The following is a 56,820-nucleotide window of genomic DNA, read 5'->3' on the forward strand; positions in this document are numbered from 1 at the left end:
ACGTGGACGACCGCTGCAGTAACGAACAACGAAGAGTTTATGGAAGACGTGATGCTGGCGGCAGGGGAAGCAGGAGAACTGTTATGGAGGCTGCCGAGCTATGCACCATATAAGCACCAGATTAAAAGCGAGATTGCGGACCTGAAAAACACCGGGGGCCGCAATGCAGGAACGATTACGGCCGGGCTGTTCGTTGGTGAGTTTGCCGAGGATACACCATGGGTACACCTCGACATTGCCGGTACTTCGTGGGCGGATAAGGCGGATGATTTCTCTCCGCACGGAGGTACGGGAGCCATGGTTCGCACGCTGGCCGCACTTGCGGCGAACCGCGAGGGAAAGTAGTCTGCTTTATGGATTGAAAAATACGTTTGATAACAAAAGGGCTTGGATTTTGAAATCCGAGCTCTTTTTGTAGCTCATATCTAAACACTTACTAGCATTTTTGTGATATGATTAAAGTTACTTGTTAAAAATAAGGAGAGGGAATGATATGCAAACAACGCTGGTGCCATCTGTTTCGCCAAGACGCAAATGGTTCGGTATTTTACTTTTTTTAAGCGTAGCTATAATCGGGTTATTCTGGGCAAAATGGCAGCCCTATTTTCATAAAGTCTTTACGGCGGCGGAGAAGCATTCGATTGGAAAGTCGATTTTAACGGGCTCTTCATCAACATCCCTGCACCTTCATGGGATGCGGCTTTAAACTACTCTATGACTTACTTCTTGGCGGTGTGGAAAGCGCTGCTCGTAGCCGCTGTTCTTGCCTCACTCATACAGGTTCTCATTCCGCGTAATTGGATTGAACGGGTGCTGGGGAAGTCCGGATTCTTAAGCACCGTAAATGGAGGCCTGCTTTCTTTGCCGGGGATGATGTGCACGTGCTGCGCCGCACCGATCGTTGCGGGGCTGCGAAAGTGCTCAAGTTCGGTTGGGGCCGCTGCTGCCTTCTGGTTCGGGAATACGGCAATTAACCCGGCCGTTCTCATCTTTATGTTCTTTGTGCTGGGCTGGAAATTTACGCTGCTGCGGTTTGCTTTAGGCATGATTCTTGTTTTCGGCGTCAGTTACCTTGCCCAGCGCTTCTTCGCCAAAGGCGAAATGGTCGACTCATCTGTAGTTACTCCTGAACCGGCTGACCATGCAATGGAAGGGAAGAGTTTCCCCGTACGGTGGACGTATACGTTCGGCAAGCTGGTGCTTACGATTGCACCGTTATATATTGTGACCGTGCTCGTCCTTGGTGCAGCCCGTGCATGGTTATTTCCTTCCGTTGGCGTTGAAATGGCCAACAGCTTCTGGCTTATTATTGGACTGGCAATAGCAGGGACTTTGTTCGTGATTCCTACGGCGGCGGAAATTCCGATTGCGCAGGCTATTATTGCAATGGGGCTGGGAAACGGGCCGGCGGCGGCTTTAATGATCACGCTTCCTGTCATCAGCCTTCCGTCTATTTTAATCGTACGGAAAGCATTCCCGGCAAAGGTGCTTGTGTTTTTTGCAGGCAGCGTTATGATTCTTGGAATGATAGCCGGTTTCATCGGTATGCTGCTGTAAGAAACATAGTATATCAAGGTGTAAAGGCGAACGATATATGCGATAACAAAAATAAAGTTCGGGTTTTTTATGAATCCGGGCTTTATTTTTTTATATGTGTCGGTTATAATGACACCATTGATAAAAAATAAATGATTTGCTCGTATAATCGCGGGAATAGGGCCCGAAAGTCTCTACCAGATCACCGTAAATGATCTGACTACGAGTGAAAGCGATAGGTTTCCCGGTTTTTGTGTTGTATTTTTGATCTGCACAGGCAGATCTCAGCCAAATCCGGAAGACTGTTTTCACTCGTCCAACAACGGAGTGAAAACAATCTTCCGGATTTTTTTTATGATTAGAAGGGGGAACAACAATGGAATTGCTAAAGGAAAAAATACGCCGTGAAGGATATGTACTGGGTGATTCTGTACTGAAGGTTGACTCGTTTCTCAATCACCAAATCGACCCGGTGCTCATGATGGAAATTGGAGAAGAGTTTGCCCGCCGCTTTGCGGATGCAGGCATTACAAAAATCCTAACCATCGAGTCTTCCGGTATTGCGGCGGCTCTGACGGCCGGTCTGAAGCTAAACGTTCCCGTCGTATTCGCAAGAAAAAAGAAGTCCGCGATCATGAACGAAGAAGCCTATGTCACGGAAGTATATTCCTTTACAAAGCAGGAAACGAACCATGTAACCGTGCTGAAGAAGTTTATGCCGGCCGAAGAAACGGTCCTTATCATTGATGATTTTCTCGCCAATGGGGAAGCGGCGCTCGGCCTTGCCCGGATTGTGGAACAGGCGGGAAGCAGCGTTGCCGGAGTTGGCATTGTTATCGAAAAGGCGTTCCAGGAAGGCGGAAAGAAGCTTCTGGAAAAAGGCTATAACGTTGAATCACTGGCCCGCATTGCTTCATTTTCAAACGGCCAGGTGCATTTTGCAGAAGAACTAGTAAAGGCATAGGAGGAGAAGTCCAATGATGAAAAATAAACCCGGCAAAGTCGTTTCCCTTGGTTTGCAGCATGTTCTGGCAATGTACGCGGGAGCGGTGCTTGTTCCGCTCATTGTGGGAGGAATGCTGAAGCTTACACCTGCACAGCTTGGTTATTTAATCGCTGCTGATTTACTTACATGTGGAATTGCGACCCTCCTGCAGGTTTGGAAAAACCGCTTCTTCGGCATTGGGCTGCCGGTTGTCCTCGGCTGCTCCTTTACAGCGGTCTTTCCGATGATTACGATTGGACAGCAGTTTGGAATGTCGGCCATTTACGGTGCTGTCATTACTTCTGGCCTGTTTGTTGTTCTGATTTCCGGCTGGTTCGGCAAGCTGGCTCAGTTCTTTCCTCCGGTTGTAACCGGCTCGGTCGTTACCATTATCGGGATTACTCTTGTTCCCGTTGCAATGAATAACATTGCGGGAGGCCAGGGCAGCCCCGATTTCGGGAATTTAAGCAATCTAGCACTCGGCTTCGGCGTGCTTGCCTTGATCATTCTGCTTAACCGCTTCACAACCGGCTTCATTCAGGCGATTTCCGTGCTTCTAGGGCTTGTTGGCGGAACCGCAGCCGCGGCCCTCATGGGAAAAGTAAACTTTACCGCGGTAGCAGACGCATCCTGGTTTAACATGGTGACTCCCTTTTATTTTGGAATGCCGACTTTCCATGCAAGTGCAATCCTTACGATGATGATTGTGGCGATTGTAAGTCTTGTGGAATCAACGGGCGTATTTATGGCACTCGGACAAATATGCGGCCGGGAATTAACAAAAGAAGACTTAGCCAAAGGGTACCGTGCCGAAGGATTGGCAAGTATTCTCGGAGGAGTTTTTAACTCGTTTCCGTACACGACATTCTCGCAAAATGTCGGGCTTGTACAGTTATCCAAAATCAGAACACGTGATGTCATCGTTGCTGCAGGCCTGCTGCTCATTGGCCTTGGAATGGTGCCTAAATTCGCGGCGATCGCAACGATTATTCCAACGCCTGTTCTTGGGGGAGCCATGGTCGCTATGTTCGGTATGGTTATCGCTTCCGGTATTAAAATGCTGGGCCGGGTTGATTTCTCAAGCAACGAGAACCTGCTTATTATCGCCTGCTCGGTTGCCCTCGGCATGGGCGTTACAGTTGTTCCCGAGTTTTTCGCCAAGCTGCCTTCCATGCTTCGCATTGTGTTTGAAAACGGAATTGTTGCCGGCTCCTTAACAGCGATCGTACTTAACATTATTTTTAATTTTAAGCGGGTCCCTCATTCTGCGGTTTCTCAAAACGAAGCAGACAGGATCCAAAAAGTTTCTTAATTCTTGCTTGACACTTCTAAAATAGGTGACTATAATTGCATATAATATAGCAAACCATTACAATACTCAGACAAGGGTAACAATTGAAAGTATAGGAAATAACGTTGACGGGGACGCGTATTCAGCCTCTTCCCTTACAGAGAGTCCGGGATGGTGGAAGCCGGGCAGGAATGTTGAATATATCTCACCCCAGAGTTGCTTTTCTGAAAGAGAAATTCCAGTAAGAAAAGCCGTGTGCACGCGTTATGTGTGAAGGTTAAGTAAACCTGTAGAGGTTGTCTGCTGTGAGGCGGACAATAAATTTTGGGTGGTACCGCGAAGCTCTTTCGCCCCAGACTGACATAAATAAAGTCAGGGGATGAAAGGGCTTTCTTTATTTCTATATAGAGAGAAGCGCTAAGATGCGGGCAGGTATAAAGCGCCTGTTTGCATAGTATAAATTTTTTAACTATTTTTACAATGGAGAGATTAAATGAAGGAGGAAAAATCATGAGCACAGACACTGCGACGGTGAAGGGCCAGCATGCTTCTTTACCCCCCATCGAAATGGGCGGGATTATGACGGGAGCTGATATGCTGCTACGATGTCTTCTGTTGGAGGGTGTAGAATACGTTTTTGGTTATCCGGGCGGGGCGGTCCTTCCCATTTATGATTCACTTTACTCCAGCCATCTTAAGCATATTTTAACCCGCCATGAGCAGGGGGCGATCCATGCAGCTGACGGATTCGCACGTGCGACCGGAAAACCGGGTGTTGTCATTGCTACTTCAGGTCCGGGGGCTACGAATCTCGTTACAGGTATTGCTACTGCCCAAATGGATTCCGTTCCACTTGTTTGCATTACAGGCAATGTGGGGCAAAATTTAATCGGGACAGACGCTTTTCAGGAAGCGAATATTACAGGCATTACGCTTCCTATCACGAAACATAACTATTTTGTCCGGGATATTAAGGATTTGCCGGCTATCGTAAAAGAAGCGTTCCATATTGCAACAACCGGCCGTCCGGGTCCTGTTCTCATTGATATTCCGAAAGACGTAAATAACGCGAAGGCGCCATTTTACTATCCTGAAACGGTTAAGCTTCGCAGCTATAATCCGACGGTAAAGCCGAACGATTTACAAATCGATAGAATGGTCAAAGCTATTGCTGAGTCACGAAAGCCGCTCATTATTACAGGAGGCGGAACTGTAGCCGCTGGCGCGGAGAAAGAGTTGCTCGAATTTGCAGAAAAGGCGCAAATTCCTGTTATTCCAACCTTAATGGGTCTTGCCGGTTTCCCGGGAATCCATCCTTTATGCCCGGGCATGCCGGGTATGCATGGCTCGTACGCTTCCAACCAGGCGATTCTTAATACCGACCTTCTTATTAATATAGGGGCACGCTTCGATGATCGAATCACAATGGGACGCACGAAAGAGTTCGCGCCGAACGCCAAAATCATCCATATCGATATCGATCCGGCCGAAATTGGTAAAAACATTAATACGTATATTCCCATTGTAGGGGATGTAAAGAATGTTCTAACGGCGGCTCTCTCTAAAGTAAAGAAGGCTGATTCAGCGGAGTGGGTCGCGCAAATTCAGGAGTGGGGCGAGCAGCACCCGTATCGTTATAAAAGAAACGAAAACGGTCCATTAAAACCGCAGCGCGCCATTGAAATTATGTATGAAACAACCGAAGGCAACGCCATCGTAACAACGGATGTCGGCCAGCACCAGATGTGGGTGGCCCAGTATTTTAAGTTCAGCAAACAGCGCTCTTTCATCTCTTCAGGCGGGCTTGGAACGATGGGATTCGGATTCCCGGCCGCTGTCGGTGCCCAAATCGGAAATCCTGACAGCCTTGTTATCTCCATAAGCGGAGACGGCGGGTTCCAGATGAACCTGCAGGAGCTTGCCGTCGTTTCTGGAAACAATCTTCCGATCAAAATTGTTATCATTAACAACCACTGCCTGGGAATGGTTCGCCAGTGGCAGGAATTGTTCTACGATAATCGTTACAGCCATATTGACCTTAGCCAGAGTGTTGATTTTGTCAAACTTGCTGACGCATACGGAATCAAAGGCCTGCGTGCCTCTACGGAAGAAGAGGCGGAGAGAGTTTGGAAGGAAGCCTTAGAAACCAAAGGGCCTGTCGTAGTAGAATTCGTTGTTGAGCCGGAGGAGAATGTATATCCAATGGTAGCAGCGGGCACAACACTGGACCAAATGGTTCTGGGAGAGGAAGAGTAATATGGAACAAAAACATACAATATCGATTCTCGTATATGATCAGCCAGGCGTACTCACCCGTGTCGCTAACCTGATGGGGCAGCGCGGGTTCAATATTGACAGCATTACAGTGGGACAGTCGGAAGAAAAAGGAATCTCCCGCATGGTCATTGTAACGAGGGGCGATGAACCCACGCTTGAGCAGATGATTAAGCAATTCCATAAGTTAATTGATGTACTAAAAGTAACGCATCTCAGCAGTGGAAGCATGGTGTCGCGGGAGCTTGTACTTGTAAAGGTAGAAGCGAATTCGGCTACCCGGGCTGAAATCAACGGGATTATCGAACCGTTCCGCGCAACGATTGTCGACGTAAGTCCTTCATCTCTCGTCATTCAGGCGACAGGTGATTCAGATAAGATTGACGCACTGATTGAACTGCTTTCAACATACGGGATCAAAGAACTTTCCCGTACCGGAGCAACAGCAATCAGCCGCGGGGCTGCAGCAGTAAAAGTGTAGAGGTTATTGTAACAAAAAACAAACATACAATTGTGGGAGGAAAATTCAATGGTAACAATGTACTATGAAAAAGACGCAAATCAGGAACTATTACACGGCAAAACAATCGCAATCGTAGGCTACGGAAGCCAGGGGCATGCTCAGGCACAAAACCTTCGCGACAGCGGAATGAAAGTAGTTATCGGCCTGCGCAAAGGCCGTTCCTGGGAGCAGGCGGAAAACGATGGTTTTGAAGTGCTTACAGTAGATGAAGCAGCATCTCGTGCAGATGTTATCATGATTTTGCTTCCGGATGAAACGCAGGCCAAAGTGTACAAAGAGCAGATTGAACCCAACCTCAAAGAGGGTGCGGCTTTATTCTTCTCACACGGCTTTAATATTCACTTCCAGCAAATTGTCGCTCCTGAGGGAGTCGACGTAGTTATGGTCGCTCCAAAAAGCCCGGGCCACATGGTTCGCCGGGTATATACAGAAAACTTCGGAGTGCCGGGCCTGCTTGCCATTTATCAGGACGGTACAGGAAACGCGAAGGAAATCGGCCTTGCCTATGCCAGTGGAATCGGCTGTACGCGCGCGGGCGTCATTGAGACAACATTCCGTGAAGAAACGGAAACCGATTTGTTTGGTGAGCAGGCTGTACTTTGCGGCGGAACGTCCGAACTCGTAAAGGCAGGATTTGAAACGCTTGTGGAAGCAGGATATGCTCCGGAAATCGCTTATTTTGAATGTCTCCACGAATTGAAATTAATCGTTGACCTGATGTATGAAGGCGGCCTTGAGTACATGCGTTATTCCATCAGTGATACGGCAGAGTTCGGTGATTACAGCGTTGGTAAACGTATCGTGAAAGATGAAACAAAAGCAGAAATGAAAAAGGTATTAAGCGAAATCCAGGATGGAACGTTCGCAAAGAACTGGATTCTTGAGAATCAGTCTGGCCGTGCAGCTTTCGGTGCGCGCCGCCGCATGGAGAAAGAGCATCAGCTTGAAGTCGTTGGTAAGCAGCTTCGAGAAATGATGGCCTGGATAAAAAAATAATACGTAAAACACGAAGGGGACGGGATTATGCGTACAATAGAAATTTTTGATACCACGCTGCGGGATGGTGAACAATCCCCAGGGGTCAATTTGAGTTCCAGCGAGAAGCTGGAGATTGCTCTCCAACTGGAGCGCCTGGGAGTAAACCGGATTGAAGCGGGGTTTGCTGCCGCTTCGCCGGGCGATTTGCAGTCCATTCAGGAGATTGCTCGCCGGGTTAAAAATTCGACCATTGTAAGCTTGTCCCGTTCTGTGCAGAACGACATCGATAAAGCATGGGAGGCACTGCGCGGCGCACAGTCCGCCTGCCTCCATGTTTTCATTGCGACATCACCGATTCATCGGAAATACAAGCTGAATATGACGAAAGAACAGGTCATCGAACATGCAGTTGCAGCTGTAAAGTACGGAAAAAAGCACTTCGACATGGTAGAGTTCTCGTGCGAGGACGGTTCGCGGACAGAAATTCCGTATCTCATCGAAGTGGTGCAGGCGGTCGTGGACGCCGGAGCCCGGATTGTTAACATTCCGGATACCGTGGGCTATACAACGCCCGCAGAATACGGCAACATCTTCAGAGAGCTGACAAACAATGTCCATGGCATCGAAAATGTAAAGCTGAGCTGTCACTGTCACAACGACCTTGGCATGGCGGTAGCCAATACGCTTGCAGCGGTTGAAGCGGGTGCGACACAGGTGGAAGGAACGATTAACGGAATCGGTGAACGTGCAGGAAATGCGGCCATTGAAGAAGTCGCGCTCGCACTCGATACCCGCTCCGACTTCTATCAGGCGAAAACTATTCTGAAGCTGGAGGAAATCGCCCGTACGAGCAAGCTGGTAAGCCGGCTGACAGGAATGTTCGTGCCAGGGAACAAGGCGGTTGTCGGAGCGAATGCATTTGCGCATGAATCCGGCATTCATCAGGATGGTGTTCTGAAGGAAGCCACCACATATGAAATCATTCGCCCTGAACGTGTGGGCTTTAAGTCAAATAAACTCGTGCTCGGCAAGCTTTCCGGACGCCACGCGTTTAAAGATAAGCTGACAGAGCTGGGCTACCAGCTTGAGCAGGAAGAGCTAAATGAAGCGTTTACCCGCTTTAAGGATTTATGCGATAAGAAGAAAGATGTAAGTGACGAAGATATCGTCGCGCTTGTCGATTCCAAAATCACGAATATCCCGGAAATGTTTGAGCTTGAGAACGTGCAGCTGGCCTATGGAAACAATTCGGTGCCGACGGCAAGTGTCCGTGTACGGACAGCCGGTGGAGAGGTGCGCGAAGAGGCTGCCTGCGGCAATGGCTCGGTAGATTCTATTTACAAAGCGATTGACCGGGTGACGGATGAAGAAGTCATCCTTGATGATTATAAAATTGTTTCCGTTACGCATGGAAAAGATGCACTTGGAGAGGTTTATGTCCGCCTTACACAGGGCGAATATACGGTGCAGGGCCGGGGCGTCAGCACAGATGTTCTTGAGGCGAGTGCCAGAGCCTACCTGCGTGCAATAAACAAATTAATTGTCCGCCGCGGAGACGCTGTTGAAGTCACCGTTTAATGCAGGAGGGGAGAAAAAGAAGATGAGCCAAACATTGAAAATTACGGTGCTGCCAGGGGATGGAATCGGTCCTGAGGTGATGGAGCAGGCTGTTCGTGTGCTGCGAGTTATAGAAGAACTCGAAGATGTGAGTTTTTCCCTTGAGTATGGACGTATCGGCGGGACTGCCATCGATGAGGATGGAACGCCTCTTCCTGAGGATACACTCGAGAAAGCGCGCCGTTCGGATGCAGTATTGCTCGGATCCGTTGGCGGACCGAAATGGGATACGAATCCTGCTCACCTTCGTCCGGAAACAGGGCTGCTCGGAATTCGTAAAGAGCTTGGCCTGTATGCGAATCTTCGTCCGGCTTTCATGCTCGATTGTATGGTACCCGTTTCCGCTCTGAAGGAAGAGATCGTTAAGGGCGTAGATTTAATGGTTATCCGGGAGTTAACGGGCGGCCTTTACTTCGGGGAGAAGAAGCGCTATGAAGATGAGAACGGCGAGGTTGCTTCTGACGAAATGATTTACCACGAATACGAGATTGAGCGCATCGTGCGGCGGGCGTTCGAAGTAGCGCGCCTTCGCAGCAAAAAGCTCACGTCGGTTGATAAAGCAAACGTGCTTGAATCATCCCGCCTGTGGCGCAAAGTTGTCGAGCGAATTGCGCCGGAATACCCGGATGTGGAACTGCGCCACCAGCTTGTGGATTCCTGTGCAATGGAACTCATCCGCTGGCCGAAGCAGTTCGATACAGTTGTAACGGAAAACATGTTTGGGGACATCCTAAGCGATGAGGCATCAATGTTAACGGGATCAATCGGCATGCTTCCTTCTGCCTCGCTGGCGGACGGGAACTTCGGTTTATATGAACCGGTACACGGATCCGCCCCGGATATTGCAGGAATGGGAGTTGCCAATCCAACCGCCACAATCCTTTCCGTAGGAATGATGCTTAAGTATTCCTTCGGACTTGAGAGAGCGTCGGAAGCAATTGAGAAAGCGGTACACGAAGTGTTGAACTCCGGTGTCCGCACAAGGGATATCGCAGAAAATAAAGAGGAAGCCGTTGGTACGCAGGAAATGGCGGATCGAATTATTGAGGCGACCCGCCGGGCATACGTAAACGCATAGCATCAAATCGAAACACCCTCTCCTTAGCGGAAGAGGGTGTTTTTTTCACTCTTTCCGCCTGGAGATAAACTCACGAACGGGCGTTGTCCATTCAATTTCCGCGTAAGGATAGCTTTCTGTAATGATCTTTTCGATATCAAAGAAGTCATATTTGCTCAGCCCGTACAGCTGGCTGTTATGCCGCGGCCAAATCGAGATTTTCGTTACGGTAAACGAATCGTCTGTTGTGCCAAGGTATTTCTGCCCTTCAAATAATACGCCTTTGTATGTGATGAGGAAATTGCGACGGACATTCTGTGTATCATCCAGAAAAAATGTTTCCCTTCGCTCCACCGCTGTTTCCAGCTTGCGCTTCGGATTAAATATATATTGAAACCACCATACAATAAAAGCAACAATCGCAAGGAATAATAAGTATCGTACCATTCCGCTCCCTCTTTCATTCACAAAATAATCCATCCGTAACTTATATACGGACGGCGCGGGAAAAGGATGCAAAAAAATGCTATACTGACTGGGAGTAAGTTTAGAAGAAAATGAGGTACAACATTTTATGAAAGTAACCATTGCAACACTAAACGCGAAGTATATCCATACATCCCTTGCCCTGCGCTATCTAAAGGTCTTCTGCCAGGATGATTTTCCTATCGATCTCGCAGAGTACACGATTAAAGATCCGGCGATGAATATCGTAGCCGACCTATACCAGAAAAAGCCGGACGTACTTGGGTTTTCATGCTATATATGGAACATTGAAGAGACGATCGAGATTATATCCATGCTCAAGAAGGTTATGCCTGAAGTCAAGATTATACTCGGAGGGCCGGAGGTATCCTATGATGTAGAATACTGGATGAACCGTCTTACTGACGTTGACTTTATCGTTGTCGGAGAAGGGGAAGAGACCTTCCACCATCTCCTGTCTGAAATTCAGGGAGAACAGAAGTATCACTTTGTGTACGGAACCGCCTACCGCAAAGGGGAACAGGTTGTTATTAATCCTCCACGCCCCAGGCTGGACCTAAACCAGATTCCTTCTCCGTTCTACTTTGAAGAAGATATCCCGAACCTTGCGAACCGGGTGACGTATTTCGAGACAAGCCGCGGCTGCCCGTTCTCCTGCCAGTTCTGTTTATCAAGCATTGAGGTCGGGGTGCGGTATTTTGATATTGAACGCACGAAAAGAGATATTACACACCTTATAGACAAGGGAGCGAAGCTCATTAAGTTTGTTGACCGCACGTTCAATATTAAGCGGGATTACGCGATGGAGGTTTTTAAGTTTTTAATTGAGAACCACCGCGGCTGCGTATTTCAATTCGAAATTACGGCTGATATCATGCGGCCTGAAGTGCTGGATTATCTTGCCGAACACGCGCCGCCGGGCATATTTCGTTTTGAAATCGGTGTGCAGTCCACAAATGAAGAGACGAACGATATCGTAAAAAGGAAGCAGAATTTCACCAAGCTTTCCCGTACGGTCACTAAGGTGAAGGAAAGCGGAAAAATCGACCAGCATCTTGATTTAATCGCCGGGCTTCCCGAAGAAGACTATGCATCGTTCCGCAAAACGTTTAATGATGTGTTTGCGCTTGGTCCGGAGGAACTGCAGCTTGGCTTCCTGAAAATGCTGCGCGGGACAGGCGTGCGCCTTAACGCGGAGAAATACGAATATAAATATATGGACCAGGCACCGTATGAGATTTTGGAAAACCGTGTCCTTCCCTTCGCCGATATTGTACGTATCAAAAGGGTAGAGGACGTGCTGGAGAAATACTGGAACGCACACCGGATGGATCATACGCTCCATTATTTGATTCAAAATGAGTTTGCTTCTGCTTTCGATTTCTTCCAGGAATTCGGCGACTTCTGGGAGAGCAAAGGATGGTCCCGCATCGGGCACCAGCTGGAGGATTTGTTTACGAGGCTGCACTTGTTCTTACAGATGAGAGGGACAGCCAATATGGAACGAATCGAAGGGCTGATGAAGTATGATTTCTTCCTGAACTATAAGTACAAGCCAAGGAAGACCTGGTGGCAGTACAGCATAGAAAAAGGGGAGCAGTCCCGTTTCATTAAGGCGGTTGCTGCACAGCCTGAGCTTATGGGCGAGCAATTTGCTGCGCGAGCTCTTGATGAAAAGCAGCTGCATAAGCACACGATGATCGAAGTGATGCCGTTCAGTCTGTCGATGTATTTAGAAACGGGGGAAATAAAAGAAGACAGGGAGCTTTTGCTTGTTTACTATAACCCGGAAGAGGGCGACCGGGCCCAGCCATACCTGGTTTCGTTGGAAAAGCTGCAAAGCCCAATCAATCAATGAATAGAAAAAGAAAAAGGAACAGCCTCCTTCTGATGAAGGAAAGGCTGTTCCTTTTTCGCCTATAATTTTATTTGTAAGCTTCTTTTTTCTGCTGTTCCCGGATAAAATAATGCATAATAAACTCTACAACACTGAGAGAAATTCCGGCAATAATCGCACCGGGCAGTGCGATCATACTCCGGGGGAAAACAAAGCCTGACAAATAAATAATAAGAATAATAGCGAAGGCGCCCTGCATTGTGGATATAGAAACCCCGAACAAAGGCAGGACAACCTCGTCCGCAACAATGCCGATAACAAGCAGCAGCAGGCTGACTGCAAGCCAGTGGAAGACACCGGCAAAGCGAAGCGACCCGGCATAACGACAGACAGGAAGTAAAGGACCCCGGGAAAAAAGATCAGCTTATATATCGTATTGATGAGCATTCTTTGCTTCATGAGGACACACCTCCTTTTGCTTAGTATTTCCAGAAGTGGTACGATAATAAGGAATGAAGGACAGAAACAGCGAAACAATAAGATTGATATTACATAATGGAGGAATCGCCATGGATGACAAATTGCTGGCCATGTACAAAGAACTAACCGAAACACCAGGCGCACCTGGCCACGAAGGGAAAGTTCGCGACGTTATGCGCAAGTATGTAGAGGCGTATGCGGATGAAATAACGACAGACAATCTTGGAAGCCTCATTGCCCGCAAAGGAAACCAGGGCCCGAAAATCATGGTAGCCGGCCATCTTGACGAAGTCGGCTTCATGATTACAATGATCACAGAAAAAGGCTTTCTCAAGTTCCAGCCGCTCGGCGGATGGTGGGAACAGGTTATGCTCGCCCAGCGTGTGGCCATCCAGACAAGAACCGGCGTAATCGAAGGCGTTATCGGTTCCGTGCCACCGCACATTCTCTCTCCAGAGGCACGCAAAAAGCCGGTCGACATGAAAGACATGTTCATTGACATTGGCGCTTCCAGCAAGCAGGAAGCAGAAGAATTCGGCGTGCGTCCCGGAGATACCGTTGTCCCGATTTGTCCGTTCACCGTGATGAATAACCCGAAATTTATGATGGCAAAAGCATGGGATAACCGCGTAGGGATCGCAATGGCCATTCAAACGCTCCAACAGCTCAAAGAAGTAAACCATCCGAACACCGTATTCGGAGTGGGAACGGTACAGGAGGAAGTAGGATTGCGCGGCGCGCAAACGTCCGTCCATGCGGTTGATCCGGACATCGCTTTTGCCGTCGACGTTGGCATCGCAGGCGATACACCGGGAGTAAAGGAGCAGGACGCCCAATCAAAAATCGGGGAAGGCCCACAGCTTCTACTGTATGATGGATCGATGATTCCGCATGTTGGCCTCCGAAATCTTGTTATCGATACGGCAACAGAACTAAACATTCCATTCCAGTATGATACGATTTCCCGCGGCGGAACCGATGCAGGAAGATTGCATCTGCACGGCAAAGGGGTTCCGTCGATTGTCATCGGAATTGCGACCCGTTACATTCACAGCCACGCCGCGATTCTTCATCGCGATGACATTGACAATGCCGTGAAGCTGATTACAGAAGTGATTAAAAGACTCGACGCAGCGACGGTTGAAAAAATCAAGCGCCAGGAATACTAGCAACAAAAAAACCATCGATTATCAAATCGATGGTTTTTTCGTTCACGCTATTATTTAAGCTGCTGATGAAGAATGCCAATCATGTTATTTTTATCGTGCTGCTCGCATTTTCCCCATACCATTTCGAATAACACACCAAGACCTGGGAGAGCTTTTTCCTCCCGGCTGGAGATGGCATCATCAATCGTATTGCGGATGTCCTCCTCCGATGAGCCGTGCATATTCTGCATAATGGCCGCGCGCAGGTCAAGATCAGCGATGTTCATTACTTTCACGCTCCTTGTAAAAAAGAGATAGATTCCTGCTTATTTTGACCAGAACCCTTTATTTTCATCCCCTATCGAAAATAGCCCGGCCCCAGTGTATAATGAATTCGAATAATAAAGGGGTGTGGGGACAATATGGCAGACCAATCTTATGCAGTGATTGGAATGGGGCGTTTTGGAGCGGGTGTAGCCCAGGAGCTATACAACATGGGGTATGAAGTGATGGTCATTGATGAAAGCGAAGAGAGAATTCAAGAACATAGCAGCATTGCAACCCATGCCGTTCAAGCGGATTCAACAGATGAACAGGCGCTAAAGGAGATTGGCATCCGAAACGTCGATGTTGTCGTTGTAGCCATTGGCGCAGACATCCAGGCGAGCATCCTTACTACGCTGATTTTGAAAGAGATGGGCGTAAAAATGATTGTGGCGAAAGCCAGAATGAACGCCACGGACAGGTGCTTTACAAGGTCGGCGCGGATCGGGTTGTTTTCCCGGAGAGAGACATGGGGCTTCGTGTTGCGCACAATCTTGTTTCTCCCAATGTGCTTGATTTTGTTGAATTAGCGGAGGAATATAGTATTGTGGAAGTCATTGCTTCCGAGAAGCTGGAGGGAAAAACGCTTAGCGATTTAGACATTCGCGCCCGTTTCGGCGTAAACGTAATGGCGATTAAGAGCGGCACTCATTTTAACATTGCGCCAAGTGCTGATGATATGATCCATGAGGGAGATATTCTCGTTGTTATCGGGCATAATAATGATTTAAAACGTTTTGAAGAAAAGTCGTAAACACGTAAAGGAGCAACCAGATGGACGTTATTTCTTCGGCACAGAACCCGCGAATTAAGCAGTGGGCAAAGCTTCATATACGTAAAGAACGGGAAAAAGCCGGCCTGTTTTTACTTGAGGGGCCGCATCTTATCGAAGAGGCGTGTAGATTTGAAGCTCCGATACAGGCCATTCTGCTGCAGGATCATATAGAAGAAATCCCGGCATGGCTCGATACATATTCCGCCCGCTCGCAAACACCGCTTTTCCAAACGACGGCACAGGTGATGGAGAAGCTATCAGAGACAAAATCACCGCAGGGCATGATTGCAGTAGTGGAAATGAATCGGCAGGTTCCCCGAAATCTTCCCGAGGATTTTCTGCTTCTGATGGTCGATCGCCTCCAGGATCCCGGCAACCTGGGAACGTTAATTCGAACAGCGGATGCTGCGGGCTTTCACGGTGTCGTTATCGGGGAGGGCAGCGTGGATTTATATAATGGGAAGGCAATTCGTTCTACGATGGGATCGCTGTTCCATCTTCCGGTCTGGAATGCCGACCTTGCCCAATTCATTGCCCAAACACGAAGCAGCTACCCGGATGTTCGGGTAATCGGGACGAGCCTGGAAGAGTCAAAGCTTTACAACGATGTTTCGTATGCCGGTCCTGTCATGCTTGTTATAGGAAATGAGGGAAGCGGAATAACGGAAAACATTCTCGCCTTTACAGACGAGAATGTCATTATCCCTATTTACGGGAAGGCAGAATCATTAAATGCTGCGGTCGCCGGTTCCGTGCTTATGTATGAGGCGGTCCGGCAGAGAAACGACCGATGATAGGGAAGCTGCTTATCCGGCGTGGTCCCGCTCGGCCTCACGCTGTTTTTTCATGTCCTCCCGCATCGTTTGCCACTGGTCCCGGGCGAGGCCTGCCATTTTCGGATCGCTCTCTTTCAGCGGGTGTTCTACCACTTTAGAGAAATAGCGAAGCGCTTTGGCAGGGTCGCCAAGCTGGCGGTGCAGCTCGCCCAGCAGATAAAGAATCATCAATTCCGACATGCTGCTTTTCATATAATCGGCTGTCTGGTAGGATTCCTCGTATTCATCGAGGGCAAGCCGGAGGAAGCGCTCTTCCTCCGCTTTCTTTTTTTGGTATCGGTAAAGCCACGCCAGCCGCAGGCAAAGGCCGGCAAGCACGCAGTGCGTTTCTTTTCTTACCCCGGCCGTAAAGATGGCTAGCTTGTACGTTGCGATGGCTTCCGGGATATTACGGACACCAGTATAGTCTTTTTTCGTCCAATTAGCGGCGATTTTTTCTTCAATCAGTTGCTCGATTTGCGGCGGAACTCCCTTCCTGAAGCTCTCATTACAGGAATACCCGCACTCAGGACAGACGACTACATGGTATAACGTCGGGTTTTCTGCGTGATTTTCGTAGTGTTCACAGAAATCGGGGTCACGTCTATAGGGGCGGCCGCGGCGCAGCCGTACTTTCTTGCTTGCAAAAGAATGCTGGCAGTGAGCACATATAAATTTCTTGTCGTATAAGATATTGTCTAGAGGATCCATGTGCTTCTCCTTCAGGTGGGATAGAATTGGATAGAAATTCCCCATATTTGTAGTATATGCCATAAGTAACACGCAGGGTAGAGGAAAAAGTGCGGGTGTAAATTTTGCATGCTTGATGTTTTTTCCTAATTGCTATATAATCGATCCACAAATGCATTAGTTGTATAGGGAAAAGCAAAGAAGGAGACTAGTACGTGGGATTGCAGCTCACAGGGAGAGAACGCCTTAGACTGAAAGCGTTCTTGAGGCAGGCAGCCATCGAATTCACTCCGGAGCTGTCCTCTGAATGAATAAGTAGGAGGAACCGGACCTATGTCCGTTATCAGGCAATAAGGTAAGAGCTGCAGCTTTATCGTTTATGATGCGCTCTTAAACTAAGGGTGGTACCGCGACCTCTCGCCCCTTTCCGGGTGGGAGGTCTTTTTGTGTTATAAGCAGGCGGTTTGCGGGGCAAGTCCCTTTGTACATATCCAAAAGGAGGTTTCAGGTGTGCGTGAAAGATTAGAATCATTGAAGCAGGAAGCATTGAACGAACTGGAGCAAATTGAAAGTTCAGGGCAGGTTCAGGAGCTGCGCGTAAAGTATCTCGGGAAAAAAGGGCTGCTCACAGAGATTTTACGTGGAATGGGAAAGCTGTCCGCTGAAGAGCGCCCGATTGTCGGCCAGGTGGCCAATGAAGTGCGTGAAGCGATTGAGAGCAAGCTGGAAGAGAAAGGACAGGCCGCAGAGCGGGCGGAAGTAGAGGCAAAGCTGGCGAAGGAATCGATCGATGTGACATTGCCGGGACGTACCGTCCATGCAGGGAACCGCCACCCGCTTAACCTTGTTATCGAACAGATTGAAGATATTTTCCTTGGAATGGGCTTCAACATTGCAGAAGGCCCGGAAGTGGAAACAGATTACTACAACTTCGAAACACTGAACCTTCCGAAGGATCACCCGGCACGCGACATGCAGGATTCCTTCTATATTACGGAGGACATTCTGCTTCGCACACACACTTCTCCCATGCAGGTGCGGACGATGGAGAAAATGCAGGGCCAGGTTCCCGTGAAAATCATTTGCCCGGGCCGCGTATACCGCAGAGACGACGATGATGCAACACACTCACACGTCTTCACACAGGTAGAGGGGCTCATGGTTGGAGAAAATGTGCGGATGAGCGATTTGAAAGGAATCCTGCTGTCTTTTGCCCGCCAGATGTTTAGCGAGGATGCGAAGATCCGCCTTCGCCCAAGCTTCTTCCCGTTCACGGAGCCGAGTGCGGAAGTGGACGTGTCCTGCATGTTCTGTGGGGGAAACGGCTGCCGCATCTGTAAGCATACCGGCTGGATTGAAATTCTTGGGTCCGGAATGGTACACCCGCGTGTTCTTGAGATGGCCGGGTATGATCCGCAGAAACATACGGGCTTTGCTTTCGGCATGGGCGTTGAGCGGATTGCGATGCTGAAGTACGGCGTTGACGATGTCCGCCATTTCTACACGAATGACTTGCGCTTTCTAAAGCAGTTTAACCGGGTATAGGAGGAGAGGAATAGCGATGAAGGTTTCATATAACTGGCTGGCACAGTATGTGGATTTATCCGGCATTACACCGGAGGAATTGGCTGAAAAGCTAACCCGCAGCGGTGTTGAGGTCGATGCGATTGAATATAAAAATAAAGGAGTAACTGACGTTGTTGTCGGTTACGTAACGGCCAAGGAAAAGCATCCGGACGCCGATAAGCTGAACGTGTGCCAGGTAGACGTGGGCGCAGCAGAACATCTGCAAATTGTATGCGGTGCGAAAAATGTGGACGCAGGCCAGAAGGTTCCGGTCGCCATTGTCGGCGCAAAGCTGCCTGGAGACTTGAAAATCAAGCGTGCCAAATTGCGCGGCGTAGAATCGCAAGGAATGATTTGTTCCGCAAAAGAGCTTGGAATGAACGACAAGCTGATGCCAAAGGAAATTCAGGAGGGTATCCTTGTTTTATCGTCTGATTTAGAAGTAGGACAGCCGATTCAGCCGCTGCTCGGCCTTGACGATGTCGTGCTTGAACTTGGCCTGACACCGAACCGTTCCGATTGCCTGAGCATGATCGGCGTCGCTTATGAGGTTGCGGCCATTCTGGACCGCGAAGTGACTGTACCGCATGCCGAAGTAAAAGAAACGGCCGGCTCGATTCAGGATAAAGTAAAGATTGAGATCGAGGCGCCTGAGCATTGCCACCGCTACCTGGCCCGGATGATTTCCGGAGTAAAGCTCGGTCCGTCTCCGCTCTGGATGCAAAACCGCCTCATGGCTGCCGGGATTCGCCCGATTAGCAACGTCGTTGATATTACGAACTATGTGATGATGGAAACAGGGCAGCCGCTTCATGCGTTTGATTATGCCCAGGTGCAGAACGGCCGCATTGTTGTCCGCCTGGCAAAAGAAGGGGAAAAAATCGTAACGCTTGACGATGTAGAGCGGACGTTGGATGAAGAGATGCTCCTTATTACAGACGGCATCCGTCCGATCGGCATTGCCGGTGTCATGGGGGGAGCCAATTCGGAGGTCCATGAAGGAACGCAGGCTATTTTGCTGGAGTCGGCTCACTTCGCGGGCTCTTCGATTCGCAAAACCGCTCGTAAACTCGGGCTCCGTTCAGAAGCGAGCCTGCGGTTTGAGAAAGAAGTAAACCCGAAAGCGGTCGAACAGGCGCTTGAGAGAGCTGCTTCCTTAATGATTGAACTGGCAGGCGGAGAAGTGGCGGAAGGGATTGCGGATGCTACGGTTACGATTCCGGACGAGAAGATTGTAGATCTTCGCATGCAGCGCCTGAATGCAGTATTAGGGACTTCGCTTGGATTGAACGAAGTAACAGGAATATTGGAGCGCCTTTCCTTCCCTTATGCGGTGGAAAGCGATACGATCCGTGTTACGGTTCCTGCACGCCGCCAGGATATTACGAGGGAAGAAGATTTGTTCGAGGAAGTGGCCCGCCTTTACGGGTACGACCACATTCCGACGACAATGCCGTACGGTGGAAGCACGCAGGGAATACTGACCCGTGAACAGTCGCTGCGCCGTACGATCCGCCAGATTCTAAACGGAGCCGGCCTGGATGAAGTGATTACCTATTCTTTTACAAATCCAGCAATCATGGACGATTTCGCAGGGTTGTACGGTGAAACAAAGCCAATTCCGCTTGCCATGCCGATGAGTGAGGAGCGAAGCGTGCTGCGGACGAATCTGCTTCCTCATCTGCTGGAAACGGCAGCGTACAACGTAAACCGCAAGCAGCGGGATATTGCGATTTTTGAGATGGGAAATGTATTTTTAAGCGAGGAACAGACGCTCACTGAGCTTCCGAAAGAAAAGCTTACGATTGCCGGTCTTCTAAGCGGAAGCTGGATTGGGCAGCATTGGATGGAGAAAGCGGCACCGGTTGATTTCTATCTTGTTAAAGGGATGCTGGATATTTTGTTTAATCGCCTTGGCATTAGCGGGATTCAGTACCGCCCGGTTAAAGACCTTGCCGGAATGCACCCTGGCCGCACCGCAGAAATTGTTCTGCAGGATCATGTTGCCGGCTATGTAGGCCAGGTACACCCGGTCACCCAGCAAAAATATGATCTAGAAGAAACATACGTGTTCCAGCTTGATGGCGAACTGCTGCTCCGGCTGGCAACGATGCACCAGGGAATGGTGCCGCTGCCGAAATACCCGGCGATTAGCCGTGACATTGCCGTTGTTGTCGATCGAGGCGTCAGTGCGGGTGCCCTGCAGGAAACGATTGAGAAATCGGCCGGCTCCTGGTTAGAGTCTGTCCGTATTTTTGACGTATACGTTGATGATAAACTCGGAACGAATAAGAAGAGTGTCGCCTTATCGTGCACATACCGCGACCCGGAGAAGACGCTGACAGATGAAGAAGTACAGGATGTCCATACTAAGGTAATCGAAGCGCTCGCTGCGGAATGCGGTGCGGAGCTGCGCGGATAAGATGTAATAACAAGGCGGGACAAAAGCGGAAGCGTTTTTGCATCCCGTCTTCTTTTTTTACCCACTTGACGCATCCTCTTTCTTTCTTTAGTTCATGGAGTAGTATATATTTATGTAAAAGGATGTTAGGAGGACAGCAGTGTGCCGAAAGAAAACAAGGAACGGGTTACTGTTGAAATATATGGCCAGTACTATACGATGAAAGGTGACAGCAGTTCCTCACACATGCGTATGGTGGCCGGATATGTAGATGATAAAATGAGACAGATCGCGACGGGGAACCCGCGCCTCGATACAAATAAACTTGCTGTGCTCGCAGCCATCAACATGGCCGACGAATATTTCAGGCTCCGGATGGAATATGAAGAATTAATTGCGCTGCTTGAAAGAAGCACACAGGAGGAAGAAGACCCCATCGAAGAGCCGGTGGAAGAAATCAATAATAAAGAAGATAAGGAGTAGAAAAATGATGAATATATTGGACGGAATCCTCATTGTCATCCTTTTACTGAGCATATGGAGTGGATACCGCCAGGGACTTGTGCTTCAACTTGTTAAATTAGCAGGACTCGTTCTGTCTTTTGCTGTTGCTTTCTTTTACTATAAACAGTTGGCAGTTAAACTGATGGAATGGTTTCCGTTATCAAAACTTCAGTCGGCAGGGTCTTTTTCTGCGATCGGAGAACTTCCTTTTGTCCAGCATGGATTGTACAACGTCATCGCTTTCTTTATTCTCGCCTCACTAACAGGCTGATCGTTCGCCTTATTGGAGGCGCCATTAACAACGTGGCAAAGCTGCCGGTCCTTTCCCTTATCAACGGGGTGGCAGGCGGTGTTGTCGGCTTCCTGAAAAGCGGCCTTATCCTGTTTATTTTGCTTGTTATCGCCTATTCGCTTCCCCTTCCTTCCGTGCATAAGACGATGGAAGGATCGGCTTTTGCATCCTACTCGGTAAAATATTCTCCTGCAATGGGAGCGTGGCTGAAGGACATGATAGGCAACCAGCCCAAGAAAAAAGATGCATCGGTCTAAGGTAAGAAAATGTTTTATAGAAAAACGCCGCCCTATGTTGTGTCAGGGCGGCATTTATTTTACCTGATCCGCACGACTCTCGCTTTAACAAGATATCTGCTTAGCTGTTCGAAAGCATGCAGCTGGCTCTCGTACACTTCTGAAATCTCCAGGATGCGTTTTAAAATATCAATCGGTAAAATTTCGTCCAGCGACAAATCAAACACATAGAGATTTTCCCTGACGATTTTCTCCATCATTTCCGCAAGCGCCTGGTGTTCCGGATGGCCGTATTCCCCGTGCAAATTGTGTGTCACGATCCTCTCATAGGATCGTTCATTAACGGCTTTTTCCAGGTCTTTTTCAAGCTGAGGCCGGTTTACATGCGCCGTCCACGCATCATCATAGTTCCACATTTCGTATTCCGCTCCGACCATTTCCATCGCCCGGGCAAACTCCCTGGAACGAACCGGGTTTTCCTTTTCCGTAATACAGATAACCTTCCAGCCTTTTTCCCTGATCAGTTCGTGTCCGCCAAACATAATTTCATCATCCGGGTGTGCGACGATCATTAATTTATTAATTTCCATATCGTATCAGGCTCCTTTTACACGATTGATACTCTTCCTTACCCGCTTTTCCGCCAGGAGAGGGTTACCCTTCTGATTTGCGAGGTATAGGCAGTAGAAGAGCAAAGTAAGGGAGGATACGATATGGAGGAAATTACCGTTCGGCCTATTAAAGACGAGCAGGAACTGGAGACAGTGTACCGCGTGTGGGAAACCGCTTTTCCTGAAGAAAAGCAATTTTTTGAGCGCCGCCTGCAAAGCGAGGAGAAGTATGACCCGGAAACGACGTGGGTGGCTGCTGTAGAGGGTGAAATTGGAGCTGCTGTTCAGATTTTCCCCTATCAGGCGTGGATGAGCGATATACAAGTGAAAATCGCCGGCATCGGCAATGTCGCCACCCTGCCGCAGTACCGGGGCAGAGGCCTGACCCATGCGATTTTGCGTGAACAGATAAAGTGGATGCGCAAGCAGGGCTATGACTTATCCCTTCTCTACACAGGAATTCCTGCTTTTTATGAAAAAGCAGGCTGGCACACGGTGGAAGAGTTGTTTTATAACTTACCATTAAAAAACATACAGCTACATACAGACCCAGCCTTTGCATACACCATAGCAAGTTTTTCAGATCAGGATCTAGACGGAGTCCGTCAAGTATACCGTTCCTGCAATAAACATCGAACAGGCGCGCGCATACGGACGGAGGAATACTGGCAGAAGCTAATGAACCGTGCCAATGACCCACACGCCGATTTTCTTACCGCTAAAGAGTCGTCAGGCCGGATCATCGCCTATATATGGACAGGCAATACGAACGAGAGCAAGATGCAAATCCAGGAGCTATGTTATGCCGAGGGAGGAGAAGCAGCAGCTCTTTCCCTTGTGAAAGAAATAATACAGAGGCACCCTGCAGCAGAAAGCGCCCGGCTGGCTGTTCCCGCCGGCCACGTACTTGCCCGGGTGCTTGAAGAGCAGGGGATACAGCCAGAAAAAAGCGGAGAAGCAATGTGGCGGGTGCTAAACGAAAGGGAGTTTTTTAGGAAGGTCACCGCTTTGCTGACGAAACGAATTCTGAAGGAGGGGCGGATATTCCAAGAGCTTGTCCATAGCCGTACGGCGATACGGATTACCGGGTATGATACACAGCTGGTTATTATAGGAGAAAAAGCAGAGATAGAAGAACGAGGCCGAACTGAAATATATGAAAATAAAATCGAGGTAACGGAAGGAGAATGGCTGAAGATGGTACTGCGGGGAGCGCAGCACGCAGAAGATCAAAACGTGCGTGAAAATGCGCTCCTGCAGGTTTTGTTTCCTGAACCGGGTTCAATCCTGTGGAAGCCGGATCGGTTTTAATTACTCGCTTCTCCAGCCTTCAGCGTGGTCGTTAACGAGAGAAAGGAATGCTTCCAATGCCGGAGAACGCCATCTTTTCTTATGGTGGACAATCTGGGTGGCGACTCTGTGGGAGCGATCATCCCATGCAAGGGCAGCAAGCTTCCCGGTTTGTATTTCCGACTCCACTGCGATCAGCGGCAGGAAGGACAAACCCAGACCCGACATGACACAGTTTTTAATCGCCTCAATGCTCCAGAACTCAAGGTCCGGATTGGGGTAGACGCCGTGGCTGTTCAGGTGTTTTTCGAAAAGCGCGCGGTAGCTGCAGCCGGGTTCGGTATGGAGAATCGTTTCATTTTTTAGATGCTCCGGTTCGACCCGGTTCCGCCCCGCCAGTGGGTGGGATGAAGGCGCGACGAGAGCCATCTTTTCAATGACAAGCGTCTGGACGCCCAGGTCCTCTTCCTGGGCTTCAGGTTCGAGCAGGAAGGCAAGATCGAGTTCTCCGCTGCGGACAAGATTGCGAAGCTCCCAGCAGACCCCTGGTTTAAGGGTGATTTTGACCTGCGGGTACTTCTCTTTATATTTACGTATGATGGCAGGAAGGCGGAAAGCAGCGAGAGATTCTGGAGCGCCGATCGTTATCGCTCCGCTTGGAACTCCTCCGACAGAAATCACTTCCTTTGCCGTATCATGCATTTTGAGAATTTCGAGCGCATAGGGAAGAAGCCGTTCCCCGGCTGAGGTAAGCATAATCCGTTTGCCCAGCCGGTCAAACAGCGGCGTGCGAAGCTCTTCTTCCAGCGCCTGAATTTGGGCGGTTACGCTGGACTGTGCATAGCCAAGCATCTCCGCTGCTTTCGTAAATCCTTTTACCTCAGCGACCACTTTAAACGTATGGAGCTGGCGAAATTCCATCCCTTTATCCCCTTCCATCGTTTTTTGTGATGAATCAAATCGAAACTATCCGTTTTACTGATGATTTGATTATCTGTTAGGATAGAGAAAAATACAAGGGGAAAAGAGGAATTCATTGTGGAAAATCATACGAAATTAAAGCGTTCGATCGGGCTGCCGCAGGCGATCGCCCTTTATATTGGCGCCGTGCTTGGTTCGGGTGTTCTGCTCGTTCCCGGGCTTGCGGCCGAAATTGCCGGACCTGCGTCGCTGCTGGCGTGGGGGCTTATGACTCTTCTTGTGCTGCCGATGGCGCTGTCGATGGGGCTGCTTTCGGCAAAATATCCAAATGCGGGAGGGGTTTCCCACTTTGTCACGCGGGCATTCGGGCCGCGGGCCGGAACCCTCATCGGATGGTTCTTTCTTATGTCCGTCCCGATCGGAGCCCCGGTCGCCGCACTGACGGGTGCAGGATATATGACCGTTGCCTTTGGCTGGAGTGAGCAGGTGCGGGTTATCATCGCGGCTGTCATGCTGCTTGTATCCCTTATTATCAATCTGGTGGGAATGAAGATTGCCGGACAGGTTCAGGTAGCCGTTGTACTGGCCATTGTCGCTGTGCTTATCCTTGCTATTGTGGGGGCGGCACCGGGCATTCAAGCGGTTCATTTCACGCCATTCATGCCCCATGGCTGGGTTAGTGTCGGCCAGGCGGCCGCGATTCTATTCTGGTGTTTTATCGGCTGGGAAGCGGTGTCCCATCTGTCAGAAGAGTTTGTGGACCCGCAGCGGGAAGCGGTGAAGGGTGTTTCGATTGCGGCTGTCATTGTTGGTGTTCTTTATTTTCTCACGGCGCTTGCCGCTGTTGGTACACACAGCTATGGCCATGCGGGGTCGGATGCATCGCTTGTCCTCGTCATCAGCGGGATGCTCGGTTCGTGGGGGAATGTGCTTGCCGGGTTAACCGGTGTATTCATCTGCACGGCTACGGTTATCGCTTATGCCGGTGCCGCCTCACGCCTGGCCTACGCGCTGGCGAGAGAGGGAGAAGCGCCGAAATGGTTTGGCGCAGTATCGCAAAAATACGGCACACCGGCAGGCGGACTCGGATTTCTTACGCTTTGCTTTGCGGTTGTGCTCTTTCTGTACGGAAGCCATGCCGTTTCGTTAACAACGCTCATCCAGTTTCCGAATGCGACCTTCATCCTTACGTATCTTGGAGGGTGTGCAGCCGGCATTCGCCTGCTTAAGGGGAACCGCTGGGGAGTCGGAATGAGCTGGCTGTCTTTTATTCTGACCGCGCTTGTTTTTCCGTTTGTTGGCTGGGCGATTCTTTATCCCATCGCCATTATCGGCGGCATCTGGGCGGCTAAACGAACAGTGATGAAAAAAGTGCCTTTAAAACATACAATATGAGATGAAACCCGGAGAATTTGACCCGCATCAAATGATATAATAGAAAGGTAGCAGGGTACTTGAAGGGTCGGAATGATACTGTTTCCGATTCAATGATGAAAGGGGATTTCTCTTGGAAGCACGCACGTTTACTACATTAGAATTTGACAAGGTGCTCGAACAGCTTTCCGCAAAAGCCTCTTCCTCGCTTGGAAGGGAAAAAATAGAACAGCTTGCACCGTCAACGGATTATATAGAAGTACAGCGCCGCCAGCAGGCGACAGAGGAAGGAAGCACCGCGCTCCGCCTGCGGGGTACTGTTCCGCTCGGCGGCATCCGCGATATCCGCCCGGCCTGTAAAAGGGCGGGCATGGGCGGTATGTTGAATACGGCAGAGCTTCTCGATGTTGCCTCCACTTTGTATGGAGGAGGAAGGCTGAAAGGGTTTATTAACAGCATTACCGAAAAGGACCCGCTGCCGCTTCTCGAAGAGCTTCTGGGGCAGGTAGAAAGACTTCAGGGGCTGGAGGATGAGATCAACCGGGCGATCGATGAGAACGGAACGGTTGTCGACTCGGCAAGCCCTGTGCTGGCGCAGGTACGCTCCCAGATTCGAGGCGCAGAACGAAGAGTGCGCGAGAAGCTGGAACAGATGATTCGGAATGCTAATACGCAGAAAATGCTGCAGGATGCGATTATTACGATTCGTAATAATCGTTTTGTCATTCCTGTAAAGCAGGAGTACCGCCATGCGTTCGGCGGGATTATCCATGACCAGTCTGCTTCGGGGGCAACGTTGTTTATTGAGCCGGAAGCCGTTGTAAACATCAATAATGAATTAAGGGAAATGCGGCTAAAGGAAGAGCGGGAAGTTGAAAAAATCCTGCTTGCCCTTTCCGCCCGGGTGGCGGAAGTTTCGGACGTCCTGCTGCACAACGTAGAGTGCCTGGCAGAGGCGGACTTTATTTTTGCTAAGGCGTCCTATGCCTACTCCCTTAAAGCGAGCCGGCCTGTTCTAAATGACGAGGGGTACTTGCGGATTAAGAAGGGACGGCACCCGCTCATTCCGGCTGACCACGTTGTACCGATTGACGTGGAACTGGGGAGCAATTATACGGCGATTGTCGTTACCGGCCCTAATACAGGGGGGAAAACCGTTTCCTTAAAAACGATGGGCCTGTTTTCTCTCATGGCGATGTCCGGGCTGCAAATACCGGCCGAAGAAGGCTCGGTTCTAACTATATTTGAAGGAATCTACGCGGATATCGGGGATGAACAAAGCATTGAACAGAGCCTCAGTACGTTCTCCAGCCACATGACCAACATCTCCGGTATTTTGCAAAAAGTAAACGACCGCAGCCTTATCCTGTTCGATGAATTGGGTGCGGGAACGGATCCGACAGAAGGCGCGGCCCTTGCGATGGCGATTATCGATTATGTGCACCAGCGCGGCGCCCGCATTGTTGCAACAACTCACTACAGCGAGCTTAAGGCGTACGCGTATGAGCGGCCGCAGGTCATCAACGCAAGCGTGGAATTTGATGAAAAAACGCTTCGCCCGACATACCGCCTGCTTGTGGGCATTCCGGGACGCTCCAATGCCTTTGCGATCGCCTCTCGCCTGGGGTTGCCGGAAAAGGTCCTCGATCAGGCAAGAGATTTAGTGAAGACAGAAGAAACCGAGCTCGATACGATGATCGCTTCGCTTGAAGAGAATCAGCGGAAGGCGGAGGCGGAGCGCAGAGAGGCAGAACAACTGCGCCGGCAGCTTGAAGAGGCAAGAAGGCAAATCGATAAAGAGCTTAACGAGCTTGACGAGAGGAAAGACAGGCTATACGAGAAAGCGGAGGAAGAAGCCCGCACAGCGGTGGAAAAAGCGCAGCGAGAAGCCGAGCATATTATCTCCGGCCTGCGCCAGCTTGCACTCGAAGAGAGGGCCGGAATTAAGGAGCACAAGCTGATTGAAGCGCGGAAGAAGCTTGAGGAAGCGACGCCGGGCCTGCGCAAGAAGAAAAAACCGAAGCAAAACAACGTTCCCCTTAACCAGCAGCCGCTTGAAATTGGCGACGAAGTCCGCGTGATTTCATTTAACCAAAAAGGGGAAATTGTAGATAAGATTAACGATAAAGAGTTCCAGGTTCAAATCGGGATTGTGAAGATGAACGTAAAAGCGGATAACCTTGAAAAGCTCAAAGCGGCAAAACCGCAAGTCACACACCAAATTACCAAGATTCGCTCGACACGTGACCCGGTAAAAATGGAATTGGACATTCGTGGGAATAATGTGGAAGATGCCATTTTACAAATCGATAAATACCTTGATGAGGCGCTTATTGGAGGGCTCCATCAGGTTTCAATCGTCCACGGAAAAGGAACGGGATTGCTGGGGATTGGGGTGCAGAAATATTTGAAAAAGCACCGCCTGGTTAAATCGTTCCGCTATGGCGGGCAAGGAGAAGGCGGCCTTGGTGCCACCATTGTTGAGTTGAAATAATTTTTGAAACTGTCATGGTTGATTTGCGTAAAGAACGGTAAGATCCGGCTGCCAGCGTATCAGGTGTTATCCATACAATAATGAAGGTGGTGCTGATAGCATGAGTATTTTTAGACGGTTGCGTGACGTGACAATGGCGAGCATTAACGATTTGATTGACAAGTCGGAAGACCCGGTAAAAATGCTGAATCAGTATTTGCGCGATATGGAACAGGATATCGCCGATGCGGAAGTTGCGGTCGCCAGACAGATTGCCGTTGAGAAGAAAATGAGGCAGCAGTATGAAGATGCTCTGGAAATGGCGGAAAGAAGGGAAGCACAGGCCATTAAAGCATTGGAAGCGGGGGACGAAGAACTCGCCCGCCGCGCCCTCGTTGACAAGAAGGAGCACCAGCAGAAATCAGATGATTTCAAGCTTCAATATGATAATGCGAAGTCGAATGCGGATCACCTGCGCAAACAGCTTGGTGAAATGAAAGACGAATTCCAGAAAATGAAAAACAAGAAGGATATGCTCGTTGCCCGGGCCGAAGCCGCGAAGGCGCAAAAACAGATTAACCAGGCTATGTCCGGATTTGGAAAAGACAACGCAGCCAAAGGCTTTGACCGGATGAGTGAGAGAGTTATGCAGCTGGAGGCCGAAGCTGAGGCCAGTGAAGAGCTGAAAGGAAGAAACAGAAGCCTGGATGAAGAATTAGAAGCAATCGGAAAAGACGATGTCGATGAAGAGCTCGCTGCTTTAAAGGCCCGGATTGCCAGGAAAGAGTAACATCCACATGAGAAAGTGGATAGCGATTGCTGATGCCGCCACATTCCTTCTGCAAACAGTAGGGTGTGGCGGTCCTTATATATTGTACATCTTTATTGGAAGAAAGGAGGGAATAGGTTGGTTTTTTTATCGAATCCATACGTATCGACAGCTGCCTACTTTGCAGCGGCTCTGCTTGCCGTCGTTATCTTCCTCGCTATTTTTGAAATGGTAACGAAGTATAAGGACTGGGAAGAAATAAAGCGGGGGAATCTTTCGGTGGCCATGGCAACCGGAGGGAAAATTTTTGGCATTTGCAATATTATTCGTTATTCTATCGAACATAATGACGGTATCGGCCATACGCTTCTCTGGAGTACATATGGTTTTTTGCTGCTTATTATCGCTTATTTTGTGTTTGAATTTCTCACCCCGATGTTTAATGTCGACGAAGAAATCGCCGCCGATAACCGTGCGGTCGGCCTGCTTTCGATGATTATTTCTGTGGGTATTTCCTTTGTAATCGGCGCAAGCATTACATAACATCGGCTCCTTCGTGCAGGTATGGCGGTATGATTGATAGAAGGAGAAGACTGGTGTATAATGGGCGAGATGTTTGTTATACCGCCACTGCAGCCGCGTGGCAGGGGGGACGAAGAATGCTTGATAAACTAGCGAAGATCCTGGCCACGGTGTCTGTACTCTTTATTCTTGCGGGGATTTTATATTTTGTGTTCCGTTAATAAGTGGCAGTATAGGGACGAAAACATCATCGTTCTTTTCTTTTATATATGGTAAAATAGTTACGTTTATCATGGAACATAATCGCAGTAAATGTGCCGAGAGGTCGGAGGAGATTGTCATGGAAAAATCACTCGATATTGCAGTCATTGGATTGGGCTTTATCGGGCTTCCGCTGTCGTTAAGCTATGCTCGTAAAGGAGCGAATGTTGTAGGGCTTGACGTAAGCGAAGCGCTTATTCAGGAAATTAATGGAGGGAAATCCCACCATTTAGAATACTTTGAAGGAAAATCACTGGCGCAAATCCTGCAGGAACAGCTTGCGGCAGGCCGTTTTCAGGCGACCACCAGCTATAAAGAAGCGGCATCGCAAGTAACCAATTATATTATTACCGTAGGAATCCCTGTGAAAAACGGTGACCCGGAAATGAGTTATTTAACGAGCGCATGCGAATCGCTTGCTGCTGTATTAAAGAAGGGTGATACCGTCATTTTGCGCAGCACTGTTATACCGGGAACAACGGAAGAAATGGTGCGCCCTCTTCTTGAGAAAAGCGGGCTTACAGCCGGAGAAGATTTCTACCTTGCTTACGCTTCCGAGCGGATTGCGGAGGGCCGGGCGTTTGAGGAATTTATTCATATGCCGCTGGCCATGGGGGGAATTACTGAAGAAAGCGCCCGCCGCGCCCATGAGGTTCTCGCCTTCGTAACCGAAGCGGAAGTAACCATTTCCGATATTAAAGTAGTGGAAACGTCTAAAGTTATCGAAAACGTACAGCGTGATGTAAATATCGCGATGGTGCAGCAATTCGCGCGCTTTGCTGAAAAAGCGGGGATTGATACATTCGAACTGATTCGTGTTGCGAATACCCATACGCGGGTAAACCTGCTGAACCCAGGCCCTGGCGTCGGAGGATATTGCCTGCCTAACGCGCTGTATTACCTGCTGCCGAAAGCAAAGGAAATCGGCGTGAATCTGGATCTGCTTGAAAAGGCACGGCAAATCAATGACAGCGTACCGCAGGTGCTCGTCCACATGGTAGAAGAACAGCTGCAAAAGCAGGGGAAAACACTGGCCCAAAGCAAGGTAGCTGTCCTCGGCCTTGCCATGAAAGACTTCTCAAATGATGACCGGATTAGCCCGCCGCATCACCTTGTTCAACTGCTTCAGGAATCTGGAGTCCAGGTAGCGGCTTTTGACCCGGCTGTCCCTTCCCGTTATGATTATAAGGTCGATAGCCTCGAAGAGGCACTGCGCGGGGCTGACGCGCTTATTTATCTTACAGTACAGGAGCAGTTCCTTGACATCAACTGGCCGGAAGCCATTGATATAATGAACGAGAATCCGGTTCTTCTGGATGGGAAAAACCGCATCCCCCGCAGCGTATCTGATAGGGCTGCTTTACTTCGAATTTAAGAGAAGCCTTTTGGCTTCTCTTTCTTCGTAGTATAGGATAATATATGTTGTTTTAGAGTCATAAAGTAAGATTCCTATTATAGGACCGTACGGTCCCAATGTTCTTCTCGATTTAGAAAGGATGTTTCATGATGATGAATGCCCGCAACAGTTCAGCCGGAGAAAATCCGGCGAAAAGAATGCTGCTTGTTTCCTACCTTTTCCCGCCGATTGGGGGAGGTGGAGTTCCACGCCCATTAAAAATGGCCAAGTATCTGGCGGAAAGCGGCTGGGAGGTGCATGTCCTGACCGCACCGGACGTTTACCACGCAACAAGGGATAATTCCCTGCTCAAGGAGCTGCCCGCGAACGTCATCGTTCATCGAGCAAAAGAGTTTAATCTTATCAAAAGCATGCGGCCCGTACAGGCGGAGACACCGAAAAAGAATGCTTCGAGCAGCGGCGGTGCTCAGGCGTCCGGTGTGAAACGGCTCATCAAACAGCAGGTCGTCCCGGTTTTGAAGAAAGTAAAAAACACACTCACGATTCCGGATGACATGATTGGCTGGCTGCCGGATGCAGTGAAGGTCGGGGAAGAAGTCATTCGCAAATATAACATCCCTGTGATGTTCTCTACTTCAGGACCGTATACGTGCCACCTGGTAGCCCGTAAGCTAAAGCGGAAAACAGGAATTAAGTGGATTGCGGATTTTCGCGATCCGTGGACGCAAAACATGCACCGTTCCGGTGTGGCCTGGCGTGAAGCGTGGGAAGAGAGAATGGAACGGAGCGTGATGGCCGAATCGGACGCTGTCACCACGGTTACGCACGGGTTTGCGGCAAACTTCACGAAGAAGTTTGCCCGGGAAATCAAGCGGATTGAGGTCATACATAACGGATTTGACCCGGAAGATTACCGCCACATTGAAGAGCCGCCGCAGGACGGTAAGTTTACGCTTGCCTATCCTGGAATTTTCTATAAAGAGAGAAATCCGCGGCTTCTCCTTCAGGCAGTGGCGGAATTAATCGAGGAAGGGAAAATCGACAGGCAGCAGCTCAAACTTCAATTTGCGGGCGTGTTTGATTATCCGGGTTATACGGACAATATGGATGCCGTTCACCGCCTGCGGCTGGAAGACGTCGTCGAGGTGATGGGGAACCTGCCGCATAAGCAGGCGCTGTCAATGATGAAGGGCGCGGATGTCCTCATGCTTATCGGCGATACAGCCCCAGGCTCCGGTGTTTATATTCCGGGGAAATTGTACGAATACATGGCAATCGGCCACCCGATACTGGCCCTGTCGGTTGAAGGGGAATCAACAAACATCATTCGTAAGTTTGAGCTTGGTGAAGTCGTAAATCCGCTGGACAAACAAGAGATTAAGCGAGCCTTCTTAAAGCAGTATGAAGAGTGGAAGCGGGATAAGACAGGCGATAAAGAGCGCGGGAACGATATTATGCAGCGTGCGGAGGACGGTGATTTGGCCATCTACAACCGGCGCATTCAGGCGCAGATGCTCGGTGAACTTATGGACGAGCTTATAAGGTAAGCAAAAAGGAAGGCACAATTCAGCGTGCCTTCCTTTTTTCCTTAGTTATCCCTGGTCTTTACTTTGATCCGCCTTCGGATTTTTAATGTATTTTTCAATGTCTGCCGGTTCTTTTACTTTAATTCCCGGATCATTGTATTTGAAGAAACGGAACATCGTTTCCTGATCCATAAAGCCCGCGGCAGGAATCGGCATCCGAATCCACGTCTGGTACTGGTAAAGGAGGTGATCCTCTTTACCGATCCACAGCGTCATCTTTACCGTTGTTTTCGCCAGAATGTCTTCGATGTTCGGGTTGTTTTTACGCAGCTCGTTTACCTGAGCGAATAACGGCGTATTGCTTCGATCCAGCCATTCTTTTGCTTTCATCTGGATTTGGATGCGGGTACACGGTTTGCTAAGCAGCTCTTGGTCACTCATTTGCTTTGCGTTATTGAATAAAGGCGCCCAATCCATGAAGCCTGGAGCGGATTAAAAAGGAACGTCTGTTTTTCCGCATTCATCCACTGGACTCCATTGTGGAAATATGCCTTATCCCCAATTTTGTAATAACGGAACGATTGTCCGGCCATCCGTCCGTTCACGAGATACTTATCCGGGCGAACGACAATTCCCTGGTACATGCTTGTTGTTCTGCGGTCCTGCAGATTATTGGCAATGTAGCCGTCATACCAGAACTTCTGCGCTGCGTCGCTCTGGGAGGCCTTTAAAGCGGCCTCGACTAATGCCTGCGCTTCGCCAGGCGCCATCAGCTTGCCTTCTTCCTCCTGAACCGTCTTTTCTTTTTTAGTATCGCCCGGAACGGCGGATAAGCTTTTTTCTCCTGACGGATAGGTGCACGCGCTTAAAAGAAGCAAGCAGCATAGTGAAAGAAATCCTTTTTTAAACATGTCGAGTGCGCACCCTCCTTACAGCTAAACTAATAATAAGCAATGCGGTGATTCCGCATAAAATCGCAACAACCGGGATATGGTGCTGTTCAAGAACGAGGATGCGGTGCCGTTTGTCAATAGACGCAATCAGCTCATTCTTACCGTCGCCGTCGATATCAGCCGCTTGAACATTAGTGAGCGACATGAAGATTTTCCAGTTTCTTTGTAGTCCCTGATCGCTGTATTGGTAGCTGGAAACATAGCGCACGAGATTGTCACGAATTAAGCTTTTATCAAGTGTAAGCAGTTCTTCCCCCTGCCCATTGCCAACCTTGTTATAATCCTGGAAGCGGAAGGTTTTGTCCCGCGCTGTCCAGAGGACGGACCATTTCCCATCCGCAGCCGGTTTAATAATGCGGGAGTACGGAGAGGAAATCAGAATTTCATCCGTTTGGTCTTTATCTACATCGGCAACAAGGAACGTTGTATTTACCATCTGTTGAATCATGTCGCGGGACAGGCGGTAGGCCACGCTTCCCCTTCCTTGATTATCGACGGTGACGACAACGAGGTCTTCTCCAATGAGGACAAGCCCTTCTTTTTTACCGGGCAGCCTTAATGTATCGACAATTTTTGTTGCATTCGTCTGCATAGTGAAAGGCTTTCCGTTGAAGCTCCCTTTTACGGCGCCATCTGAAATGGCAACTTTCGAGAACGAGGAGCCGGGACGGAATGTGTCTTTTCTGTCCATCACATTGCCGGATTGCTCCAGCTGCTTAGCCAGATTCGTAATGTCCATCGTCAGCGCACGGAAAGGGGCTGTTCCGAATTGGAGCATGCTCTCGGCGAGCTGCTGGCGCTGGACAAGTGGCACAAGTTCCCCCTGTTTGTTCAAATAATAATAAGGAAAGCTGATATGCTCATTTGGAATCATAGCCATCAGCGCAGCCTTGTTTAATTTGGCTTCGGGAATGCGCTCCATTGTTTTCCCATTCCATGTATAAACATACAGGTGGAGCGGTTCTGTCTCCAATTGCCGCTTTTGGCTTCTCATCTTAATGATTTCGTTCTCCGACATTCCTTTGGCAAGCAGTGCATCTGTTTTTGCCTGCTCCTCCTCCGCGTTTCCAAGCGTGATGACTTCCGCTTTTCCGTCGTTGTTTATGTCACGGACCAGTACAGGAAAAGAATCTGCTTTTTCCCCGGCGTACACGCTGCGGGAGGCCCATTTCTCTGTGAAATGGGAAAGAACCGGCAGTTCGCTTCTTGTAAACATCGAATGCAAAAGGATCGCCACAAGAAGCATGGAAACGATGGAAGAATAAGATAACTTTCCATAAAGGCGGGCAATAAGAAAGGCGATAGCCAGCACAATGATATAGGAGAAAATGGTCCACGCGATCCCGTTCACTCGTTCCATACTTCCAAATGACTTGGCCAGCAGTAAAAATAAAAGAGTAAAAGTAAACAGCTCTTTACGCCACCCGGGCGGGCAGAGCCAGATTACAAGTCCAAGCAGCACCAGAAGCCCCAGCAAACCGTAATAAGAAAACTCTAACAAGGCAGGAGTGACAACAAGATGATACATGAAATAGAGATAGAGAGCGTATAAGCCCCATAAAACAAATGGTTTTATATGTTTGTTCATAGCTTGCCATTTTCTCCTTTATTATTTTCTAAAAAAGGAAAAGACAGAATCATGCCGGCCAGCAGCCAGAAATAAGCATTCATGAATGGAACCTCAAAAATGTTTTCTACTCCGTTGTGGAAAATGACGGCAACGAGACCGGTGAAGATTCCTATAGCAACAAACTGGTATCCTCTCGTTTTCACCGCACGCCAGGAGCGAAGCATTTCTTTAATTAATGTGAACATAAGCCAGAAGAAGAGGGCCAGTCCAACAATGCCTGTTTCAGCGAGTGTTTTAAAGTAATAGCTGTCCACATAAATCGTGCCGAAGTTACGCTCGGCAACAGCGCCGCCGTAGTGGCCCATTCCTTTTCCGAATAACGGTTCGTAGCGCATCATGTCATATGCGCCCGCCCAGCGTGCAATCCGCCCGTCCTTCGTGCTTTTTTCCACATAGGTCGGGCTGAAGAGGCTGGTAAAGCGGTGCTGAACGGAAGGGACAAGGAAAACAACAAGAACGGCTGCAATTAAGCCTCCGATTAATATGCGGCGGTCATACATAATGCCAAGCAGGCCGATGGACGCGGCTAGCGCCAGCCAGGCTCCGCGGGAACCTGTGAAGAGAAGCGCAGCCAGCATAATGAGCGTCATGCCAAGCCAGATGATCCGCTGTTTCCATGTTTTGCTCATTAAAACGAGTCCGGCCGCTATCGGAGCCATTAAAATCATATAGCTTCCGAGCACGTTAGGACTCTGTACAATCGAGAAAGCCCGGGTTGTAATCGCTTCGCTGGCATCAGACCAGTCGGAGGGGGTTTCAACGCCAACAATGCGCTGAATGACACCGTAGAAGCCGACCAGGGCAGCGACGAAGACGAGCACATAGATTGATTTTTTTGCCTGGCCCATCGAACGGAATAAATGATAGCCGATAAAGAAGGCTACGATATATTCAAACGTCGCCCGGAATCCTTCGACGCTTGCCCCGAAGTTCTCCATATCCGCAATAAGATAAGCAATCCCCATAATGAAGAAGGCAGTAAGCGGTATTTTTATAGAAGGAAGAGGACGGTCGTGTTTGCTTCCTCGTACGTGGGAAAAAACAAATAGAATAAGGACAATCATTACACCTTCATCCCAAAGGGAAGAAACGACAGGAATAGGAAGGATATTCCTTAGAATGTAATCTACGATAGGGAAAGAGAGAAAAATATATAGCCAGAATGATTGACTAAGCAGTAGTCGTTTGCCTTTTTCAAGCATAAAACAGCTTTCCTCCTTACTAGTAGCAACAGATCAATACATATAATTACGACATACTTGCTTTTAAAAATCAAGTGGTAATCAAGTGGCAGAAGTAAGGATTGCCGGATGTGAGACAAATACGGTAAGATGGGAGCGGAATTATTTTAGCAACAGTAGAAGGAGTTTGTACAATGTCCGGTTCGATTCTTAAATCCGCTTTTATTATTGTAGCCGTAACCATGGTGGGCCGGCTGCTTGGTTTAATTCGCAATATGTTTCTAACGAACCAATTCGGAACGGGAATGGAGTCTACCGCCTATACGGCCGCGTTTACGATTCCGCTTGCCCTGTCGCTTGTCGTTCCCGGAGCGGTGAATTCTATCCTAATTCCTACATTAAAAGGAAAAATTATAGACGGTGACGAAGCGGGGGCCAATGCTCTTTTCCATAAAGTACTAACAGCGTTGACCGTGTTCTTTATCGTTTTAACAGTCGTAATCTTTGTCTTTGCCGATCCAATTATTTCCCTTATGGTTCCGAGTTTTAGCGAGGAGACGCACCGGCTTACGGTGGAACTGTTTCGCTACATGGCGCCTTCCGCGCTGTTTATCGGCCTGTTCAGCCTGTTTTCCAGCGTACTGAACGTCCACAATGAGTTTTTTATCGCTTCCCTTGGTACGGTTGTAAACAGTCTCATTGTCATCGTTTCGTACTATGTATTCGTTCCGTTTATGGAAATACAAGGTCTCGCCCTCGGAACCTTGCTCGGTTTTGTCGGTTTCGCCCTGGTGATGGTTCCGGCACTTCGGCGTTTTCACTATTCGATAGGGTTGAACCTTCGCCTGAATGACCCGGAAATGAAAGCGATGGGGGAACGGCTCATTCCGATTGTTATCGGCTCCACGATTTCACAGCTGACGATGTTTCTTGAGCGCTTCTTTGCTTCCGGCATCGGGGAAGCAAAGCTGACGGTACTGACGCTTGCCAACCAAATTATGCAGGTGCCGATGGCCGTGTTTGTCGGAGCGTTTACACTGCCGCTCTTTCCACTGCTGGCTGAATACGTAAAAAAACAGCAGATGGATCAGATGAAGCACGTCCTTGAACAGGGGCTTTTGTATTTAGTCATTCTTTTGCTTCCGGTCACTGTAGGACTCATTCTTTTATCGGCTGAAATTACGGCGTTATTTTATGAGCGGGGCGAATTTGGGCCGGCAGACACGGCGCTAACAGCGTGGGCGCTTATTTTTTACAGTCTAGGCATTCTGGGACTGGCCTTCCGTGATCTTTTTACCCGGGCATTTTACGCAATGGAGGACACAAAAACACCGGTGATGCTTGGGGCAGGAGCCATCGTCCTTTATGTTTTGTTTGTGAATTTGTTCATCCCGCTGCTCGATCACGGCGGCATTGCTTTCGCCGCTTCTTTATCCGCCTTCTGCAACGCGATGGCTCTTGCTTTCCTGCTGCGCCGCAAAGTCGGCTCGAAACTTCTTTCTTCCTCCTTTTATGTTTCTACAGGGAAGGCGGTTGTAGCGAGCACGGGAATGGGGCTCATTGTGTGGCTGGGTAAGCTGCTTCTGGCAGGGATTCCGCTCTGGCTTTCCGTCCCCTTTATTATCGCTGCTGGGGCCGGTGTGTACCTGCTTATCCTGCTCTTATTAAAGGAAGAGCTGGCAAAAGAGATGCTGGCGAAGGTAAAAAGAAAAACATCGCGGGCATGACGATCGTTCTTTCCCTTCGAGGAAGCTGGACGGCCGCTTAGTCTCACGCCGGGCGGACCGGCAAAACATCTGGGTATCTCAATGATGGAGACAATTGCCGGTCTTTTTCGCCCTATGTTCGACACACTCCACAGGGGGAAAGAAAAGAGACGTCATCGCCCCCGATGTTTTTCTTGGACGTTGGAACCTTGCGGTTCTATGATAAAGAAAAGAGGGAAAGCGCATGCGAAGCGCCTTCCCTCTTTTCTTTGTATAAATCATATTGTCTTTTTCCTATAGAACAATTTCTCCGCCAGCCAGCAGACGAGGAAAGCGGCTCCTGTCATAACGAAGAAGATCACTTGATACGCATAGCGGGTCGTCGGAATAAAAATTAAATACAGAGACAGGAACAGTGCAGCGTACACCGTCAGAAAACGCATCACCCGGTTTGTGAACAATCCGACAAGCATTCCGACAAAGCCTGTCCACATCACGATGGGATGGAACGCGAGATTAAAGCCGTAAAATGGAGGCGTTTTGTACAACTCCTGATAAAGCCAGGGGGTCTGAAACATGACTTTCGTCTTCCCAATCGTGTACCACTTCAGAAAAACGAGCGGCTGGGTCGTGAATCCTTCAATGATTCGTTTCTTTGCATACCAGCTCTGCTCCGCACTTGTATAGCCCGCCCGCTTGAAATCCTCGAACATGTGCTCCATATTCGGGTACGTTCCGGCAAGCAGAGGGTTTGCGGAACCGGTAGCTGTCAAAATCAGCTTGTCCAGCACAATGTAGTTGCGAATCCACCAGGGCAGCATCAGAATAAGCACACCGATCGCTGTCTGAACGCCAACTTTAAACAGGCCGGCTATGTTGCCGCGGTAGCACGTAGCAAGTGCGTAAATAAACGGCACAATGGCAAGCGGCAGCATCACGGGCCGGATTAAAATCTGAACGGCAAAGATAAGGCCTGCCAGAACGCTGTACGACCATTTGCGCGTTTCCAGTGCTACTGTCATTAACCATAAGTATAAAAGCATGGTCGCCATCGCAAGAACTTCGGTTAAGAGCTGGACAGGAGCCTGCACGAACGGCGGATAAATAGCGATAAGCAGCGCCGTAACAATCCCGATGTCGTTGCGCCGGAAAATCCGGCGGAGAAAGAGGAAGGCGAAAACCGGCGTTAGCGCCCCAATTGCAATTTGGATAAGGCGAACAGCCGTTATTTGCAAATAAGGGTCTTGTATAACAGAATACACACCGGCAAGAAAAACAGGATAGCCCGGCGTAATGTAGGAGTTTGACTCGCCCGACTTACGGGCAAGGGCATATCCGTATAAGTGGTCCTCCACAAGCTGGTGCGCCATAATATGATAGTTGAGGGCATCACCGGACAGCTGAAAAATGCGCATTTGCTGGATGAAAAAAGCTCCGCGTAAAAGGCTTGCAACAATGACAATGATTCCTAAGATGAGCCAGATGGATTTACTCGTCTGTATACCTTTCATCATGCGTAACAATTTTTTCTCCCTTCTGTAATAAGTTTAATGTCTACGATAGTGCGCGGGGGGAAAAACCGATTACGGAAACACCTGCCATAATAAGCAAACACCCGATGATTTTCGACGTGGTCAGCGGCTCACCGAAAGCGTAATACGCACCGACAATGCCAAGAATGTACGCCAGGCTTTGAATCGGATAAGCCAAACTCAATTCGACCCTGGTTAAAATGAAGAGCCAGAGGATGGTGGTCAGCCCGTAAATGGCGATTCCCCCCAGGATATATGGAGAGAAAATCGTCTGCACAATGGAAGAGAGGGATGCAAATCCCCCTTTTTGATTTTGCAGCCCGAACTTCCAGAGAAACTGTCCGGCGACAAGCATGCACGTATTAAGAAAAATAAGCAAAAAATTAGTGAGCGTCATGCTGCTTTTCCCCCTTTTTTCCCATTTCTTCCCGCATGCTTTCCATCTCCTTCTTCATATAAGCCAGCTCCTGAATTAGATTTTTAACTTTCTCCTGCTGGGAAGAAAGCACGGTCGTTTGATAGATTAAAATCGTCAGGGTGACAAAGAAGGCGAGCATGAAGACGAATGTGGGCATGTAAGAGATTCCGATCCAGCCTGCGAATGTATTCAGAAAAGGAATCATGAGCGCAACAAGGAGACCTACCGCTCCGATTAAAATCCAGAAGAAGGCCTCCTTATCTCTCATCTTGTGCTTGCCTGTAAAGAAAAACACTTGAAACAAAAATGCAACTGCTACAGCAATTGCAATCCATTGAACAGTATTCATAGTTCCTCCTAAAATGCCCGGCGAATGAGCGAGAACAGGGTAACTTTAGCCATGTAGTAGATGGATTTAAGCGAAGTAATGGAGGAGCTTCCTCCCTGCCTGTCTTTCATTTCCACTTTGATTTCTTTAATTCGGTATTTCTTGCGGGCGAGCGAAAAAATAACCTCGACCTCCGGATAGTCAATCGGATAATGGTGAGCGAATTCCCCGATGACTTTGCGGTTGACGACACGGTACCCCGACGTCGGATCCGTAACTTTCAGGCCCGTAAACAACCGGATCAGCATGTAAAAGTAAAAGATGCCGAATCGTCTCATCCGGCTCCCTTTATATCCGCTCTTTTCCACGAAACGGGAGCCGATGACCATATCGTACCGATCCTGTTTGATTTCCCGCACGAGGTTGTTCAAATCTCTGGGATCATGCTGGCCATCTGCATCCAATTGAATGGCATATTCATATCCCTGGCGCAGCGCGTATTTATAGCCTGTCTGCATGGCACCGCCGATTCCGAGATTCATTGGCAAATCAAGATGGTTAAAACCGTTCTCTTTTAAAATCTGGGAGGTTCTGTCCTTCGACCCGTCATTTACAACAACATAGTCAAAATCTGTTGTTTTTTTCAGCGCTGTAACCGTATTATATATCGTTTCCTGTTCATTATAGGCGGGGATAATAATAAGCACGTTGCTTGCCATGTTATCTTCCTCATTCCATCACATTTATTGCGTTATTTTTTGAGTAAAAACCGCTCATATACGGCTCTTGTCTTGCTGGACATATGCTCAAGCGTGAAATTATCGTACACAGTACGGTAAGCCGTCTCGGTCAGTTCGTTCCGAAGCGGTTCCTTTTCCAAAAGGAGGATCACTTTCTCCGCAATCTCGTCCGGCCGGTGCGTTGGAATGGAAATGCCGTTATGCCCGTCCGTAATAAAGTCGGGGATTCCGCCTACCATCGTCGTAACGACGGGCTTTCTTGCGGCCATGGCCTCCAGTAGAGACAGTGGCATCCCTTCCGAATATGAGGAACTGACATAGACATCAATCGCCTGCATGCATTGCGGGATGTCTTTCCGGAATCCGGCAAAGTGAATACGATTGCTGATTCCAGTCTCCGCAGCCATCGCCTCCAGGTTTCGCTTCTCCGGCCCGTCTCCTACGAGCAGCCAGTGCACTTCCGGGTGGGCCTTCACAATAAGGGCCATTGCTTGCATGATGTCGCTCAGGCCTTTCACGGGAACGAGCCGGCACATACTTCCGATGACAAAGCTATCTTTAGGCAAATTCAAGGAGCGGCGAACGGCTGCCGTATCGCCTGGATCTGCAAATTTGTCTGCATTGATGCCGTTATGGACGAGAGATATTTTTGCCGGATTAACCCCTTCCTCCGCAAGCGCTTCCTGAATCGGCCTTGAAATCGTAATGAAATGATCGTTCCACTGCCTTGTCCAGAGTTCAAGCCGTGACGCCAGAGCATAAGCGAGCGGGCTGTAATCGTAGCGAAGCACGCTGTGCACCGTCGTAACCAGAGGAATCTTCGGCAGGAACCTGGATGCGATTCTGCAAAAAAAATTGGCTTTAACGCCATGTGTGTGAATAATATCGGGCTTTTCTTCTTTAAATAGGCGGATAAGCGCCTTGAGCAGCCGTATATCAAATCTTTGATAGTGATCAAGAGGAATTACGCGGATATTTCGTTTGCGCAGTTCTTCGGCAAAAGTAGAATTATAAAAGCATACCACGAGCGGCTCGACAGAGAGGTCCGACAAAGAGGGCAGCAGATCGAGGATATGATGCTCGGCGCCGCCAAATTCTCCACCGCCTATCGCATGTATTACTTTAATTTTGGACATCCTCTGTTCACTTCCTGACTTGGACAACTATAAAAAATATAAATCGGATCCATTATATCGTATTGTCCTTTGCATGTTCAATGTTAATTCTTGATTTTTGCCGTTCGTTGTGTCGTAATTATATAGATAAGTAATTTTTAGAATGGGAGATCGCGCAATGAAAGTGTTAGTAACAGGAGGCGCAGGCTTTATCGGTTCACATATTGTGGATCAGTGCATTGCCGCCGGGTATCAAGTATGTATTATTGACGATTTATCGACCGGAAAGACGGAACAAATTCACCCTAACGCAGTCTTTTATGAGCTTGGAATTACATCCAATGAGATATACGACGTATTTGCGGAAGAAAAACCGGATTTCCTTATCCACCATGCAGCCCAGAGCTCAGTGCCAGCCTCGCTTAAAGACGCGGTAGGCGACGCACAAACGAATATCGTAGGCACGGTAAACCTGCTCGAAGCAGCGCGGATGAACGGGGTCCGGAAGGTAATCTATGCCTCTTCTGCCGCCGTTTATGGCGAACCGCAGTACATGGGAGTTGACGAAGACCATCCAAAGCAGCCACTTTCACCGTATGGAATCTCCAAATACGTACCGGAGTTCTATCTACGTACGTATTATCACCTGTATGGAATGCGCTATACCGCTTTCCGCTATGCCAATGTATACGGAGAACGCCAGGATCCGAAGGGAGAGGGCGGCGTTGTCTCTATTTTCGTAGACAGGGCGGTTGAAGGGAAAGAGCTTGTTGTGTTTGGCGACGGCCAGCAGACGAGGGATTTCATCTATGTAGAAGATGTAGCCAGAGCCAACGTTATGGCCCTGACTGCCGGAGATAATCAGATTATGAATATAAGTACGAACGAGAAAACAAGTGTGAACCGTTTAATCGAACTGTTAAACCAGGCTGCGGGAACTTCATTGCCGGTCCGTTATGCCGAGCCTAGAGAAGGGGATATTCTGCACAGCTACCTTGATAATGCGAAGGCTAAAGAAAGGTTGGGGTGGCAACCTCGCTATTCGCTTGAACAGGGACTTGAAAAGACACTGCGCTTTTATCAAACGAAATCGTAAAATCGCTTAACGTGGACAGGGCCCAGCGGTAGAGGGACTCATGGCTGTCACCTGTGAAGCTGGCGAAGATGTGTTCATACGGAGCAGTCACATCATACGAAATAAAAGAAACAACCCAACAATTACCTCGCTCTTTAATTTCAAAGCGAATAATTTCACCCGCGCGCTTTTTCCAGGAGAACAAATCAAACAGAATTTGCAAATTGGCCTGTTCATACCGCTTCATAAAAAAATTCCCCCTTCACAGTAGTGGTGCTTGTGAAAGGGGAATTCTTCGTTAGAAACTGTGTTTCCTGCGCGGCGGACAAAACTAGTGGGAAACAGGCAAAACTAGTGCTTTTTCGAGGGTGAATTCGACAGGATTTTACTTTCTTTTTTGCTCAAGCAGCTTAACGGCCAGCCGGCTGCTTTTTTCCGCTTCCTCGATAAGGGAATGCATTCTGTCTTTAATTTGGCGCTGGGTGCCCTCTAAATCATTCAAAACAGGCTCAATGTTAGAGAGCAACTGTTCGTACTGTAAATCCTTTATGTGTCCGGCCGCTTCCATCCCAAGGCGCTGGACGAAGCGATCCATTTTTGGGTCATATGAGATGCCGGCAAACGGAATGTTCATCACGGCCGCAAGAATAACCGAATGAAGGCGCATGCCGAGCACGAATTGAGAAGCGCCGATAAAGCTGAAAATTTGCTTGAAGTTTAATTTTTCTTCAATAAGAACAGCGCCCTTTTCCTGCATTAATTGTAAAATATCACGGCTCGGCGCCACGTCGGACGGATTCTGCATGGGAAGGAAGAAAACCTCCCAGCCGCGCCGAATCGCTTCATCAGCCAGGCGGGCGATTTGTTGCTTGTATTGCTGCTCGTTTTTCCAGGCACGGACGGAAATCGCCATGACCGGTTTGGCTGTACCCGGCTTATACTGTGCGATTATGCTCTTTCCGAACGATGTGTCAATCTGATCCGCGCCTATTGTTACAGCAGGGTCGGCCGTGACATGAATCGGGGCCTTTATAACCCCAAACGATTTGAGGTCCTCCCCGGACTGCTCGTCCCGCACTGTAATAATGTCCACCTTATTAACGATAAGCCTAATCAGGCGTTTGCTGATGGCCCGGGTAATCGGCCCGATTCCCTGCGCATAAAAAATAACAGGCTTGCCGAGCATCTTCGCCACCATCACAATCCCCAGATAATAAATCACGCTGCGGGGGCTCGTTGCGTCCTGCAGCAGGCTGCCCCCGCCCATAACAAGAAGATCACATTTTTTCAATTGAGTAACAATCGAATTCATTCGCCAGCGATTATAGGCGGGAATCCCGAATAACGATTGAGTTTCATCAGGGGTGTTCGACAGGACAGCCAGTTCTGTATCCGGCATGTGCTTTTTTAGAGAGCTGATAATTCCGTATAGAACTGTATCATCTCCGGCGTTATCAAAGCCGTAGTACCCCGAGATTAAAATTCTTGCCATGAAAGCGACCTTCTTTCAACCCGAACTAAGCATATACACTCTAGTATAACAGGTAACCATGGAGAAGGAAAGTTATAGCTGGACCTGTTTCCGCTCATCATCAAATGTGCTCACAGCATATAATAGAGTTAGAAAAGACAGGCAATTCTAAAAATTTTGTGGTAAGATAAAAGTAATGAATCACTATTCAGTGTAACTTGGTTACACCAGGAGCAAAAGGAGGTTTTTTTATATGTCTGCCTTATCCAGACTATGGGTATCCAGCTATCCTTCTGAAATCCCGCAGACTCTATTGTATCCTTCAATTCCCCTCTACAACGTCCTTCTGGACACAGCGCAGCAGTACCCGGATCATCCTGCCTTGTTTTTTATGGGAAAGGAAATGACGTATGCCGAGCTGCTCGAAGACTGCTACCGTTTTGCAAACGCGATCCAGCGCCTTGGGGTGAAGAAAGGGGACAGAGTTGCTGTTATGCTGCCGAATACCCCTCAGGCCGTCATTGCTTACTATGGCGCGCTTTTAGCCGGGGTGGTTGTCGTTCAGACGAATCCGCTTTACACAGAGCGGGAGCTTGAACACCAGATGGCAGACTCGGGAGCAGAAACGATGGTGTGCCTCGATCTGCTTTATCCGCGTGTAATGAAGGTAAAGGGAATGACATCGCTCAAAAACATTATTGTTACCGGCATTAAAGATTACCTTCTTCCCAAAAAATCTGCTGTACCCGCTTGTCCAGTGGAAGCAGGGACAGCGCGTAAAGGTGCGGGAGGAGCAGGGGGCGGCGTCTATTTGTTTACTGCTCTTCTGGCGCAAGCCGGCCGCGACCCGGTTCAGACACCTATCGATCCGGAACAGGATTTGGCCCTCCTGCAATATACAGGCGGGACGACGGGGAAGGCAAAAGGGGTTATGCTCTCCCATGCGAACCTGGTGGCAAATGTAATCCAATGTGATGCCTGGTTTTATAAAGCAAAGAAAGGGCAGGAAAAAATACTTGCCGCCCTGCCGTTCTTTCACGTATATGGGATGACGGTGGCGATGAACCTGGGCATTTATGCAGCCGGAAAGCTCATCCTTATTCCCCGCTTTGATGTAAATATGATTCTAAAGCTCATTAGTACCCAGAAGCCGACCGTATTTCCCGGAGCCCCTACAATGTATATCGGGCTGCTGAACCATCCTGAGCTCGGCAAATATGATATTTCTTCTATTGAAGCGTGCCTCAGCGGGTCTGCGCCTCTCCCGGTTGAAGTTCAGCAAAAATTTGAAGCACTTACAGGCGGCAGGCTTGTAGAGGGATACGGATTGACGGAATGTTCTCCTGTTACGCATGCAAACCCGATCTGGGAGGAAAGGATTAGCGGAAGCATCGGCCTGCCATGGCCGGATACGGACTGCAAGATCGTAGACGTAGAAACAGGCGAAGAAGTACCACAGGGCACTGTGGGAGAATTGTGTGTAAAGGGACCTCAGGTAATGAAAGGATACTGGAACCAGGAGGAGGAGACGAAGGCATGCCTGCAGGATGGCTGGTTTATGACCGGAGACATATGCTCCATGGATAAGGATGGCTATTTCTACGTGGTCGATCGGAAGAAAGACATGATTATTGCGGGTGGCTTCAACATTTATCCCCGTGAAATCGAAGAAGTTCTCTACGAACACCCTGCGATTAAAGAGGCAGCCGTTGCCGGGGTTCCTGACCCCTATCGCGGGGAAACGATTAAAGCCTACATTGTCGTAAAGGAAGAGGAGGCGGTAACGGAGGAGGAGCTGAATTCGTACTGCCGCTCCAAGCTGGCCGCGTTTAAAGTTCCGCGTATTTACGAATTCCGGGAAGACCTGCCGAAGACGATGGTAGGAAAAGTTCTCCGTCGCGTGCTGGTAGAAGAGGAGAAGGCGAAGTATAAGGCGGCGGAAAAACAGGAAGCGTAAACATTTTATACATGAGGGAGGAAAAACAGTCCGGATGTCGAATTTAAATTACCATCGCTGGAAGGATTTGTTCTCCCTCTATATGTATTGACAAGCGCAAGTTTTTTGAATAAACTAAACTTGAGTGAATGCTCATTCATTTAGTGTAGATACGAGGGAAGAACAATGGCAAAGAGAACAGGAGAAAAATATCAGGCGATTATTGAAGCCGCTGTCAAAGTCATAGCGCGTCACGGATACCATCAGGCGCAGGTGTCCAAGATAGCGAAGGAAGCTGCTGTGGCGGACGGAACGATTTACCTTTATTTCGAGAGTAAAGATGACGTGCTTATCTCTTTATTTAAGGAAAAAATGGGTTCCTTTATTGAGGCCGGACGTGAGCGGATCGAAAAGCATCCGAGGGCGGAAGATAGGCTTCGGGATTTGATCTACATGCATTTGTGGCAGCTGTCCAAGGATAAAAACCTGGCGATTGTGACACAGATTGAACTGCGCCAGTCCAATCCAACTGTCCGCGAGGGGATTAATAGAGTGCTGAAGGGATATTTAAATCTCATTGATGAAGTCATTCTGCTCGGGAAAGAGCAAGGAATCTTCCGCAAAGAAGTGGAACACCCCGTCGCCCGTAAAATGATTTTCGGAACGCTTGATGAGGCGGTAACCTCCTGGATTATGAATGATAGAACATATGATCTTGTCTCTCTTGTCGACCCGATACACAATTTATTCCTGAATGGTTTAAAAACGGCAGAGCAGTGAAGATTTACTCTGCACAGCGTATTTTTACACATAGGAACCGTGAAATTTACAGAAAAATTATTATAATTAAATTGTATAGCTAAAAGTTGTGGAGGGAGAGAGTCTAATGGAATTTACAAATGTAAAATGTGAAGTGGAAAATCGAGTGGCCCTGCTCAGCATTGATGCACCGCCCGCCAATACGCTAAGCGCTGCAACCCTGTCCGGCCTTAGCCAAGCATTTGATTACCTTGAAACGAACGAGGAAGTTAAGGCTGTCGTGCTGACGGGTGCAGGTAAGTTTTTTGTAGCGGGAGCAGACATTAAGGAGTTTACCGGCGCTTTCGGTGAGAAGGAAAAGGCGGTAGAGATCGCCCGGGCAGGCCAGGAACTGTTTACCCGGATTGAGAATTTTCACAAACCTGTAATCGCTGCCATTAACGGAGCGGCACTTGGCGGAGGGCTGGAGCTTGCTATGGCCTGCCATATTCGCTTTGCCGCGGAAGGCGCACAGCTTGGCCTGCCGGAGTTAAAGCTGGGATTGATTCCGGGATTCGGCGGAACGCAGCGTCTCGCCCGTCTGACAGGCAAGGCAAAGGCAATCGAGCTTATCTTATCCAGCCAGTTTATCGATGGGAAAGAAGCTGAGAGAATTAGTCTTGTAAACCGGGTGCTCCCGCTTGAATCTCTGCTGGACGAGGCGAAGCAGTTTGCCGCATCCCTCACAGAGGAGAAGAGTGCCGTTTCCGTGCGGGCTGCTCTTGAAGCGGTTACATACGGCCTTGACGCAGGACAGGAGAAAGGAATGGGCAGAGAAGCCGAGTTGTTCGGCGAACTGTTTGGCTCCGAAGATGTGAGAGAAGGCGTAAACGCTTTTATTGAGAAGCGAAAGCCCAATTTCCAGGACAAGTAGTCCGGGTGGTGATGTTTGAACGGATGTCTCCGTGATAGGACATACCTTCAAATCTATTATAAACATGTGGAAGACAAAGGAGGATAATCATGAACATTATCGTATGTTTAAAGCAGACGTTTGACACAGAAGAAAAAATTGTACTCCAAAACGGACAAATTAGCGAAGACGGTGTGGAATTCATTATTAATCCATACGATGAATATGCAGTGGAAGAAGCGATTAAGCTGCGTGACGAGCATGGCGGAGAAGTAACGGTCGTTACTGTGGGGCCGGAGCGTGCGGAGAGCTCCCTGCGTACGGCGCTCGCTATGGGTGCTGATAAAGCGGTTATCGTTGATAGCGAAGAGTTGGATTTAGATGAATACAGCGTGGCCAAAATCCTTGCTTCCGTGATTAAAGACCGCGAGTTTGATATTATCCTTGGCGGAAATATGGCGGTTGATAACGGTTCAGGACAGGTGGGAGCCCGCCTGGCTGAAGAGTTAAACATTGCGCAGGTAACCACGATTACGAAGCTTGACGTTGACAGCGGAAAAGCAACGATTGAGCGCGATATGGAAGGGGACGTGGAAGTGGTTGAAGTGTCTCTTCCTATTCTTGTAACCGCACAGCAGGGGCTAAACGAGCCCCGTTATCCGTCGCTTCCTGGAATTATGAAAGCGAAGAAAAAGCCAATGGAGCGTTTAACGGTAGACGACTTGGAGATTGACGGGGATGCCAAGGCAAAAACGGCTGTAACGGAAACCTACCTTCCGCCGAAAAAAGAAGCGGGCCGCATTCTCAGTGGAGACATTCCTGATCAGGTGAAAGAATTAGTTCAACTTCTTCGCAGCGAAGCGAAAGTCATTTAAGGAGGGCACGCCAGATGAGTAAAAAAGTACTTGTAGTTGCAGAAGCAAGAGATGGAAGTTTGCGTAATGTATCTTTTGAAGCGTTAGCCGCAGCGAAACGCATTGCTGACGGCGGTGAAATTATAGCTGCTGCCTTTGGAAGCGACGCTGCCAATTATGTGGAAGCGCTTGGCCAGTATGGTGCAAATAAAGTTTATACGGTTACAAATAAAGAGTTGGATACGTATACAACGGATGCTTATTCCCAGGCTCTTCGCCAGGTTATTGACGCGGTACAGCCGGAAGCCATTTTTATTCCTCACACAGGAGTCGGCAGGGATTTAGCTCCGCGTGTTGCAGCCCGCCTTGGTCTTGGGCTTGTATCCGATGTTATCGATGTAGAAATCGACGGCGGAGAAGTTGTATTCACTCGTCCTATTTATGCCGGAAAGGCATTTGAGAAGAAAAAAATGACAGACGGCATTCAGTTTGCTACGATTCGCCCAAATAACATTCCAGCAGGAGAACCGGGTGCTTCTGCAGCGGAAGCCGTACCATTTAATGTAGAAATTAAAGACCTGCGTGCAGTCATTAAAGAGGTAGTCCGGAAAACGGCGGGCGGCGTAGACCTGTCTGAAGCGAAGATTGTCATTTCAGGCGGGCGCGGTGTGAAATCAGCTGAAGGGTTTAAACCACTTCAGGAATTGGCTGAAGTGCTGGGTGCCGCAGTGGGAGCTTCCCGTGGGGCATGTGATGCTGAATACTGTGATTACTCCCTGCAAATCGGGCAAACAGGAAAAGTGGTTACGCCTGATCTATACATTGCTGCAGGAATTTCCGGAGCAATCCAGCATCTTGCCGGTATGTCTAATTCTAAAGTTATCGTAGCGATTAATAAGGATCCGGAAGCTCCAATTTTCCAGGTGGCCGATTACGGAATCGTCGGAGATTTGTTTGAAGTGGTTCCTCTTCTTACAGAAGAATTTAAGAAAGTTCTTGTATAAGCAGAATCATAAAAGGGCGGCATCGAGGATTTGGATGCTGCCCTTTCTCTTTGCTTTTTTAGCTATTAAGGCAAATGTGTGAAAAAGTTTCGCAAATGGATATTTAGGGTTAATAATGGTATACTGTTAGTGGTATAGTAAAAGAGTGCTCAGCGAAATGAGTAACATATAAATAGGAAGTAACATATATAATATAAGGAGGTAGTTACATATGGCAATTGTAAATGTAACGGATAATTCTTTCCAAAATGAAGTGGAAACGGGCGGTACTGTGCTTGTTGATTTCTGGGCTCCGTGGTGTGGACCTTGCAAAATGATTGCACCGGTTCTTGAGGAAATCAACGGAGAAATCGGCGACAATTTGAAAATCGCAAAAGTAAACGTAGATGAAAACCCTGAGTCCGCACAGCGCTTTGCTGTTATGAGCATTCCAACACTCATGCTTTTCAAAGACGGTCAGGTTGTTGATAAAATTATCGGCTTCCAGCCAAAAGACAATCTAATGAGCACAATCAACAAGCACCTGTAATAAAGGAAAAGGAATCCCCCGGTAATTATGCCGGGGGATTCTTCTTTCTCGTCTTCCTTTCGACACTTGTGGTAACATAACATTCAGGAGGGACAACCGCATGAATTCGTTAAAAGAAAAATTGAGCCTCCTCCCTGACAAGCCTGGCTGTTATTTAATGAAAAATAAGGAAGGCACTATTATTTATGTCGGGAAGGCAAAAATACTGAAAAATCGTGTTCGCTCGTATTTCACTGGCAGTCATGATGGGAAAACTCAGCGTTTGGTCAGTGAGATTGTCGATTTTGAATATATCGTAACGTCCTCACCGATGGAGGCGCTTCTGCTGGAGTGCAACCTGATCAAGCAGCATGACCCGCGCTATAATGTCATGCTAAAGGACGACAAAACGTATCCCTATATAAAGATAACGAATGAAGAGCATCCCCGGCTTGAAATTACCCGGAAAGTTGTTAAGGACGGAGCCAAGTACTTCGGTCCGTACGCAAATGCGGGGGCGGCCCAGGAAACAAAAAAGCTGCTGGATCGAATCTACCCGCTTCGTAAGTGCAAAAACATCCCGAAGAGCGTGTGCCTCTACTACCACATGGGGCAGTGTGCGGCACCGTGTGAATTTGAAGTTCCGTCTGATCAATACGGCGAGATTATTGAACAGATTACCCGGTTTTTAAACGGAAATTACGGGGAGATAAAAGAACAGCTAAAGCTGCAGATGAACGAGGCTGCAGAGAAGCTGGAGTTTGAGCGGGCGAAAGAAGTGCGCGATCAAATCCAGTATATTGATGCGATTATGGAGAAACAAAAAGTAACGTTCAGCGATAACATTGATCGGGATGCCTGGGGCTATTACACCGACAAAGGCTGGATGAGCGTCCAGGTATTTCATATCCGGCAGGGCAAAATGATCGAGCGCAACGTTGCATCCTTTCCTTATTATGGAGAAGAGCATGAAGATTTCGTTTCTTATGTCACCCAGTTTTACTTCCAGGAGCACGTGCGTCCGAAGGAGATTCTGCTCCCGAGCGATAACGGGGCGGAAGGGCTGGAGGAATGGCTTGGTTCCAAAGTTCTCGTTCCGCAGCGGGGGCCGAAGAAACAACTTGTAGACATGGCCGGTGAAAACGCCCGCCTTGCGCTTGAGGAGAAATTTGCGTTGATGGCCAGGGATGAAGCGCGTACCGTCCAGGCGGTCGAAAGGCTTGGAGAGGCGCTTGGGATCGGGTATCCAAGGCGAATTGAGGCGTTTGACAACTCCAACATTCAGGGGATAGACGCGGTATCTGCTATGGTTGTTTTTCGTGATGGCAAGCCTGACAAGAAAGAGTACCGGAAATACAAAGTCAAAACCGTCACCGGGCCGGATGATTACGGAACAATGAAAGAGGTCGTACGCAGGCGGTATACCCGTGTACTGAAAGAAAACCTTGAGTTTCCTGATCTCGTTATTATTGATGGCGGCAAAGGGCAGATTGCGGCGGCAGTAGATGTATTAGAGAATGAACTTGGGCTGTACATTCCTGTCGCCGGTTTGGCGAAAGACAATAAACACCGGACGGCTCAGCTGCTTGTAGGAGACCCGCCGATTCCTGTGGATTTAAAAAGAGACAGCAACGAGTTCTATTTATTGCAGCGAATCCAGGACGAGGTGCACCGGTTCGCTATTACGTTTCACCGGAATACGCGGGGCAAAACGATGTTTCAGTCCAAGCTTGATGATATTCCGGGCATCGGGGACAAACGCAAGAAATTGCTGTTAAAGCATTTCGGTTCTGTAAAAAGGATGAAGGAAGCAACGATTGACGAATACCGTGGGCTTGGCATCGGTGACAAGCTGGCCCGGGTCATCCTGGAACACTTGAACGATGAAGAACAACCGCAAGTGTAAAGATCCTGTGGGCTTGTTAGAATGTTAAAGATGTGATACCATGTATAGCAATTGAAAATTGCAATAACGAACACCTCACTTTATGGTGAGGTAGAGGCGCGAAAACCATGAGTACCCCGCTGGAGGATGGAGAATCCTGCGAAGGCGGAAGAAAGGGGAATTCGCCGAAATGGCAGAGTTTATCTCCGGTTCTGCTGTTGGGTTTGCATTGAACAAATGCAAGACTGTCACCGGCTCTTTCTCCCAGATGGCCGGTGGAGGACTATCTCGCGCAGGGAAAAGGGATGTGAGCGTTAGCTGGCTTATTATTATTGTCATTTCCGGACAACAGCTAAGGTGCATACCTTGTTGTTGTCTTTTTTAATACTAACGAGTGGGAAAAGGAGAGAAAAAAATGAGCCTGATTGTTCAGAAATATGGCGGAACTTCCGTCGGTACAGTGGAGCGCATCCAGAAAGTAGCGGAGCGGGTAGCTGCGACACGTGACGCCGGTCACGATGTTGTGGTCGTTGTATCGGCAATGGGAAAGTCTACCGATGTGTTAGTTGATATGGCGAAGGAAATTACAGACTCCCCCTCTCCTAGAGAAATGGATATGCTTCTTACAACCGGGGAGCAGGTGTCGATTGCCCTTCTTACGATGGCGCTCCAGGCCCGGGGGCAGGAAGCGGTATCGATGACAGGCTGGCAGGCAGGAATATCGACCGAAGCCATACATACGAAAGCCCGTATTCAGCATATCGACCGGACACCAATCGATAAAGCACTGTCTGCTGGTAACGTTGTCATTGTCGCCGGATTTCAGGGAGTGGCCGAAAATGGGCAGATTACGACGCTGGGGCGGGGCGGTTCGGATACGACAGCCGTTGCCCTTGCTGCAGCTCTTGGAGCGGACCTCTGTGAGATTTACACCGATGTGGACGGCATCTACACGGCTGACCCGCGCATTGCACCGGCAGCACGTAAACTGGCCCGCATCTCCTACGACGAAATGCTCGAGCTTGCCACGCTTGGTGCGGGCGTGCTTCACCCCCGGGCTGTTGAATGCGCAAAAAACTATAAGGTGAAGCTCACGGTGCGATCAAGCTTTGGACATGAAGAAGGAACGATAGTAGAGGAGGAAGCAGATATGGAACAAGGACTGGTTGTTAGCGGGATTGCCCATGATAAAAATATAGCCAAGGTAACTGTGGCCGGCCTGCCGGCAAAGGTAGGCACGCTTTCTAAGCTGTTCAATACGCTGGCAGCGGAACATATTAATGTAGATATTATTATTCAAAGCTCTTATGAAAATGAAACAACGGATGTCTCATTTTCTGTCAGCGGCGAAGAGGTGGAGAAAACGAGGGATGTTCTGGAGAAGCAGCGGGACGCCCTTTCTTTCTCAAACATCATGACAGAAGAAGGGCTGGCGAAGGTTTCCATTGTGGGGGCAGGGATGATTACAAACGCGGGAGTAGCGGCCGATATGTTTAGCTGTCTGGCGGAAGCGGGCGTTCGGATTAAAATGGTTTCCACGTCTGAAATTAAAGTTTCCTGTGTGGTGCCGGGTGATAAAGTAGAAATTGCGGTTCAAAGCCTGCATTCGGCCTTTGGGCTGGATGCCAAAGAAAAAGCGGTTGTTCATGGTGTGTAGCGATTTTTCAAACTAAACAAAGAAAGAAGCCGGCTCCTAAAGAGAACCGGCTTCTTTCTTTGTTTTCAGATTGCTGCTGGACTATGCGGCTCTTTGCCTGTCTCCGTACTGTGCAGGAAGCAAACCTGCGTGCTGGAGGCGCCGGCGAACTTCATTGCCGAGATAAGAAGCGATAGCGACTTTTACTAAATCAAGCAGAACAAACGGTGCCGCACCAAAGGCAACCGCCTGCGGCCACGAGAGATGTGCGACAAATTTCAACTGGGCGACACCGAAAGCGTAAATAACTACAAGACCGAGAACGTTGACGATAAATGCTTTTGTGAACGATAACTTGCCCCGGTCAAGCAGTGTACCCATAACGAAAGCGGCAATGATATAGCCAATCAAATACCCTCCGGTCTTGCCAACCAGTATTCCGAATCCACCGTTGCCTCCGGCAAATACCGGCGCCCCTGCCGCTCCCAGCAGAACGTATAACAGAATAGCTAATGTTCCGTAACGACGGCCAAGAATAACAATCGTTAGGGCGATAGCAAGATTTTGCATCGTAAAGGGAACCTGCGGCAGAATCGGAAATGAGAGCTGCGCGCAAATAGCGATAATTGCACAAAATAAGGCCGAAATAATCATCATTTTTAAATTCTGGTTTCTCATCATTTCTCTCCTTTATGTTAACCTTTTATATAATGAAGTTTACAAAGGATGCTGCTATTTTGTCAATATTGACATAAGTTAGTAAAGAGCGTAGTATAGGTATAACTATGAAGCAGACAGGAAAATAACATATCTCTTATCAAGAGAGGTGGAGGGACTGGCCCGATGAAGCCCGGCAACCCCGCAGTTAACCTGCGGATAAGGTGCCAATTCCAGCAGGACATTTTATGTTCTGACAGATAAGAGGAGGTCTAAGCGTACAGACGCCTCTTCTTTCCAAGAAGAGGTGTTTTTTGTTAACCAGAGTGCGCATAGCTGTACGGGAGGAGTGAATGCAGGCAATGGGAAATGACAAAATGGTGCTTGGCGAAATACATCTTGAATGCGGAGCCGCATTAAAACAGGTGGAGATAGCGTACGAGACATGCGGAACATTAAATAAAGAAAGAAGCAATGCGGTTTTTATTTGCCATGCCTTAACAGGTGATTCACATGCCGTAGGGAATGATGAGACGCCCGGATGGTGGGAAGGGCTCATCGGTCCGGGACGGTATGTGGATACGAATAAATTCTTTGTGATTACCTCCAATGTGTTGGGCGGCTGTTCGGGTACAACGGGTCCTGCAACCCGCAATCCCGCCACAGGCGAGCCTTATGGCACCAGCCTTCCGGTCATCACGATTCGCGATATGGTAAAAGCCCAGTATGAGCTTGTCAAAAGGCTTGGAATTGATAAGCTGTTCGCCATTATTGGCGGTTCTATGGGAGGAATGCAAGTGTATGAGTGGGCGGTCATGTACCCTGAAATGTCCCATATTGTTATGCCGATTGCTACCTCTGCCCGCCTCTCTGCTGTGGCGATTGCTTATAATGATGTCGGAAGGCAGGCTATCATGGCCGATCCGGACTGGAACCGGGGGCACTATTATCCGGGGCGCGGCCCTGCTAACGGCTTGTCAATCGCGCGGATGCTCGGAATGATTACATATCGCACCGCTGACTTGTTCGAATACCGCTTCGGCCGAAGGTTAAAGGATGAGCGGGACATTACACAATTCGACTCGACCTTTCAAATTGAAAGCTATCTGCGGTATCAGGGAGAGAAGCTAATCGAACGCTTCGATCCGAACAGCTACCTTTATTTATTGAAGGCAATGGATTCCCATGATATCGGAAGAGGCAGAGGCGGCATTGCAGCAGCCCTGGAACGCATACAGGCAAAAGTGCTGTCGATTGCCATCTCGAACGATCTCCTTTATCCTGCTGACCATCAGGAAGAAGTTGTTGCCATGCTGCGAGATTCGAATAAAGAAGTAGAATACCATTATATTGAATCGATCTACGGCCACGATGGCTTTCTCGTAGAGTTCGCAAAAATCGGTCCGCTTGTGGAGGCGTTTATCGAAGAGCATGCGGAAACCGTATGTAATAACCCTGCGGCTTTTCTTTGATTATCACGGAATTTCGACAACTTCTGCCTGTGTTTTCTTGACGCTAACAAAGAGTAGGGGTAAAATAAATCTGTCACAAAGTCTTCATTTTTATTAAGGCTTCCTCTGGAAGCTTTTCTTCATGTAACAGCATGGTTATTAAAGGGGGA

55 protein-coding genes, 2 pseudogenes, 3 riboswitches and 2 other annotated features (1 of these 62 only partly in view) are annotated in these 56,820 nt (G+C 48.8%); of the genes and pseudogenes, 39 read left to right on the plus strand and 18 right to left on the minus strand.

The window, feature by feature from the left end; genetic code table 11:
• The 10 genes and pseudogenes from MBEAL2_RS01440 to leuB form a co-directional block, all read left to right on the plus strand.
• A pseudogene (locus MBEAL2_RS01440) lies at positions 1-345 on the plus strand (leucyl aminopeptidase) (it extends 1,150 nt beyond the left edge of the window).
• A gap of 148 nt (positions 346-493) precedes the next feature.
• Positions 494-706 carry a hypothetical protein gene (locus MBEAL2_RS33895; RefSeq protein WP_369405451.1) on the plus strand — a complete coding sequence of 71 codons (213 nt, stop codon included), beginning with the start codon at positions 494-496 and terminating at the stop codon, positions 704-706.
• Positions 707-714: 8 nt separating this feature from the next.
• Positions 715-1,557, plus strand: coding sequence for a permease (locus MBEAL2_RS01445; protein ID WP_369405452.1), 843 nt, complete (start codon positions 715-717; stop codon positions 1,555-1,557).
• Positions 1,558-1,677: 120 nt separating this feature from the next.
• Positions 1,678-1,779: riboswitch (purine riboswitch) on the plus strand.
• 133 nt (positions 1,780-1,912) lie between these two features.
• Positions 1,913-2,500: a xanthine phosphoribosyltransferase gene (locus MBEAL2_RS01450; protein ID WP_047150523.1), complete on the plus strand. Its 588-nt coding sequence runs from the start codon at positions 1,913-1,915 to the stop codon at positions 2,498-2,500.
• Between the two features lie 16 nt (positions 2,501-2,516).
• Positions 2,517-3,833: a nucleobase:cation symporter-2 family protein gene (locus MBEAL2_RS01455; protein ID WP_047150664.1), complete on the plus strand. Its 1,317-nt coding sequence runs from the start codon at positions 2,517-2,519 to the stop codon at positions 3,831-3,833.
• A gap of 95 nt (positions 3,834-3,928) precedes the next feature.
• Positions 3,929-4,170 (plus strand) — a binding site (T-box leader).
• Positions 4,171-4,322: 152 nt separating this feature from the next.
• Positions 4,323-6,068, plus strand: coding sequence for a biosynthetic-type acetolactate synthase large subunit (gene ilvB, locus MBEAL2_RS01460; protein ID WP_047150524.1), 1,746 nt, complete (start codon positions 4,323-4,325; stop codon positions 6,066-6,068).
• 1 nt (position 6,069) lies between these two features.
• On the plus strand, positions 6,070-6,567 hold the full coding sequence (ilvN, locus tag MBEAL2_RS01465; protein ID WP_047150525.1) for an acetolactate synthase small subunit: 498 nt from the start codon (positions 6,070-6,072) through the stop codon (positions 6,565-6,567).
• Between the two features lie 48 nt (positions 6,568-6,615).
• Complete coding sequence (ilvC, locus tag MBEAL2_RS01470; protein ID WP_047150526.1) at positions 6,616-7,605, plus strand: ketol-acid reductoisomerase; 990 nt, start codon at positions 6,616-6,618, stop codon at positions 7,603-7,605.
• 27 nt (positions 7,606-7,632) lie between these two features.
• On the plus strand, positions 7,633-9,165 hold the full coding sequence (locus tag MBEAL2_RS01475; RefSeq protein WP_047150527.1) for a 2-isopropylmalate synthase: 1,533 nt from the start codon (positions 7,633-7,635) through the stop codon (positions 9,163-9,165).
• A gap of 22 nt (positions 9,166-9,187) precedes the next feature.
• A complete protein-coding gene (gene leuB / locus MBEAL2_RS01480) occupies positions 9,188-10,282 on the plus strand; it encodes a 3-isopropylmalate dehydrogenase (RefSeq protein ID WP_047150528.1) in 1,095 nt (364 codons plus the stop codon).
• 45 nt (positions 10,283-10,327) lie between these two features.
• Here leuB and MBEAL2_RS01485 read toward each other — a convergent pair whose 3' ends face one another.
• Positions 10,328-10,708 (minus strand): hypothetical protein, encoded by a 381-nt coding sequence (locus MBEAL2_RS01485; RefSeq protein ID WP_047150529.1) that lies wholly within the window; start codon positions 10,706-10,708, stop codon positions 10,328-10,330.
• A gap of 127 nt (positions 10,709-10,835) precedes the next feature.
• Between MBEAL2_RS01485 and MBEAL2_RS01490 the strand changes: the two genes are divergently transcribed.
• Positions 10,836-12,605, plus strand: a complete 1,770-nt coding sequence (locus MBEAL2_RS01490; RefSeq protein ID WP_047150530.1) for a B12-binding domain-containing radical SAM protein — start codon at positions 10,836-10,838, stop codon at positions 12,603-12,605.
• 67 nt (positions 12,606-12,672) lie between these two features.
• Here the strand turns inward: MBEAL2_RS01490 and MBEAL2_RS29925 are convergent, their stop codons facing one another.
• Positions 12,673-12,867, minus strand: coding sequence for a hypothetical protein (locus MBEAL2_RS29925; protein ID WP_500778834.1), 195 nt, complete (start codon positions 12,865-12,867; stop codon positions 12,673-12,675).
• Between MBEAL2_RS29925 and MBEAL2_RS33445 the strand changes: the two genes are divergently transcribed.
• A complete protein-coding gene (locus tag MBEAL2_RS33445) occupies positions 12,845-12,967 on the plus strand; it encodes a hypothetical protein (RefSeq protein ID WP_269082429.1) in 123 nt (40 codons plus the stop codon). The genes MBEAL2_RS29925 and MBEAL2_RS33445 overlap by 23 nt on opposite strands.
• A 186-nt stretch (positions 12,968-13,153) precedes the next feature.
• The gene (locus MBEAL2_RS01495; protein WP_439644806.1) at positions 13,154-14,233 is read left to right on the plus strand and encodes a M42 family metallopeptidase; all 1,080 of its coding nucleotides are present in this window, start codon (positions 13,154-13,156) and stop codon (positions 14,231-14,233) included.
• 50 nt (positions 14,234-14,283) lie between these two features.
• Here MBEAL2_RS01495 and sspI read toward each other — a convergent pair whose 3' ends face one another.
• Positions 14,284-14,499: a small acid-soluble spore protein SspI gene (gene sspI / locus MBEAL2_RS01500; protein ID WP_047150531.1), complete on the minus strand. Its 216-nt coding sequence runs from the start codon at positions 14,497-14,499 to the stop codon at positions 14,284-14,286.
• Between the two features lie 135 nt (positions 14,500-14,634).
• On the opposite strand from sspI, the pseudogene MBEAL2_RS01505 reads away from it, so the two are divergent.
• A pseudogene (locus MBEAL2_RS01505) lies at positions 14,635-15,290 on the plus strand (potassium channel family protein).
• Between the two features lie 20 nt (positions 15,291-15,310).
• On the plus strand, positions 15,311-16,105 hold the full coding sequence (locus MBEAL2_RS01510) for a TrmH family RNA methyltransferase (RefSeq protein WP_047150532.1): 795 nt from the start codon (positions 15,311-15,313) through the stop codon (positions 16,103-16,105).
• A 12-nt stretch (positions 16,106-16,117) separates the two neighbouring features.
• On the opposite strand, the gene MBEAL2_RS01515 is transcribed toward MBEAL2_RS01510, so the two are convergent.
• Positions 16,118-16,837, minus strand: a complete 720-nt coding sequence (locus MBEAL2_RS01515; protein WP_047150533.1) for a DUF2225 domain-containing protein — start codon at positions 16,835-16,837, stop codon at positions 16,118-16,120.
• A 168-nt stretch (positions 16,838-17,005) separates the two neighbouring features.
• Positions 17,006-17,244, plus strand: a binding site (T-box leader).
• Positions 17,245-17,326: 82 nt separating this feature from the next.
• Here MBEAL2_RS01515 and pheS point away from each other — a divergent pair.
• From pheS to MBEAL2_RS33455, 5 genes are all read left to right on the plus strand, one after another.
• Positions 17,327-18,361 carry a phenylalanine--tRNA ligase subunit alpha gene (pheS, locus tag MBEAL2_RS01520; protein ID WP_047150534.1) on the plus strand — a complete coding sequence of 345 codons (1,035 nt, stop codon included), beginning with the start codon at positions 17,327-17,329 and terminating at the stop codon, positions 18,359-18,361.
• 16 nt (positions 18,362-18,377) lie between these two features.
• A complete protein-coding gene (gene pheT, locus MBEAL2_RS01525; RefSeq protein ID WP_047150535.1) occupies positions 18,378-20,804 on the plus strand; it encodes a phenylalanine--tRNA ligase subunit beta in 2,427 nt (808 codons plus the stop codon).
• 141 nt (positions 20,805-20,945) lie between these two features.
• A complete protein-coding gene (zapA, locus tag MBEAL2_RS01530) occupies positions 20,946-21,266 on the plus strand; it encodes a cell division protein ZapA (RefSeq protein WP_047150536.1) in 321 nt (106 codons plus the stop codon).
• Between the two features lie 4 nt (positions 21,267-21,270).
• Positions 21,271-21,558: a CvpA family protein gene (locus tag MBEAL2_RS33450; RefSeq protein ID WP_047150537.1), complete on the plus strand. Its 288-nt coding sequence runs from the start codon at positions 21,271-21,273 to the stop codon at positions 21,556-21,558.
• 32 nt (positions 21,559-21,590) lie between these two features.
• A complete protein-coding gene (locus MBEAL2_RS33455; RefSeq protein ID WP_047150538.1) occupies positions 21,591-21,836 on the plus strand; it encodes a CvpA family protein in 246 nt (81 codons plus the stop codon).
• A 59-nt stretch (positions 21,837-21,895) separates the two neighbouring features.
• Here the strand turns inward: MBEAL2_RS33455 and MBEAL2_RS01545 are convergent, their stop codons facing one another.
• Entirely contained in the window at positions 21,896-22,405 is a 510-nt protein-coding gene (locus MBEAL2_RS01545) for a PIG-L family deacetylase (protein ID WP_047150539.1), read from the minus strand.
• Positions 22,406-22,528: 123 nt separating this feature from the next.
• On the opposite strand from MBEAL2_RS01545, the gene MBEAL2_RS01550 reads away from it, so the two are divergent.
• Complete coding sequence (locus MBEAL2_RS01550) at positions 22,529-23,737, plus strand: GNAT family N-acetyltransferase (RefSeq protein WP_047150540.1); 1,209 nt, start codon at positions 22,529-22,531, stop codon at positions 23,735-23,737.
• On the opposite strand, the gene MBEAL2_RS01555 is transcribed toward MBEAL2_RS01550, so the two are convergent.
• The gene (locus tag MBEAL2_RS01555) at positions 23,738-24,637 is read right to left on the minus strand and encodes a LysR family transcriptional regulator (RefSeq protein ID WP_047150541.1); all 900 of its coding nucleotides are present in this window, start codon (positions 24,635-24,637) and stop codon (positions 23,738-23,740) included.
• A 117-nt stretch (positions 24,638-24,754) separates the two neighbouring features.
• Between MBEAL2_RS01555 and MBEAL2_RS01560 the strand changes: the two genes are divergently transcribed.
• The 7 genes from MBEAL2_RS01560 (at position 24,755) to MBEAL2_RS01585 (ending at position 32,940) form a co-directional block, all read left to right on the plus strand.
• Complete coding sequence (locus MBEAL2_RS01560) at positions 24,755-26,032, plus strand: amino acid permease (RefSeq protein ID WP_047150542.1); 1,278 nt, start codon at positions 24,755-24,757, stop codon at positions 26,030-26,032.
• Positions 26,033-26,144: 112 nt separating this feature from the next.
• The gene (locus MBEAL2_RS01565) at positions 26,145-28,505 is read left to right on the plus strand and encodes an endonuclease MutS2 (RefSeq protein WP_047150543.1); all 2,361 of its coding nucleotides are present in this window, start codon (positions 26,145-26,147) and stop codon (positions 28,503-28,505) included.
• A 100-nt stretch (positions 28,506-28,605) separates the two neighbouring features.
• Positions 28,606-29,274, plus strand: coding sequence for a PspA/IM30 family protein (locus MBEAL2_RS01570; protein WP_047150544.1), 669 nt, complete (start codon positions 28,606-28,608; stop codon positions 29,272-29,274).
• 117 nt (positions 29,275-29,391) lie between these two features.
• Positions 29,392-29,796, plus strand: a complete 405-nt coding sequence (locus tag MBEAL2_RS01575; RefSeq protein ID WP_047150545.1) for a DUF350 domain-containing protein — start codon at positions 29,392-29,394, stop codon at positions 29,794-29,796.
• 53 nt (positions 29,797-29,849) lie between these two features.
• Positions 29,850-29,996 (plus strand): hypothetical protein, encoded by a 147-nt coding sequence (locus MBEAL2_RS31525; protein WP_161798145.1) that lies wholly within the window; start codon positions 29,850-29,852, stop codon positions 29,994-29,996.
• 119 nt (positions 29,997-30,115) lie between these two features.
• Positions 30,116-31,411, plus strand: coding sequence for a nucleotide sugar dehydrogenase (locus tag MBEAL2_RS01580; RefSeq protein WP_047150546.1), 1,296 nt, complete (start codon positions 30,116-30,118; stop codon positions 31,409-31,411).
• A 128-nt stretch (positions 31,412-31,539) separates the two neighbouring features.
• A complete protein-coding gene (locus MBEAL2_RS01585) occupies positions 31,540-32,940 on the plus strand; it encodes a glycosyltransferase family 4 protein (RefSeq protein WP_236692654.1) in 1,401 nt (466 codons plus the stop codon).
• A 45-nt stretch (positions 32,941-32,985) separates the two neighbouring features.
• On the opposite strand, the gene MBEAL2_RS28760 is transcribed toward MBEAL2_RS01585, so the two are convergent.
• The 4 genes from MBEAL2_RS28760 to MBEAL2_RS01600 are packed head-to-tail and all read right to left on the minus strand — an operon-like array spanning position 32,986 to position 36,704.
• Positions 32,986-33,360: a hypothetical protein gene (locus tag MBEAL2_RS28760; protein ID WP_052947357.1), complete on the minus strand. Its 375-nt coding sequence runs from the start codon at positions 33,358-33,360 to the stop codon at positions 32,986-32,988.
• Positions 33,357-33,830 (minus strand): hypothetical protein, encoded by a 474-nt coding sequence (locus MBEAL2_RS28765; RefSeq protein ID WP_052947358.1) that lies wholly within the window; start codon positions 33,828-33,830, stop codon positions 33,357-33,359. Before MBEAL2_RS28765 ends, MBEAL2_RS28760 begins: the two co-directional genes overlap by 4 nt.
• The gene (locus MBEAL2_RS01595) at positions 33,823-35,460 is read right to left on the minus strand and encodes a hypothetical protein (RefSeq protein ID WP_047150547.1); all 1,638 of its coding nucleotides are present in this window, start codon (positions 35,458-35,460) and stop codon (positions 33,823-33,825) included. Before MBEAL2_RS01595 ends, MBEAL2_RS28765 begins: the two co-directional genes overlap by 8 nt.
• Positions 35,457-36,704 carry an O-antigen ligase family protein gene (locus tag MBEAL2_RS01600; RefSeq protein WP_047150548.1) on the minus strand — a complete coding sequence of 416 codons (1,248 nt, stop codon included), beginning with the start codon at positions 36,702-36,704 and terminating at the stop codon, positions 35,457-35,459. The genes MBEAL2_RS01595 and MBEAL2_RS01600 overlap by 4 nt, the downstream gene beginning before the upstream one ends.
• A gap of 173 nt (positions 36,705-36,877) precedes the next feature.
• Here MBEAL2_RS01600 and murJ point away from each other — a divergent pair, with 173 nt between their 5' ends.
• Positions 36,878-38,410 (plus strand): murein biosynthesis integral membrane protein MurJ, encoded by a 1,533-nt coding sequence (murJ, locus tag MBEAL2_RS01605; RefSeq protein ID WP_047150549.1) that lies wholly within the window; start codon positions 36,878-36,880, stop codon positions 38,408-38,410.
• 257 nt (positions 38,411-38,667) lie between these two features.
• On the opposite strand, the gene MBEAL2_RS01610 is transcribed toward murJ, so the two are convergent.
• Genes MBEAL2_RS01610 through MBEAL2_RS01630 form a run of 5 tightly spaced genes read right to left on the minus strand, consistent with a single transcriptional unit; the run spans position 38,668 to position 42,543 of the window.
• A complete protein-coding gene (locus tag MBEAL2_RS01610; RefSeq protein WP_152667658.1) occupies positions 38,668-39,903 on the minus strand; it encodes a glycosyltransferase family 39 protein in 1,236 nt (411 codons plus the stop codon).
• A gap of 40 nt (positions 39,904-39,943) precedes the next feature.
• A complete protein-coding gene (locus MBEAL2_RS01615; RefSeq protein WP_047150551.1) occupies positions 39,944-40,318 on the minus strand; it encodes a DMT family transporter in 375 nt (124 codons plus the stop codon).
• A complete protein-coding gene (locus MBEAL2_RS01620) occupies positions 40,305-40,688 on the minus strand; it encodes a DUF2304 domain-containing protein (RefSeq protein WP_047150552.1) in 384 nt (127 codons plus the stop codon). Before MBEAL2_RS01620 ends, MBEAL2_RS01615 begins: the two co-directional genes overlap by 14 nt.
• A gap of 8 nt (positions 40,689-40,696) precedes the next feature.
• Positions 40,697-41,386, minus strand: coding sequence for a glycosyltransferase family 2 protein (locus tag MBEAL2_RS01625; RefSeq protein WP_047150553.1), 690 nt, complete (start codon positions 41,384-41,386; stop codon positions 40,697-40,699).
• 32 nt (positions 41,387-41,418) lie between these two features.
• The gene (locus MBEAL2_RS01630) at positions 41,419-42,543 is read right to left on the minus strand and encodes a glycosyltransferase (RefSeq protein ID WP_047150554.1); all 1,125 of its coding nucleotides are present in this window, start codon (positions 42,541-42,543) and stop codon (positions 41,419-41,421) included.
• Positions 42,544-42,700: 157 nt separating this feature from the next.
• Here MBEAL2_RS01630 and MBEAL2_RS01635 point away from each other — a divergent pair, with 157 nt between their 5' ends.
• Positions 42,701-43,618, plus strand: coding sequence for an NAD-dependent epimerase/dehydratase family protein (locus MBEAL2_RS01635; RefSeq protein ID WP_047150555.1), 918 nt, complete (start codon positions 42,701-42,703; stop codon positions 43,616-43,618).
• Here the strand turns inward: MBEAL2_RS01635 and MBEAL2_RS30915 are convergent.
• Both MBEAL2_RS30915 and csaB read right to left on the minus strand, forming a co-directional pair.
• Positions 43,533-43,844 (minus strand): hypothetical protein, encoded by a 312-nt coding sequence (locus tag MBEAL2_RS30915; RefSeq protein WP_152667659.1) that lies wholly within the window; start codon positions 43,842-43,844, stop codon positions 43,533-43,535. The two genes, MBEAL2_RS01635 and MBEAL2_RS30915, sit on opposite strands and share 86 nt — an antisense overlap.
• Before the next feature lie 138 nt (positions 43,845-43,982).
• Positions 43,983-45,089: a polysaccharide pyruvyl transferase CsaB gene (csaB, locus tag MBEAL2_RS01645; RefSeq protein ID WP_047150557.1), complete on the minus strand. Its 1,107-nt coding sequence runs from the start codon at positions 45,087-45,089 to the stop codon at positions 43,983-43,985.
• Positions 45,090-45,321: 232 nt separating this feature from the next.
• On the opposite strand from csaB, the gene MBEAL2_RS01650 reads away from it, so the two are divergent.
• The 8 genes from MBEAL2_RS01650 (at position 45,322) to MBEAL2_RS01685 (ending at position 54,563) form a co-directional block, all read left to right on the plus strand.
• A complete protein-coding gene (locus MBEAL2_RS01650) occupies positions 45,322-47,025 on the plus strand; it encodes a long-chain-fatty-acid--CoA ligase (RefSeq protein WP_047150558.1) in 1,704 nt (567 codons plus the stop codon).
• Between the two features lie 165 nt (positions 47,026-47,190).
• A complete protein-coding gene (gene fadR, locus MBEAL2_RS01655; protein ID WP_047150559.1) occupies positions 47,191-47,784 on the plus strand; it encodes a fatty acid metabolism transcriptional regulator FadR in 594 nt (197 codons plus the stop codon).
• Between the two features lie 106 nt (positions 47,785-47,890).
• The gene (locus MBEAL2_RS01660) at positions 47,891-48,676 is read left to right on the plus strand and encodes an enoyl-CoA hydratase (RefSeq protein WP_047150560.1); all 786 of its coding nucleotides are present in this window, start codon (positions 47,891-47,893) and stop codon (positions 48,674-48,676) included.
• Between the two features lie 89 nt (positions 48,677-48,765).
• Entirely contained in the window at positions 48,766-49,530 is a 765-nt protein-coding gene (locus tag MBEAL2_RS01665) for an electron transfer flavoprotein subunit beta/FixA family protein (RefSeq protein WP_047150561.1), read from the plus strand.
• A gap of 14 nt (positions 49,531-49,544) precedes the next feature.
• Positions 49,545-50,513 carry an electron transfer flavoprotein subunit alpha/FixB family protein gene (locus MBEAL2_RS01670; RefSeq protein WP_047150562.1) on the plus strand — a complete coding sequence of 323 codons (969 nt, stop codon included), beginning with the start codon at positions 49,545-49,547 and terminating at the stop codon, positions 50,511-50,513.
• Between the two features lie 211 nt (positions 50,514-50,724).
• The gene (gene trxA / locus MBEAL2_RS01675) at positions 50,725-51,042 is read left to right on the plus strand and encodes a thioredoxin (protein WP_047150563.1); all 318 of its coding nucleotides are present in this window, start codon (positions 50,725-50,727) and stop codon (positions 51,040-51,042) included.
• Between the two features lie 100 nt (positions 51,043-51,142).
• The gene (gene uvrC, locus MBEAL2_RS01680; protein WP_047150564.1) at positions 51,143-52,927 is read left to right on the plus strand and encodes an excinuclease ABC subunit UvrC; all 1,785 of its coding nucleotides are present in this window, start codon (positions 51,143-51,145) and stop codon (positions 52,925-52,927) included.
• 83 nt (positions 52,928-53,010) lie between these two features.
• Positions 53,011-53,200: riboswitch (Lysine riboswitch) on the plus strand.
• A gap of 121 nt (positions 53,201-53,321) precedes the next feature.
• Positions 53,322-54,563: an aspartate kinase gene (locus tag MBEAL2_RS01685; protein WP_047150565.1), complete on the plus strand. Its 1,242-nt coding sequence runs from the start codon at positions 53,322-53,324 to the stop codon at positions 54,561-54,563.
• Between the two features lie 81 nt (positions 54,564-54,644).
• Here the strand turns inward: MBEAL2_RS01685 and MBEAL2_RS01690 are convergent, their stop codons facing one another.
• Positions 54,645-55,220: a biotin transporter BioY gene (locus MBEAL2_RS01690; protein ID WP_047150566.1), complete on the minus strand. Its 576-nt coding sequence runs from the start codon at positions 55,218-55,220 to the stop codon at positions 54,645-54,647.
• Between the two features lie 133 nt (positions 55,221-55,353).
• Positions 55,354-55,466: riboswitch (SAM riboswitch) on the plus strand.
• A gap of 86 nt (positions 55,467-55,552) precedes the next feature.
• On the opposite strand from MBEAL2_RS01690, the gene metX reads away from it, so the two are divergent.
• Positions 55,553-56,671 (plus strand): homoserine O-acetyltransferase MetX, encoded by a 1,119-nt coding sequence (gene metX / locus MBEAL2_RS01695; RefSeq protein ID WP_236692655.1) that lies wholly within the window; start codon positions 55,553-55,555, stop codon positions 56,669-56,671.
• The last annotated feature ends 149 nt before the right edge of the window (positions 56,672-56,820 follow it).

This window comes from Aneurinibacillus tyrosinisolvens, from assembly GCF_001015055.1.
Classification (GTDB): Bacteria; Bacillota; Bacilli; order Aneurinibacillales; family Aneurinibacillaceae; genus Aneurinibacillus_A; species Aneurinibacillus_A tyrosinisolvens.

Coding starts and splice junctions, on each gene's coding strand:
- MBEAL2_RS01650 (WP_047150558.1), top strand. CDS start 45,322: ATGTCTGCCTTATCCAGACTATGGGTATCCAGCTATCCTTCTGAAATC.
- MBEAL2_RS01550 (WP_047150540.1), top strand. CDS start 22,529: ATGGAGGAAATTACCGTTCGGCCTATTAAAGACGAGCAGGAACTGGAG.
- MBEAL2_RS01610 (WP_152667658.1), bottom strand. CDS start 39,903: ATGATGAAAGGTATACAGACGAGTAAATCCATCTGGCTCATCTTAGGA.
- fadR (WP_047150559.1), top strand. CDS start 47,191: ATGGCAAAGAGAACAGGAGAAAAATATCAGGCGATTATTGAAGCCGCT.
- csaB (WP_047150557.1), bottom strand. CDS start 45,089: ATGGCAAGAATTTTAATCTCGGGGTACTACGGCTTTGATAACGCCGGA.
- ilvC (WP_047150526.1), top strand. CDS start 6,616: ATGGTAACAATGTACTATGAAAAAGACGCAAATCAGGAACTATTACAC.
- murJ (WP_047150549.1), top strand. CDS start 36,878: ATGTCCGGTTCGATTCTTAAATCCGCTTTTATTATTGTAGCCGTAACC.
- MBEAL2_RS01515 (WP_047150533.1), bottom strand. CDS start 16,837: ATGGATCCTCTAGACAATATCTTATACGACAAGAAATTTATATGTGCT.
- MBEAL2_RS01570 (WP_047150544.1), top strand. CDS start 28,606: ATGAGTATTTTTAGACGGTTGCGTGACGTGACAATGGCGAGCATTAAC.
- MBEAL2_RS01555 (WP_047150541.1), bottom strand. CDS start 24,637: ATGGAATTTCGCCAGCTCCATACGTTTAAAGTGGTCGCTGAGGTAAAA.
- MBEAL2_RS01620 (WP_047150552.1), bottom strand. CDS start 40,688: ATGAATACTGTTCAATGGATTGCAATTGCTGTAGCAGTTGCATTTTTG.
- MBEAL2_RS01635 (WP_047150555.1), top strand. CDS start 42,701: ATGAAAGTGTTAGTAACAGGAGGCGCAGGCTTTATCGGTTCACATATT.
- MBEAL2_RS01600 (WP_047150548.1), bottom strand. CDS start 36,704: ATGCTTGAAAAAGGCAAACGACTACTGCTTAGTCAATCATTCTGGCTA.
- MBEAL2_RS01625 (WP_047150553.1), bottom strand. CDS start 41,386: ATGGCAAGCAACGTGCTTATTATTATCCCCGCCTATAATGAACAGGAA.
- MBEAL2_RS01685 (WP_047150565.1), top strand. CDS start 53,322: ATGAGCCTGATTGTTCAGAAATATGGCGGAACTTCCGTCGGTACAGTG.
- MBEAL2_RS01595 (WP_047150547.1), bottom strand. CDS start 35,460: ATGAACAAACATATAAAACCATTTGTTTTATGGGGCTTATACGCTCTC.
- MBEAL2_RS01630 (WP_047150554.1), bottom strand. CDS start 42,543: ATGTCCAAAATTAAAGTAATACATGCGATAGGCGGTGGAGAATTTGGC.
- MBEAL2_RS01450 (WP_047150523.1), top strand. CDS start 1,913: ATGGAATTGCTAAAGGAAAAAATACGCCGTGAAGGATATGTACTGGGT.
- ilvB (WP_047150524.1), top strand. CDS start 4,323: ATGAGCACAGACACTGCGACGGTGAAGGGCCAGCATGCTTCTTTACCC.
- MBEAL2_RS01455 (WP_047150664.1), top strand. CDS start 2,517: ATGAAAAATAAACCCGGCAAAGTCGTTTCCCTTGGTTTGCAGCATGTT.
- sspI (WP_047150531.1), bottom strand. CDS start 14,499: ATGAACATCGCTGATCTTGACCTGCGCGCGGCCATTATGCAGAATATG.
- MBEAL2_RS01690 (WP_047150566.1), bottom strand. CDS start 55,220: ATGAGAAACCAGAATTTAAAAATGATGATTATTTCGGCCTTATTTTGT.
- MBEAL2_RS01585 (WP_236692654.1), top strand. CDS start 31,540: ATGATGATGAATGCCCGCAACAGTTCAGCCGGAGAAAATCCGGCGAAA.
- ilvN (WP_047150525.1), top strand. CDS start 6,070: ATGGAACAAAAACATACAATATCGATTCTCGTATATGATCAGCCAGGC.
- MBEAL2_RS33895 (WP_369405451.1), top strand. CDS start 494: ATGCAAACAACGCTGGTGCCATCTGTTTCGCCAAGACGCAAATGGTTC.
- MBEAL2_RS01475 (WP_047150527.1), top strand. CDS start 7,633: ATGCGTACAATAGAAATTTTTGATACCACGCTGCGGGATGGTGAACAA.
- MBEAL2_RS33450 (WP_047150537.1), top strand. CDS start 21,271: ATGATGAATATATTGGACGGAATCCTCATTGTCATCCTTTTACTGAGC.
- MBEAL2_RS01665 (WP_047150561.1), top strand. CDS start 48,766: ATGAACATTATCGTATGTTTAAAGCAGACGTTTGACACAGAAGAAAAA.
- MBEAL2_RS01580 (WP_047150546.1), top strand. CDS start 30,116: ATGGAAAAATCACTCGATATTGCAGTCATTGGATTGGGCTTTATCGGG.
- leuB (WP_047150528.1), top strand. CDS start 9,188: ATGAGCCAAACATTGAAAATTACGGTGCTGCCAGGGGATGGAATCGGT.
- MBEAL2_RS01660 (WP_047150560.1), top strand. CDS start 47,891: ATGGAATTTACAAATGTAAAATGTGAAGTGGAAAATCGAGTGGCCCTG.
- MBEAL2_RS01510 (WP_047150532.1), top strand. CDS start 15,311: ATGGACGTTATTTCTTCGGCACAGAACCCGCGAATTAAGCAGTGGGCA.
- MBEAL2_RS01615 (WP_047150551.1), bottom strand. CDS start 40,318: ATGACGCTCACTAATTTTTTGCTTATTTTTCTTAATACGTGCATGCTT.
- metX (WP_236692655.1), top strand. CDS start 55,553: ATGCAGGCAATGGGAAATGACAAAATGGTGCTTGGCGAAATACATCTT.
- pheT (WP_047150535.1), top strand. CDS start 18,378: ATGAAGGTTTCATATAACTGGCTGGCACAGTATGTGGATTTATCCGGC.
- uvrC (WP_047150564.1), top strand. CDS start 51,143: ATGAATTCGTTAAAAGAAAAATTGAGCCTCCTCCCTGACAAGCCTGGC.
- MBEAL2_RS30915 (WP_152667659.1), bottom strand. CDS start 43,844: ATGAAGCGGTATGAACAGGCCAATTTGCAAATTCTGTTTGATTTGTTC.
- MBEAL2_RS28765 (WP_052947358.1), bottom strand. CDS start 33,830: ATGTTTAAAAAAGGATTTCTTTCACTATGCTGCTTGCTTCTTTTAAGC.
- MBEAL2_RS28760 (WP_052947357.1), bottom strand. CDS start 33,360: ATGAGTGACCAAGAGCTGCTTAGCAAACCGTGTACCCGCATCCAAATC.
- MBEAL2_RS01670 (WP_047150562.1), top strand. CDS start 49,545: ATGAGTAAAAAAGTACTTGTAGTTGCAGAAGCAAGAGATGGAAGTTTG.
- MBEAL2_RS01545 (WP_047150539.1), bottom strand. CDS start 22,405: ATGGAAATTAATAAATTAATGATCGTCGCACACCCGGATGATGAAATT.
- MBEAL2_RS01445 (WP_369405452.1), top strand. CDS start 715: ATGACTTACTTCTTGGCGGTGTGGAAAGCGCTGCTCGTAGCCGCTGTT.
- MBEAL2_RS01490 (WP_047150530.1), top strand. CDS start 10,836: ATGAAAGTAACCATTGCAACACTAAACGCGAAGTATATCCATACATCC.
- MBEAL2_RS01495 (WP_439644806.1), top strand. CDS start 13,154: ATGGATGACAAATTGCTGGCCATGTACAAAGAACTAACCGAAACACCA.
- MBEAL2_RS01485 (WP_047150529.1), bottom strand. CDS start 10,708: ATGGTACGATACTTATTATTCCTTGCGATTGTTGCTTTTATTGTATGG.
- trxA (WP_047150563.1), top strand. CDS start 50,725: ATGGCAATTGTAAATGTAACGGATAATTCTTTCCAAAATGAAGTGGAA.